Raw genomic sequence first — 55,398 nt, forward strand, 5'->3', positions numbered from 1 at the left:
CCAGAGCGAAGCGGTCAACGAGCTGAAGGCTCTCAGATCCTCCATCGACAATATCGACGCGGCATTGATCAACATGCTCGCCGAACGGTTCAAGTGCACCCAGAAAGTGGGTGTTCTGAAGGCCACCAACGACCTGCCGCCGGCTGATCCGGCGCGGGAAAAGATTCAGATCGAGCGGCTCCGGCGGCTTGCCGCAGAAGCCAATCTCGATCCTGACTTTGCCGAGAAATTCCTGAACTTCATCGTTCGCGAAGTGATCCGGCACCATGAAGCCATTGCCGCAGAAGCCGGCAACTGAAGAAACTGGAGACCCAAAATGGCTACGAAAATTCGCCTTGCTCGAGGCGGTTCCAAAAAACGCCCGTATTACCGTATCGTTGTTGCCGACATCCGCTCGCCGCGTGATGGCCGTTTCATCGAAAAAGTCGGCAGCTATGATCCGATGCTGCCGAAGGATTCCGAAGATCGCGTCAAGCTCGACGTCGAGCGCATCCAGTACTGGCTCGGCAATGGCGCAAAGCCGACCGATCGCGTGCACCGTTTTCTCGATGCTGCCGGCCTGCTGAAGCGCGAGCCGCGCAACAACCCGAAAAAGGCAGAACTCGGCGCGAAGGCCAAGGAACGTCTTGAAGCCAAGCGCCAGGCCGAAGAAGACGCCGCTGCAGCTGCAGCCGAAGCTTCGGAAGCTGCGAGCGAAGGTGCTGCGGAAGAAGCAGCAGCCGAGTAATTCCGGGATCCGGGTGGCGCTGACTGTTCCGGAAAGGGCTTGCTGACATGACTTCAGATGACGGTCAGAAGGTCCTGATGGCCAAGATCGGCGCCGCACACGGCATACGCGGCGAAGTGCGGGTCAAACCATTCGGTGATGACCCGCTTTCGTTTGCCGACTACGGCGTTCTGACCAGCAAGGACGGCGTGACGTCGTTCGAGGTGGAGCGGGCGCGGGTTCAGAAAACGGTCGTCGTCACCAAATTCCGGAACGTGAACAACCGCAACCAGGCCGAAGACCTGAATGGCGTGGAGCTCTATGTCCGGCGGGATCAGCTGCCGGAACCCGAAGAAGACGAGTTCTACTACTCGGACCTCAACGGGCTCAGTGTCGTGGACCGGGACGGCAACGATCTCGGCAAAATCGTCGCCGTGCAGGACTTCGGCGCCGGTGACCTTCTGGAAATCCGCCCGAAGCGCGGGCGCACCTTCTATATTCCGTTCACGAAGGACTTTGTTCCGGAGGTGTCCCTGTCACGGGGACAGGTGACGGCCCACCTTCCCGAGGATTACTTTTCCGATGACGGTTCGGACTCCTCGGAGACAGCTTCGCCGGACAAGTAGCGGACCGGCATTGGCTGCAGTCCCATGCGGCCGAGGTTCAGATCCACTTCGGGATCCTCGACGGCCTGCGTGACCTCCGAGCGTATCAGCGCGATGAGCGCAACGACCAGTGCCACGCCAATTCCGTTTGCCACCAGGTCGGGCAACGACATCGCATGATGGGGCAGGAATCCCTGCAAAAGTTCCCCGGCGATCCCCATGCCAAACGCGACCACGGCCGAGATCCTGAGACGGCAGCAGAAAAGCGCGTGTATGGACAGGGTGAGAAGCGCGAAAAAGCCGATATGGATGACCTTGTCGTAAGGGTGCCCCACGCCGGTCTCGAACACCAGCCCCACCAGGACGCCAAACGTCATCAGCGCGGCGAGCGGGACGACACGGCTGACCGAAATGTCGAGATAGTGCTGATCGACTTTGTTCTGGATAAAGGCGGGTATTCTCAAACGCAGAACGGGAAACTGGAACACGGCAATAGACCTGATTGAAACGCTCTTGCCAGCATGCGCGCTCAGGCTTAATCAGTTCTTTCCATGACGTTTTTGTCCGCCGGGCGGGCGCAATTTTCGATCTTCTAGGTTAATGTTGTCTTGATGCCCTTTAAGACCACGATCCTGACGCTTTATCCGGACATGTTTCCCGGCCCGCTGGGCCACAGCCTGTCGGGACGCGCACTTGCCAAGGGCTTGTGGCAGGTCGAGACCAGCCAGATCCGCGACTTCGCGACAGACAAGCATCGCAGCGTCGACGACACGCCGGCAGGCGGCGGCGCCGGAATGGTGCTGCGTGCGGATATTCTCGCGAAGGCAATCGATGCCGCAGCGCCCGAGGACGATCCGCGGCCGCGGCTCCTGATGAGCCCGCGCGGGCGCCCGTTTAACCAGGAGCGTGCGCATGAACTGGCCTCCGGGCCCGGTGCGATCATTATCTGCGGCAGGTTCGAAGGGGTTGACCAGCGGGTCATCGACAGCCGGCAGCTCGAGGAAGTCTCTGTTGGCGACTACATCCTTTCGGGTGGTGAAATCGCGGCGCTCACGATGCTGGACGCCATTATCCGCCTCATTCCCGGGGTCATGGGGAACATGGAAAGCGCGGAAACGGAGAGTTTCGAAACAGGGTTGCTGGAGCATCCGCACTATACCCGCCCTGCCGATTTCGAAGGGTCGGCAATTCCTGATGTGCTGACGTCGGGAAACCACCGCAAAATCCATGACTGGCGCATGGCCGAAGCAGAGCGTCTGACACGGGAGCGCCGGCCGGATCTCTGGGATGCCTACATGGCGGACGAAGACGACGTCGACTAGAGGCCGTACCCTACGGTGGACCGTCACCGAGCTTGGCGAGAAGCTGCGTCCCGCGGCGGACAATATCCGCCTGCGAGCGCGCTCCGGTTTTGGACGTCGCGCTGGCCAGGTGATTTCTGGCGGTGTTGTAGGAGATCTGCAACGTGTCTGCCGCCTCCTTCAACGAAAATCCCAAAATCAGCTGCTGAATGACGAGGCACTCCCGTTCGGTCAGGCCGAACGCGGCGGACAGTATCTTTTGCGAGGGCCTCGGCGCATCTGCAGGGTCGAACAGGGTGACAAGCAGCGGCATGGCCGGCGTCAGAAAAGGGGACAGGCCGGGATGTATCTGATCCTTGTGCCGGACAGGCATGACAAAGAAGAACGGTCCGCCATTGCCTGTCGCCTGCATCGGTATCGGACCGACGGGAAGGGATGTGGCGGACGCCTTTTTCAGCGCGGCGTGCAGCTGGTTCTGCAGCCCCTGGGTTCGCGCGGCGAGGCGAACCGTGCGATCGGTGTAGATCAGCTGACTGGTCCGCAGGAATGTTTCCGCCTGTCCGTTGAAATGCGTGACCTTGCCATCCGGCAGAACCAGGAGGGCCGCCGTCGGGATCTGATTTAACCAGAAGCCGGTATTGGCCGGGACACAGTCGCGTTTTGCCAGTTCCAGCAACAGGCTGAAGGCGTTTTGAAGATGCGGCCGCAGAAATGAGAACAGGTGGCGGACATGTTCTTCTTCACGGAGCGTCATCGTTCTGGGCAGGTTGGCCGCGACAAAGGCGGAGTCCCTGCCGTGGCGATGCATAATGACGCCGAAAGCCCGGTTGATCTCGCCATGGTCTTTCAGGAACTCATGATAGAAGTCCGTTTTCTCTACATCCGATGTGGATATGAAATCGCCCGTGTACACCACATCTGATGGATCGCATTGCAGCGCGATCGGCGGAAACGGATTGGCTGAGACCGCGCGGCTCAGTTCGAATTCCGCGCCCTCGCCATGATTGAACATCGCGCAGTCATAATGCCTGTTCTCGTAAACGCATTGGGCTTGATAGGAGATCGGCAGATCGGGATAAAGGGTTGCAAGATCCGAAAGCACACCAGTAAGTCCGCCATCGAGCAAAGCACCACTATAGAGTTTATGTAGTAAACCGGAGTGATCCCTCATCGATTGACATTTCCTAAAGGTAAGGACGCCTTACTTTACCGTAATGAGCAAACCTAAAACATTAAATTAGTAAATGCCAGCGTGACATTTTTTTAAGAATGTGCTATATAGAGACCATTGCAACCAAAGTTGTCTCTTCAGTTGTAAAAAGCCGAAGAAACACGACAATAATTACTTTAGGCAATGCTGAGCATCAGCGGCGGCACTCGTGCCGCTGCTTTTCTTTTCAATACGAGCATTTAACGCCCGTATGTACTATTGCACTTTTGGACAGTGATAAGCGGTAATGATCTTTACCGGGTGTTCCGAATTGCTTGACGGGGCCGCGCTTGTCCCGGACCGGGCACCCATAAAAACCACATGACATCGCCCGTCTTTTGCTGTATACGCCCGCGAAAGCTGGTGACGTTTTCTCCTGATATCTGACGTCAGGGCCTGAAGGCCTTGTGTTTTATCCGGTCTCCAAGACAAACCGGCTGATATGCAACATGGCCCAAAGTCGGCGAAATCCGTTTCCTGATCACAGGGAAGCGCTCTGGCCGCTTTGTAATTGAAAAGGGAAAAATGCCATGAATATCATCGAGCAGCTCAACGCTGAAGAAATGGCGAAGATCGAAGCACAACGCAAGCTTCCGGAATTTTCGCCAGGTGACACGGTTCGCGTTAACGTGAAGGTCACTGAAGGCAACCGTACCCGTACCCAGGCCTATGAAGGCGTCTGCATCGCCCGCTCCGGCGGCGGCATCAACGAGAGCTTCACGGTCCGCAAGATTTCCTATGGCGAAGGCGTCGAGCGTGTCTTCCCGATCTATTCCCCGATGCTGGAAGGCGTTGAAGTTGTCCGCCGCGGCAAGGTCCGCCGTGCGAAACTTTACTACCTGCGCGACCGTCGCGGCAAATCCGCCCGCATTACCGAAAACACGAATGTCCGCTCCAAGCGCCTCAACGAAGAAGCCCGTGCGGAAGCTGCTGCCGCCAAGGCTGCAAAAGCGGAAGCCAAGAAGGCCGAGCAGGCAGCTGCAGAAGACGCCGCGGAGTAATCCGGCGCGTCGAACGAGATCCGAAAGGGCGGTCCTCGGGGCCGCCTTTTTCATTTGCCGGACCACCGGTCAATCTCAGTTGAATTCAGCTCAACCCGGTGGCGCTTGACGTTTTTGCCGGCCTGGGCCATTCACTAGCCAGATTTTTACGAAATGCTTGAAGCTGGGCGTGCTGCCCAGCAAGAAAACCGAAGGCGGACGCCCGGACGCAGGCGCAACCGCACTGGAAACAGACGAGGAGAGATCGATGGCGAAAGCGCGTACGCTTTATGACAAGATCTGGGATGATCACGTTGTCGACATGCAGCCGGACGGAACCGGGCTGCTCTATATCGACCGGCACCTTGTCCACGAGGTGACCAGCCCTCAGGCCTTCGAAGGCCTTCGCATGCATGGCCGCAAGGTCCGAAGCCCGGAGAAAACCCTTGCCGTTGTCGACCACAACGTGCCGACCAGCGATCGGCGCCACGGCATCGATGATCCCGAATCCGCTCTCCAGGTCGAGACACTTGCCAAAAACGCAAGCGAGTTCGGCGTCGAGTATTACTCCGAACTGGATATGCGCCAGGGCGTCGTTCACATTGTCGGACCGGAACAGGGCTTTACGCTGCCCGGCATGACGATCGTTTGCGGCGACAGCCATACCTCGACCCACGGCGCGTTCGGTTCCCTGGCACATGGGATCGGAACTTCGGAAGTGGAGCATGTTCTGGCCACGCAGACGCTGATCCAGAAGAAGGCGAAGAACATGCTGGTCAAGGTCAATGGCCAGATACCGGACGGCGTGACCGCGAAGGACATTGTTCTCGCGATCATCGGCAAGATCGGAACCGCTGGCGGAACGGGCTACGTCATCGAATATGCCGGCGACGCCATTCGGTCACTGTCGATGGAAGGCCGAATGACCGTCTGCAACATGTCGATCGAAGCAGGCGCGCGGGCGGGGCTGATTGCTCCGGACGAGACCACGTTCGCCTATGTCAAGGACCGCCCCAAGGCGCCGAAGGGTGAAGCCTGGGACATGGCGATGGCCTACTGGCATACGCTGCATTCCGACGCGGACGCCGATTTCGACAAGGTTGTCGAGCTGGATGCCGCCAACCTGCCTCCGATCGTGTCCTGGGGTTCATCTCCAGAAGATGTGGTTTCGGTTGAAGGGGTTGTTCCCGATCCGGAAGAGATTGACGACGAGAACCGCCGCGAATCCAAGAAACGCGCTCTGGACTACATGGGGCTCGAGCCGGGCACCAAGATCACCGACATCAAGATTGACCGCGCCTTCATCGGATCCTGCACCAATGGCCGCATCGAGGACTTGCGCGCTGCGGCCGCGGTGATCGGAAATCACAAGGTGGCGTCCCATGTCGACGCGATGGTGGTTCCAGGCTCCGGCCTGGTCAAGGAGCAGGCCGAAGAAGAAGGTCTCGACCTGATCTTCAAGGAAGCCGGGTTCGACTGGCGTGAGCCGGGATGCTCCATGTGTCTTGCGATGAATGCCGACAAGCTGAAGCCGGGTGAGCGTTGTGCCTCGACCTCGAACCGCAACTTCGAGGGGCGCCAGGGACACAAGGGCCGCACGCATCTTGTCTCTCCCGCCATGGCGGCGGCGGCGGCGATTGCAGGTCATTTCGTCGATATTCGCGAATGGACCTCGAATTGATTCGAATTGCCGCAAGGTTCGCAAATCATTTTCCAAGGGCGCCGCTGGCGCCCTTGTTGTTTTTCACCAAAGTCAAATAATTTTCCCCGGATATGCGAGATTTGTCTAACTGATTCATAGTTTTAAGAAAAATCTCGGGTCGCAAAACACGTTTCGGCAGCAGCCTCCAGAAATGAATTTCACGGGCTTCACAAGACTGTCACCTCGGCACTACAATACTCCCGTCACAAAAGGACATATTCCGCTGTCCGATTGACCGGACACCGGAAGAACTGAGCAGGTGTGAGGAGCGGAAGGTGACGATTGCGGTTTCGCCGGGAGCCCATCCGGCGTTGGTACTCAATGCGGATTACCGGCCTTTGAGTTACTATCCCTTGTGTTTGTGGTCCTGGCAGGACACGATCAAGGCGGTCTTTCTTGATCGGGTGAACATCGTTGCCGAATATGATGCGGCGGTCCGAAGTCCGAGCTTCGAATTCCGATTGCCGAGCGTTGTCTCCCTCAAGACCTTTGTGAAACCCAGCAGATATCCCGCCTTCACCCGCTTCAACGTCTTCCTTCGTGACAAATTTCAGTGCCAATATTGCGGCTCGAAAGACGAGCTCACATTCGATCATCTCATTCCGAGATCAAAGGGTGGCCTGACCACCTGGGAAAACGTGATTACGGCCTGTTCGCCCTGCAACCTGCGCAAATCGAACAAATCGTGCAAACAGCTCAACATGTGGCCGATGCACATGCCGTTTCAGCCGACGATCCAGGATCTTCACAACAACGGGCGCGGGTTTCCGCCAAACTACCTCCACGAAAGCTGGATGGATTTTCTCTATTGGGATACAGAGCTCGAACCGTAACATACGCAGAGTTCGTACTCTCGTTTCATCAAGTCATGTCTTGATTGTTTGCATTTTGCCGTTCGAATTAAGAGATCCTTTACTTCTTTTCGAAGGTTCATTTAAGAATTTAGGTACTTTTCTGTAATAACTGTCTCATGAGAGCTGTGAGGCAGTCATGAGCAAGCAACAAATTCCGTACTTTTACAATTTGATCCGACGGTTCCGCAAAGATCGGGACGGCGCGATTATTCCCCTTTTCGGCATCATGCTCATCATCATAGTGGTGATGGCGGGTGCCGCGGTGGACGTGTCCAAGGTCGTGAACGCGCGCGAGAAACTTTCCTACGCGCTTGATGCGGCGGCTCTTGCCGCGGCTACTGACCTGTCGACGCAGGAAATGACGAACGACCAGATCAAGGACGTGATCACGGATTCGTTCAACGCCAACCTTGCAGACGCCGACTTCCTTGATGAGGCGATCGAAAATCTGTCCTTCACCGTGGATGCCGACAACGGCCTGATTACCGTCAGTTCTGCCGCGACGATGGACAATCTCTTCATCGATTTCGGCGGATATGGTCAGACTGCGTTTGGTCCGGAGACCTTCACCTTCGGAACAAACTCGCAGGTGACCTATTCGCGCTTCGACGTCGAAATGGCGATGGTTGTCGACGTGACCGGATCGATGGGCTGGGCGCTCAACGATCTGAAGGACGCGGCTGAATCCGTGGTCAACATCCTCATTCCCGCAGACGGCGAGGAGAGCAAGGTCAAGATCTCGCTGGTTCCCTACAGCGTCGGCGTGAACATGGACAGCTACGCGTCTGCCGCCACCGGGGGCATCAGCACCCGATGCGTCACCGAGCGTGACGGCGACGAAAAATACACCGACGCCAGCTACACAGTGGAGCCGGCAGGTGACGGCTCGGGAACGCGGCGCAGTCAGGATTGTTCGGATTCGGTTCTCGAACCGCTCACGGACAACCGGGACACCCTTCTGACGGCGATCGAGAACCTGGAGACCGAAGGTTACACCGCTGCCCAGACAGGCATCGGCATCGGCTGGTACACGCTGTCGCCCAACTGGAAAGACCTTTGGCCGACAGATTCCGAGCCGTCAGCCTATTCGAACAGCGAAGTGCTGAAATTCGCACTGATCATGACAGACGGTGCCTTCAACACCTATTACGACAAGCACACCCTGACCCAATCGCAGTGCAATAACTTCAACAAGTACTACGGTCCGTGCTACAGCGGGACGAACGACTACTGGATCGAAAAGGCAGGCAGCGGCTACTCGGGTCAGCCTTCACAGCGCGCACTGCGCCTGTGCTCGGCGATGAAGGATGCCGGGATCACGATCTACACGGTCTATTTCGGAACCGCCACGACTTCGAGCCAGGCACGCGTCATGGAAGAATGCGCCGATGAGGGCAAATACTACGTCGCGACCTCGTCCGACGACCTGATCGCGGCTTTCTCGAACATTGCCAAGAAGATCCAGCAGGTCTTCCTGTCACAGTAACCGGCACCGACAACAAAAAAAGCCCGCCAGATCGGCGGGCTTTTTCCGTTTTCAGCTTCCGGGTCTCATCCGCGGTTCTGGCGGTTGTCGATCAGATCGTCGACCACGGCCGGATCGGCCAGCGTCGATGTGTCTCCCAGGTTATCGAAGCTGTCCTCGGCGATCTTGCGCAGGATGCGGCGCATGATCTTGCCTGAACGCGTTTTCGGCAGGCCGGGGGCGAACTGGATGAGATCAGGCGACGCGATCGGACCGATTTCCGCGCGCACGTGCTTTACCAGTTCCTTCTTCAACTCGTCCGTCGGTTCCTCGCCTTCCATCAGCGTGACATAGGCATAGATGCCCTGGCCCTTGATGTCGTGCGGGTAGCCGACGACCGCCGCCTCGGATACCTGCGGGTGCGCCACCAAGGCGCTTTCGACTTCCGCCGTCCCCATGCGGTGTCCGGATACGTTGATCACGTCGTCAACGCGGCCGGTGATCCAGTAGTAGCCGTCCTCGTCGCGCCGACAGCCGTCACCGGTAAAGTAAAGCCCCTTGTAGGTCGCGAAATAGGTCTGCACGAAACGCTCGTGATCACCGTAGACCGTGCGCATCTGTCCCGGCCAGCTGTCCTTGATGACGAGATTGCCTTCTGTCGCGCCTTCGAGGAACTTGCCTTCCGCGTCAACGACGGCGGGCTGGACGCCAAAGAACGGCCGTGTCGCGGAGCCCGGTTTCAGATCCGTTGCGCCCGGCAGCGGGGTAATCAGGATGCCCCCCGTCTCGGTCTGCCACCAGGTATCCACGATCGGGCAGCGGCCGTCACCGACCACATTGTGATACCAGGTCCAGGCCTCCGGGTTGATCGGCTCGCCGACCGAACCGAGCAGGCGCAGGGACTGGCGGGATGTCTTCGTGACGTATTCGTCGCCTGCGCCCATCAGTGCGCGGATCGCGGTGGGCGCGGTGTAGAAGATGTTGACGTTGTGCTTGTCGCAGACTTCCCAGAAGCGGCCCGGGCCCGGATAGGTCGGGACACCCTCGAACATCAGCGTGGTGGCACCGTTCGCAAGCGGGCCATAGACGATGTAGCTGTGACCGGTGACCCAGCCAACATCCGCCGTGCACCAGTAGATATCGCCCTCGTGATAATCGAACACGTACTCATGGGTCATGGATGCATAGACGAGGTAGCCACCCGTCGTGTGCAGCACGCCTTTCGGCTGTCCGGTCGAGCCGGAAGTGTACAGGATGAACAGCGGATCCTCGGCGTTCATCTCGACCGGGTCGCACTGGTCGGAAACACGCGCGGCTTCGTCGTGATACCAGACGTCCCGCCCGTCCGTCATGCTGATATCGCCGCCGGTGCGCCTGACCACGATGACGGATTTGACCGGTGCCTTTTCCGCTGCCTTGTCGACATTGGCCTTCAGCGGCACCTTGCGGCCGCCGCGCAGGCCTTCATCCGCGGTGATGACGCATTCGGACTTACAGCCTTCGATGCGCTGGGCAAGACTGTCGGGCGAAAAGCCGCCGAAAACGATGGAATGGATCGCGCCGATACGGGCACAGGCCAGCATCGCGTAGGCGGCTTCCGGGATCATCGGGAGGTAGATGGTGACCCGGTCCCCCTTCTTCACACCCTGACCGTGCAGGACGTTGGCGAATTTGTTCACTTCCCGGGAAAGCTCGTTGTAGGTGATGACCTTGTGCTCGCTCGGGTCATCGCCTTCCCAGATGATAGCGGGCTGGTCGCCGCGCGTTGCCAGGTGCCGGTCGACACAGTTGGCCGCAACGTTGAGCGTGCCGTCCTCGAACCACTTGATCGAGACATTGTGGTAGTCGTAGGAGGTATTCTTGACCTTCGTGTAAGGCTTGATCCAGTCGACCCGTTTGCCGTGTTCACCCCAGAACCCGTCGGGGTCTTCCACGGAGCGCTGGTACATCTCCAGGTATTTCGCGTTGTCGACATGCGCCCGTGCGGCAACCTCCGCCGGAACGGGGAAAACAGAGTCTGACATATGAGAACCTCCCGAAACAATATGAACCGGCGCGGGCACACATCATCCTCCCCGCTGCCAGTTTGTTTGCCGGGGGCCATTATGCTGATCGCCCCCATAGGCGTCCAGAACCAAACTTTAGTCCTTTAGTCGCCGAGTCCTTGGTCTAATGCGTTCAAATACGTAGTGATTTAGGCGTAAGTCTTGTGGTTGACCCGGAGTGTGCCTGCTCCGTGGGCGTGCGGTTTCAGGAGCCGAACCAGCCGATCACCACACCCTGGACAATCAGCACACCGAGCCAGTGGCCGCCGTCGATCAGCGTGAGGCTCCAGGGTTTGCCCTGAAAGCGGTGGTTGATGATCTGTGTTGTCATGACGATGCCGACCCAGATCATCAGCGCGGAAATCAGTCCGGCGCGGATCGAGGTCTGACCGGTGTGGTAGATCACGCCGGCGAACACGAAAGCCATCACCAGCTGGCAGACGAAAGTCAGGCCAAGCGTCACCGGATCCGGTTTGGTCTGCTCCTCGGTCAGGCTGGCTGCCGCCATCCAGGCCTTGCCCAGAACACCGTACCAGATCGATCCGAATATGAACGATGCCACGCCGGCAACCGCCACAGCCAAGAGATTGATACCGTCAAACATCATGGTTCCGCCCTCCGCATTTTTGAGGATGCAGGGTGAGTGGAAACGGTTGAAAGATCAAGCGTGATGTTGTTCTGCGCGCATGCGGTCCGAGGCCGCTCAGGCGGCGAGCCCACCTTTCTGGATGATGAAGTCGACGACACGGTCAAGCCCGTCTCCCGCCTTGGTGTTGGCGAAGACAAACGGGCGTGACTTGCGCATCCGCGTCGCGTCCCGGTCCATTACATCAAGGTCAGCCCCGACGTAAGGCGCAAGGTCGGTCTTGTTGATGATGAGCAGATCCGACCTGGTGATGCCCGGGCCGCCCTTTCTGGGTATTTCCTCCCCTGCGGCGACGTCGATCACATAGATGGTGAGGTCGGCAAGTTCGGGGGAGAAGGTGGCGGCCAGATTGTCGCCGCCCGATTCGATCAGCACCAGATCGAGATCGGGAATGGATCGTGTCAGATCATCAATGGCGGCAAGGTTGATCGAGGCGTCTTCGCGGATGGCCGTGTGCGGGCAGCCGCCGGTTTCCACGCCGCGTATCCGGTCACTGGACAGGGCCTGGGACCGCATCAGGGCTTCGGCATCTTCGCTTGTGTAGATGTCGTTGGTGATGACGGCGATCGAAAAGGTGTCGCGCATCGCCTTGCAGAGACGGTCGGTCAGGGTGGTCTTGCCGGAACCGACGGGGCCGCCGATACCGACGCGCAGGGGACCGTTCTGTGATGTCATGAGCGAAAGAGCCTCGAATACTGTGTTTCATGCGCCATTGAGGCGATGTCCGCGAGGAAGGCAGAGCTGCCGAGGTCGTCGAGCCCCGACCGGAGCGCTTCTTCGGAAACGCCAAAAATGACCGCTTCCAGGTTGGCGACGACAAGCTGCCCGTCATTCTGACCGAGCGGAACAGCCCGGATTGCAGCGGAAACAAGGTTGGCGGCAAACGCCTGGAGAAAGGATGTGACCGCCGTCCCGGCCGGGATTTCATGTGCCGCACAGACAAGACCGACCGCGACCGGGTAGGGCCAGTCCTCCTGATCGGCGTCGACAAGTTCGATAAAGCGGGCTTTGGACCCGTCACCCTGCGGTCTCCAGCTCTTTTGCACTGTCCGGATGAACGCCGTGCCCTGGGCGGCGGTTTCCAGGCGCCTCTCGCTGGACGGCTGCAGCGCAAGGCCAAGATCGCGAAGATCCCGAACACCGTCTTTGTCGTTTGCCTGAAAATCGCGACAGGTTTCGGCAAGCAGGATTGCGTCGGTGCGCCCTGCCCCGTGGCGCAGGACATCCTGCAGCCATCGTTCGAGTTGGAGGCGATCCGTTACCACGCCCTGTTCGATCACCTGCTCCAGTCCGTGGCTGTAGGTGAAGGCGCCGACCGGGAAGGCCGGGGAGAGAAAGGTCATCAATCGGTACAATGCGGCGGGCGAGATCTGTTCAGTCATGGCCGTGCCCGTGGCCGTGATGGTGATCATGCCCGTGATCGTGACTGTGCGTGCGGCCGTGTCCGTAGGCGCCTCCTTCCGGGTCGAAAGGCGCCTGCAGCGGTGTCAAGCGTCCGCCGAGCTTTGCCACCATGTCCTCGATGACGTGATCGCGGCGGATCCTGAGGGTTTCGCCCATCAGCTGCGTCGGCAGGTGCCGGTTGCCCAGATGCCAGGCGATCCTGATGAGATGCGCCGTGCCGTCCGCTTCGATTTCGACAAGATCTTCCGGTTCCGCCACCACTTCGACAATCCGGCCATCCTCCAACTCAAGACCGTCGGCGTGCCGCAGATGCACCGCGTTCGGTTCATCGAGCAGGAAGGTCAGACCCCCCTCTCCGCTCAGGACCGCCCGGCGTCGATAGCGGTCATCGAGATCGAGTGTAATCCGGTCTGCCGGGCCGCCCTGCCAGCTTCCGGCGGAATGAATTTTATGGACACGTATCATTATGCTGCGTCGACCTTCGCCTTCATGGCCTTGAACGCCGGGCGCTGCCGCAGGCGCTTGAAATAGTCGTAGACAGGTCCGTCCTTCGGCAGGTCGAACTTTGCGGCAACCGCCCAGCCCGAACAGTGCCCGATGATGATATCGGCGATCGTGAAGGTCTCTCCCATCGCATAGGGACCAGCACCAATACGCTTTTCCAGAGTTTCCAACCCGGTCTGGAATTCCATGTTGCAGACCTTCCTGATCTCCGGGACGCGCATGTCTTCGGGATGAATGAACGTGTTCTTGGACGCTGTCCAAAGCGCACCTTCCAGAACGTCAACGCCGAACTGGGTGAAGCTGTCCTGCAGCGCGCGCTCGACCGTTCCGGCCGGAAAGGTAAACTGGCTGTGCTTGTCGGCCAGGTATGTGCAGATGGCGACGGAGTCCGTGATGGCCGCTTCGCCGTCGATCAGGATCGGCACCTTGCCACTCGGATTGAAGCTGCGGGCATCTTCCGACTGCGGCAAGGCAGGATCGATCTGGTAGGGCTCTCCAAGTTCTTCCAGGAGCCACATCACCCGCATGGCCCGGGTCCTCGGAAATCCGACGATCTTGTACATTGTCCTCTCCCAAACGCGTGTTCGTTCGGACCTTAGAACAGGAAGTAGCGCTGGGCCATGGGCAGGACCTCCGCCGGTTCGCAGGTCAGGAGTTCACCGTCGGCGCGCACTTCGTATGTTTCCGGGTGAACCTCGATATCCGGGGTCGCATCGTTGAGAACCATGGATTTCTTGGAAATACCGCCGCGGACGTTCTTCACCGGTAGCACGAGACTGTCGAGCCCGGCTTTCTCACCGATATTCGTGTCATAGGCCGCCTGGGAGACGAAGGTCACCCGGCTTTCCGTCATGGCCTTGCCGAAGGCGCCGAACATCGGCCGGTAATGAACCGGCTGCGGCGTCGGGATCGACGCGTTCGGATCTCCCATCGGCGCGGCCGCGATGGTGCCGAGTTTCAGCACCATGTCGGGTTTGACGCCAAAGAATTTCGGATCCCAGAGCACCAGATCCGCCAGCTTGCCGATCTCCACGGACCCGACATGCTGGTCAAGCCCGTGGGCAATGGCCGGATTGATGGTCATCTTGGCCATGTAACGCTTCACGCGGAAATTGTCGTTCTCGCCGGTTTCTTCCGCGAGACGGCCGCGCTGGACCTTCATCTTGTGGGCCGTCTGCAGCGTTCTGATCACGACCTCGCCGACGCGGCCCATGGCCTGGCTGTCGGAGGCGATGATCGAGAACGCGCCCATGTCATGGAGGATGTCCTCCGCGGCAATGGTTTCCTTGCGAATGCGGCTTTCGGCGAAGGCGACATCTTCCGGGATGGAGCTGTCTAGGTGATGGCACACCATCAGCATGTCCAGGTGCTCTTCCAGCGTGTTGACCGTGTAGGGCCGCGTCGGGTTGGTCGAGGACGGCAACACGTTCAGCTCGCCGCAAACCTTGATGATGTCCGGCGCGTGCCCGCCGCCTGCGCCTTCGGTATGGAAGGCATGGATCGTCCGGTCCTTGAAAGAGGCCGTCGTGTTCTCAACGAAACCGGACTCGTTCAGCGTGTCGGTGTGGATCATGACCTGGACGTCGTATTCGTCGGCGACGGAGAGGCAGGTGTCGATTGCCGCCGGTGTCGTGCCCCAGTCCTCGTGAAGCTTCAGGGCCGACGCACCGGCCATGATCTGCTCCTCCAGCGCCGCGGGCAAAGACGCGTTGCCCTTGCCGGCAAAGGCCAGATTCATCGGAAAGCTGTCGGCCGACTGAAGCATGCGCGTGATGTGCCAGGGTCCGGGCGTGCAGGTCGTCGCGTTGGTGCCGGTGGCCGGTCCGGTGCCGCCGCCAAGCATCGTCGTGACACCGGACATCAGGGCTTCTTCAATCTGCTGCGGACAGATGAAATGAATGTGCACGTCGAGGGCGCCGGCGGTCAGGATCTTGCCCTCGCCTGCGATCGCTTCGGTCCCGGGTCCGACGATGATGTCGACACCCGGCTGGACGTCCGGGTTGCCCGCCTTGCCGACGCCGACGATGCGGCCGTCCTTCAGACCGACATCCGCCTTCACGATGCCCCAGTGATCGACAATCAGGGCATTGGTGATGACCGTGTCGACGGCGCCTGCCGAGCGGGGTGCCTGCGACTGGCCCATGCCGTCCCGGATCACCTTGCCGCCGCCGAATTTCACTTCCTCGCCATAGGTGGTGAAATCCTTTTCCACCTCGATGATCAGCTCGGTATCGGCAAGGCGCATCCGGTCGCCGGTTGTCGGTCCGAACATGTCCGCGTAGGCGGCACGTGGCATTTTATAGGCCATGGTTGCTCCTGTCGGCGATCAGTTGCCGTAGTCTTCAAGTGTTGCGGTCAGATCGTCGATGCGCTGCATCGTCATGACGATCATGCAGTTCCGGTAAAGGTCATTGCCCCGGGTGCCTCCCTTGAAGGGAAAGCTGTAGGCCCTGCAGTCGAGTTCGCGATAGGAGACCCAGGCGGCCTGAGCCTCTTCAAGTGCGGACGGCGCGCCTTTCAGGTGGTCCGGCAAGGCGTCATCCATCTGAACGGTCTTCGCAAGGAGGTCCCGGTAAACGGTGTCAAGATTCGTGTTGGCTTCCGTCAGTGCTTTTTCGGCACAGTAGGTGCGCTCGTTGTTGTTGAGCGGATAGCCGCAATCGATGTTTTCCTGCGCGACCACGCCGGGGGTCAGGCAGATACAGAGGGTGGCGGCGAGCAAGAGGCGCATCAGATCCCAAGTCCCCCGCAGGTTTTTCCAGTTCCCCGGCGCTGATTCACGCCTGGGCCGACAAGGACAGGAAACGCCTTGGCCGGTACGGTCATAGCGCGCCCATGACCTTCTGATTGAAACCGTAGACGGTCCGGTTGCCGCGATACGGCACAAGGGTCACGGATCTTGTCTGACCGGGTTCGAACCGGACGGCGGTACCGGCCGGAATGTCGAGGCGCATGCCTCTGGCCTTTTCACGATCGAAGGAAAGGCCGCTGTTGGTTTCCGCGAAGTGATAGTGACTGCCCACCTGGACAGGCCGGTCCCCGGTGTTGGAGACGTCGAGTTCGACGGTTTCAAGCCCCACGTTCAGCTCGATTTCACCTTCGGCCGGAAAGATTTCGCCCGGGATCATTTGCAAACTCCTGAAATCCTGGAAGAGAGAAAGGTTCAGCGGATCGGCTCGTGGACGGTCACGAGTTTCGTTCCGTCCGGAAAGGTCGCTTCCACCTGAACGTCGTGAATCATCTCGGCCACGCCTTCCATGACCTGGCTGCGGTTGATTACGGTTGCCCCGGCGGCCATGAGATCGGCGACGGATCGCCCGTCTCTTGCGCCTTCGACAACGAAGTCCGTTATCAGGGCGACGGCCTCGGGATGATTGAGCTTGACCCCCCGCTCCAGTCTGCGGCGGGCAACCATTGCGGCCATCGAAACGAGCAGTTTGTCCTTCTCGCGCGGAGTAAGGTTCACGTCATATCCTCCAAACTAGCAATACCAGACGCGCGGCAGATCGGCCGAGCGGTAACCGGTCAAAAACGAAATGAGCGCGTTGCGCAGGTCACGGCTATTATCCGACACAAAACGCGCCGTCAGCAAGCCGTCCCAGGCAGTTGCCGCTCCATGTGTCGATGTCGCCGGAAGTCTTTCAAGGCAGGCGCGCGCGTGCGGCAAACGCTCTTCGGCATCGATCGCGCAATCCACGAAGGTCGAGACCACGTGACCGCCGTGCGCGGTCGCGGGACCGCTCAGGAAGTCCGCCGGGTCGCCTCGGTAGCGGACCTCATCGGCGAAAACGAGCCTGTTTTCCCGCCGGATTCTCCAGCGGTCCCTGAAGTCGACCTGCCTGACGGTTTCACCCATGGCCGTACGGCCGACCACGATCGTTTCCAGCAGCATCAGCCGGGCGCTTACGGCAAGATCGGCGTTCAGCGTGCGTGTCAGTCCGGACCGGTCGAACAGGATCGTTTCCTGGGGAAGCCATTCCAGCGTCGCGCCTGCCCCCACCCGCAGCGAACCTGTCACTTTTGCCGAGCCGGTTTTGCTGCGGTAGGCGCGCTCGGCGGTCTGGCTGGTCACAATCGCGTGTGCGTTCTCATCGATCGCGATATCGTAGGAAAGTTTGTCGCCGCCGGTGAGGCCGCCGGCGGTGTTGATCAGGACCGCGGTGGCGGTGGCGTCATAGACCCTGGGCAACCTGATCTTCGCAGATCCCTGCTGATAGAGGTCCGCCAGACGCGTGCGTCCCTCGGTGTTCGCGAAGCGGATACGCGCCGTGCCGGACACTCGCTGCAGAGTTTCTTCTTGCAGGCCTGAAACTGATGCCATTGCAGCATCATACATGCTTTCTCCGCCCCTGGATCTTGCCGGTCCGGCTGATGCCGGCGCCTTTCTTCCGAATTCTGGCCGGGAATGTCGGCGACGTTCCCCGGTTCCGGTTGCGAGCATATTAGCAAGGGCCGGGCCAAAAAAGTTCGATTTGCCCGGAGCGCCGGAATCCGGGCGCGCGGTCGCGGAAATGCGCAGGTGGCAGCGCCGCCGCAAGACATGTCTGCATAAAAGTTAGGCGATTGCACAAAGTGCAATCAGGCCGTGATTTCGGCCGGGGGGTTGCCCTGCGCGACATGATCCGGTTTTTAATAGGAACGGCAAGACGGAAAACAGTCTTTAACCAGTGTGCGTTCATATAGCGGTGTGACCAGCGAGGGATACACGTGTTCTCAAGCCCAATTGGCCGCCTGACAGTCTTTTTTCTGACCCTTTTCCTTGGTGCTGCGGTCCTGAGCGGCGGGTCCGTGCGTGCCGATATCGGTGCGTTCATCCTTGTCGACGCCAAGACGGGCAAGGTTCTGGAAGAAAAAAATGCCACCCGGAAGTGGTACCCGGCCTCGCTGACGAAGATGATGACGGCCTACGTCACCTTCAAGGCGATACGGGAGGGCCGCGCGACACTGAATTCGGCGGTCGTGCAGTCCAAGAATTCATTGTCGGAACCGCCGAGCAAAATGGGCTTCAAGGTGGGCACGCGGTTCACGATCGACACGGCCCTGAAGATTATCCTGGTCAAGTCGGCAAATGATGTCGCCGTGGCGCTCGGAGAAGCCGTCTCCGGATCTGAATCGGCTTTCCTCGCGGCCATGAACGCGGAAGCCCGGCGCCTGGGAATGACCAATACGCGCTTTACCAATCCGCATGGGCTGCCGGACAACGGGCAGGTTACGACGGCCCGGGACATGGCCATTCTCGCCATGGCGCTGCGCCGGGATTTCCCGGAATCGAAAAAATTCTACAATCATCCGGGACTGCGTTTCGGCAAGAAGACGCTGCGTTCGGCGAACCGCGAATTCCTGTTGCGCGTTCCCGGGGCGAACGGAATGAAGACCGGTTACATCTGCAATTCCGGCTATAACGTCGCAGCCTCCGTGACGCGCCGCGGACGGACCCTGATCGCCATCATCCTGGGCGCAGGCTCCGGGCTGGAGAGGACCGCGTTCGCGCGCCAGCTTTTCGACAAGGGGTTCAAGAAGCGCGGCGGCGGCGGCAAAAAAGTCGCCAGCATGACCGGGTCTTCGGGAAATCCACCGGCGAACGGGTACTGCCGGCGCAACCGAAGCCCCGGCGCGAAGGCCTACATGGCGCGGTTCGACATGAAGAACGAACCATCGGGCGGCTTCCTCTTCTTCAGGAGTGCGAGCGACAAGCAGCTCAAGCAGGTCGATGAAAGCGGGTTCACGCTCGCGAACGGAAAACCCGACTGGGCCAAGATACTGGACCGGACGCTCGGTCCGCGCCGCATCGCCTACAAGCCACTGCAGGTCAGTCTCGGAAAACCGAGCGGAACACCGAAACCGGCCGCCAATATCGCAGGATCGCAAATACCTGCCTCAGACGTTCCCGTCCCCTCCGCGAATCCCCTGCGCAGGGCCGAGATCGAGATCCGGGCGAAACTCCAGAATACGGCGCAAGGCAGCGCAGCGGGCGGCATCACGCAGGCCGCATCGGCGAGCGCGGAGGGAGCCGGTGAAACCGGCCAGGCCGCGCCCGGCTCAATTTTCCGGAAAGGGCTCGATTTCACCGTGCCCGTGCCGGCGCCCAGTCCGCGCAAGTAGGCCTGGTTTGCGGCTGCGCCCGGGAATGGCCGTTCCGGAGAGTTAACACTTTGTTTACCGAGTTCCTTAACACTGCGGTAAGAAGTCTGCTGTCGATGCGTGCGACGCCGTCAAAGCGCCCGGCACCGGACGTGCACTCCGTCGGGCATTGGAATGCCGGTCCTTAACCAGATCGAGAATTCGCATGATGATTGAACCGAGATCCACAGCAACAATCAGGGCGCTTGCCAGCCTGGCAGAGTTGTCGGCAGATCAGTTGGAAGACGGCACATCGGTCGAGGAAGTGATCGCCACTCTTCGAAAGGCCGCGGAAGCGGTGCGGCACGTGATCGATTCGGAAGAACAGGGCGATTCGACCTTTGCGTTTACGGACATGGATATCGTCCAGGACCTGACGCCGATGGATCTTGGCGCGGAAGGCGTGGACGAAAGCGCCGAAGCGGAAGAAAGCGAGCCGGAAGAGACGGTTCTCAACGCCAGCTAGAACAGTTACAAAGTTACATTTCCCTTTGACGTCTTCCCGGAAAGGATGCTAGCGGTTCGGCCTGTCCCGAACCCGGGCCTGTCGACGTGCCATGTTCCTGCGCGTGATGCGACGGGCTTCCGGTATCACAACTGGAGTCGCGTTTCATGGCTTCCCACGAACAGTCCGGATCCGCTCCGAAAAAGGGGCCGAAACCTCCCATCCCGCTTTCTGTACTGACGGGATTTCTGGGAGCTGGAAAGACCACTCTCCTCAATCGAATTCTCAAGGATCCCGCGATGGCCGATACGGCGGTCATTATCAACGAGTTCGGCGAAATCGGCCTTGATCATCTCTTCGTCGACCAGGCAGGAGAAGGCATTGTCGAGCTGTCTTCCGGCTGCCTGTGCTGCACGATCCGGGGCGATCTCGTCACGACGCTGGAAAACCTGTTGCGGCACCTGGACAACGGACGCACGGAACGGCTCAGCCGGGTGATCATCGAGACCACCGGTCTCGCCGATCCCGCGCCTATCCTGCACACCGTGATGCTGCATCCCTACCTGGTCATGCGTTACCGGCTCGACAGCGTGATCACGCTGGTCGACGCAATCAATGGGCTTTCGACACTGGATGAACACGAAGAAGCCCGCAAGCAGGCCGCCGTTGCGGACAGGATCGTGCTCACGAAAACCGACCTCCTGGCCGCGGAGACCGGGAACACGGCATTCGACGCACTGACGCATCGCCTTCAGGCCCTGAACCCGGGTGCGTTGCGGCTTGATGCCCAATCCGGTGACGCCGCACCGGACAAGCTGTTCAATGCAGGTCTCTATGATCCGAAAAGCAAGATACCGGATGTCGCGGCCTGGCTGAACGAGGAAGCCTACGCTGAGAGCGGACACGGCCACCACCACCATGCGCATGGACATGACCACGATCACGGCCACGCTCATGAACATGGCCATGCGCATGACATCAACCGGCACAGCGACGCCATCCGGGCGTTCACGCTCGCGACCGACCGGCCGGTGCCGGCATCGGCCCTGGAGATGTTTCTCGATCTGCTTCGCTCGGCGCACGGCCCCAAGCTCCTGCGGGTCAAGGGGATCGTGCAGCTCGCCGAAGATCCTGACCGGCCGGTGGTCATCCACGGTGTCCAGCATGTGTTTCATCCGCCCGCGACGCTCGAAGCGTGGCCGGATGACGACAGGCGTACACGCATGGTGTTCATCACCAAGGACCTGCCCGAGGGCTTCGTGCGGAAGATGTTCGAGGCTTTTTCCGGCGCGCTGCGTCCCGACACGCCGGATCACAAAGCGCTGACGGACAATCCGCTCGCCGTTTCCGGATTCACCAGCCCCGTGCGCTAGTGCGGTGAATTTGAAGTTCGCATCATTGCTCCAGCAGTCTGCGACGCGAACTTCAAATTCGTAAACCGCACTAGAAACATAGACTTACTCGTCACCTTCTTGAATCTGAAGTTCGTTCGAAGCCCGCTGCAAAACGGGTCGAACTTTAGATTCAGGTGACGAGTGCGGTGAATTTGAAGTTCGCATCATTGCTCCAGCAGTTTCCGAAGCGAACTTCAGATTCAGGTGACTAGCGTTTAACAACCGGCAGGCCTGCAAGACGTCCGCGCCGGGACGCCGTTTCGCAGCGTTCTCCGGTGCCGATGGCGCTCACTTGTCTTTCCTGCGCAGCCTGATCAGTCCCTCCTGGGCTGTCGAGGCGACCAGTTTTCCGTCCATTGTGAAAAAGGAGCCCCTGTTCAGGCCGCGGGAACCGGATGACGACACGCTGTCGGTCGCATAAAGGAGCCATTCGTCCGCGCGGAACGGGTGATGAAACCACATGGCATGATCCAGGCTCGCCGCCTGGATCTTCGGACTGAAAACCGACGTGCCGTGGGGAAAAAGGGAGGTGTCGAGAAGCGTCATGTCGGACGCATAGGCGAGGACGCACTGGTGAATGCGTTCCTCGTCGGGCAATTTTCCCGTTGCTCTCACCCAGACATACTGACGCGGCGGCAAGGGTTTCTTGCTGAAATAGTGGGTCAATTCGACGGGGCGCATTTCAATCGGCCGCTCACGCTCCCAGTAACGCCGGACGTTCTCCGGTGCGACTGCCAGGAACTTTTCCTTCAGTTCCCGGTCGCTCGGCAATTCATCCGGTTTCGGTACATCGGGCATGTCGAACTGGTGCTCCAGCCCGTTTTCGTGCAGCTGGAAAGATGCTGACATGGAAAAGATCGCCTCGCCGTGCTGAATGGCAACGACCCGCCTCGTGGTGAAGCTGCCGCCGTCCCTGATCCGGTCGACCTCGTAGATGATCGGAACCTGCGGGTCACCGGGGCGGAGGAAATATCCGTGCAGGGAATGGACATGACGATCCTCGACAACCGTCCGGGAGGCCGCGACCAGCGCCTGGCCGATGACCTGGCCGCCGAAAACCCGCTGCCAGCCAACCTGCGGGCTGCGACCACGGAACAGATTGCTTTCCAGCGCTTCCAGGTCAAGTATCTGCAGAAGGTTGTCAATGGCCGTGTTCATCGGTGTATTCCTTTGCGTGGACCAGCCATGTCGCTGTTGAAATCGTTTTGCCCGGCCAGCACTCTTGGACGGGAGATGACGTTAAAGTCAAGATGCCTTTGGGGAAGCTCGGGGCAGGGAGTATTCAAGTGGCCAAGAAACCAAAATCGACGGACATGTTCGACGTCGTGATCGCCGGCGGCGGATATGTCGGCCTGTCACTTGCGGTGGCGCTGAAGCAAGGGGATCCGAGCCTGAACTGCGCCGTCGTCGATCCGAAACCCATGGACCAGCTGCATATGGATCCGAGAGCATCGGCCATTGCCGCGGCGGCCTCCCGCATGCTGACGCAACTCGGGATCTGGACCCGGATTGAGAAAAAATCCCAGCCGATCGCGGAAATGATCGTCACGGACAGCAAACTGCGCGATGCCGTGCGTCCGGTGTTTCTGACGTTTGACGGCGAGGCGACGGAAGGAGAACCGTTCGCCCACATGATGCCCAATGGGGTCATGATGCCGGCGCTTTTCAAGGCCGCCAAGTCGCTCGGTGTCGCGTTCTTCGCGCCGTCCTCGGTGGACACGTTCCGCACGCTTGCGGACCATAGCGAAATCGAGCTGGAAGACGGCAAGTTGCTGAAGAGCCGGCTGCTGGTGGCTGCCGACGGTGTCCGTTCAAGGCTGCGGGAGCTGGCCGGCATAAGGACAGTGAGCTGGGACTATGGCCAGTCGGGCATCGTGACCACGGTGAAACATGAACGTCCGCATAACGGGCGCGCCGAAGAGCACTTTCTGCCGGCCGGACCATTTGCCATCCTGCCGCTGCCCGTTAATCGCTCGTCATTGGTCTGGACGGAGAAGACCGCGGATGCGGACCGGCTGGTGCGTTCGGACGAATTCACATTCGAAATCGAGCTGGAACGCCGGTTCGGACACCATCTGGGCAAACTTGAAGTCGACGGACCGCGGCGCGCCTATCCGCTGGGTCTGAAGCTTGCCCGCGACTACGTACAGCCCCGGTTCGCGTTGATCGGCGATGCCGCTCATGGCATCCACCCGATCGCCGGCCAGGGCTTGAATCTCGGCTTCAAGGATGTCGCGGCACTGGCCGAGGTCCTGGTTGATGCACGCCGCCTTGGGCAGGATGTCGGTGCGTTCGACGTGCTTGAGAGGTACCAGCGCTGGCGGCGGTTCGACACGTTCCAGATGGGTGTTGTCACCGATGTGCTCAACAGGCTGTTCTCGAATGACAACGATGCATTGCGGGCGGTCCGGGACTTCGGTCTCGGTCTGGTAGATCGCATGCCGGGGCTCAAGAGCATGTTCATCAAGGAAGCGGCCGGATTTGCCGGACCGGTTCCGAAATTGCTTTCCGGGGAGCCAATCTGATAGGACTTCAGTAATTGCCGCTGCGTCGGCCTGATTCCTGCTTTCGACGTGATTGGACCAGCCCTGCATGATTGATACGCCAGAGGGTTACAGCAAGCCTCGCTCGATCCTGATTACGGGATGCTCGTCCGGTATCGGCGCGGAGGCGGCGCATATCCTGCGTGGGCGGAACTGGCGCGTCTTTCCGACAGCTCGGAAGCAGGAAGACCTGGACCGACTGTCGGCACAGGGGTTCGAGGCCTTTTACCTGGACTACGAGGATGCCGACAGCATTCGCGCGACCGCCGATGCCGTTCTCGATCTGACCGACGGAAAACTGGACGCGCTGTTCAACAATGGCGCTTATGCCGTTCCAGGCGCGCTCGAGGACATTCCGACAGAGGCGATGCGGGCCCTGTTCGAGGCGAACTTCATCGGCTGGCACGATCTGACGCGACAACTGGTTCCGTCCATGCGCGCCAACGGATCCGGACGGATCGTGCAGTGTTCCTCCGTGCTCGGATTTGTCGCGCTGAAGTTTCGCGGGGCCTATACCGCATCCAAGTTCGCAGTCGAGGCGTATACCGACACACTGCGGCAGGAGCTCCATGGGAGCGGATTGCATGTCTGCCTGATCGAACCGGGGCCGATCGACACCAGGTTTACACAGAATACGCTCGCCAATTTCGACAGGTGGATCGGCGCGCGAGGGCTGGAATCGTCTGTTTTTCGGGAAACATATGAGAAACGGCGCGTTCGCATGGAGTCCGGGGAGCCCGGACCGTTCAAGCTACCGGCAAGTGCGGTTGTCCGGAAACTCATTCACGCGCTGGAAGCGAGACGGCCGAAAGCGCGCTATCATGTCACGGTGCCGACGTCCCTCATGTCGGTCGCAAAGCGCTTGCTTCCGACACGTCTGCTGGACAAGGTGTGCATCAGGGCAGCCGATGCCGAAGAATAAATTCTGTTCCAGAACAGAGGCTTGAGCCTCGCGAGGAAAAACATGGCGGAGATTTTCAACATACTTGTCCCGATCGGCATGGCCGCGGTGGCGATCGTCCTGCTTCTCGGGATATGGAACATGTTCCGGAACGGCCCCTCGAACCGGTCACAGATGCTGATGCGCTGGCGGGTCGGATTGCAGTTTCTGGTGGTTGTTCTCGTGATGAGTGGGCTCTATTTCTTCGGTTCCGGCTGATGTCGCGGATTTGAAGCTGTTTCCTGGAGAAAGAAGAAATGGTTGTTCTGAACAAGATTTACACGAAGACGGGTGACGACGGCACGACCGCGCTGGGAACGGGAGAACGCCGCCCCAAGAACGATCTGAGGATTGACGCCTACGGAACGGTGGACGAAACCAATGCCGTCGTGGGCCTCGTCAGACTTCATGCTGGTCCGGACGAAAAAGTTGTGGATGATGTTCTCGGCCGTATCCAGAACGACCTTTTCGACCTCGGGGCGGACCTGGCGACCCCGGAGACGGACCAGGATCTCGGCTACGAACCGCTGCGCATTTCCGAGAGCCAGGTGAGTGCCATCGAGGCGGCGATCGACGAGCTGAACGCCGATCTTTCACCGTTGCGCTCTTTCGTATTGCCGGGTGGTAGTGAGGCATCGGCCTATCTGCATCTGGCCCGGACCGTTTCAAGGCGTGCTGAAAGGCTCATGGTCGAGCTTGCGGCGGTAGAGACGATAAATCCGGCCGCGGTGCGCTACATGAACCGGTTGTCGGATTACTTCTTTGTCGCTTCGCGCTATCTGAACGACAAGGGCGAAAAAGATGTTCTCTGGGTTCCCGGTCAGAACCGCTGACGCCATGAGCTTGCCGAAAACCGGGGCCTGATTGACACGTGTTTATCCCGCTTCACGATCAGAACAGCCTTGAACATGTGGCAAGGCCTTACGTCAATCTGACGCTGATCGCGGTGAATGTTCTGGTCTTCCTGGTGCTTCAGGACGCCGGCGAATACAGGGCGATCAACGCATCTTCGGTTTCGCACGGTCTGATCCCGGTCGTTCTTTTCGACATCAGGGACCTGGCGCCGCAATTTCAGGTGCTGCCGGACTGGATGTCGCTGGTCACCTACGCCTTCCTGCACGGGAATTTCACGCACCTGATCGGGAACATGCTTTTCCTGTGGGTTTTCGGCGACAACGTCGAAGATGCACTGGGGCATTCCAGATATCTGATCTTCTATCTGGCTTGCACGATCCTCTCGGGATTGGCCTATGCGCTTCTGGATCTGAATTCAGACACGCCCCTGATCGGCGCATCGGGTGCTGTTTCAGGCGTCGTTGCCGCCTATCTGATGCTGCATCCGCGCGTCAAGGTCTGGGTTCTGGTGTTCGGCCGGATTCCGCTGCGCCTGACGGCGCAATGGCTTCTGGGTGCATGGGTGCTGTTCCAGATCGGCAATCTCGTGTTTGCGGAGGAAAGCCAGGTTGCCTGGATCGCGCATGTCGGGGGGCTTGCGGCGGGTGCGGTCCTTGTGCTGTTCATGCGCCGGCCTGGCGTGCAGCTTTTCGACCGGGATCTGGGCTAGGCGGGCGCTTACGCCGATTCCCACCTCGAATTGGATGCGCGGCAGGCAACGCCTTGGCGATTCAGCGATTTGCCCGAGGCAAGAACGATTTTCTCGTTGTAGGAGCGGCAATAGGTGCCTGACGCCGTTTTCCAGGTCTTGAGTGGCGTGACGGTGCCGCTTGCACCGCTTGCGGGGTTTTGCCAGCGCGTCGACTGGCCTGACACCGACTTTTCCAAGGCTGCCTGAAGCTGCTTGTTCGCCAGGGATTTGTCCGACATTTCAAGCGAAGAGGCGACCGCGGGCACGAGGGGCTCAGTCTGCTCCTGGGCTGTTATCATTGTGCATGAAGGTGCTGTTGCCAGACAAGTCACCGCAAGCACAAGCCTTGCAGGCTGCAGATTGAAGTATATTCCCAATTTGATCCTGCCTCTTGGATCTAGCGCCAGCCGTTTTGTATCGCCTCCCTTTCCTGATTCCTGGACAAAGGTCCGCCGGAAGGCTCACTGTCGCCCTGGAACTGACGACGCCCGATGATACGGTCTAAGAGATCGTCAGATCTAGACTTTTCTGAGGCAGATTTGTTCGAATTTCCCGGGGAATTCTGTTGAGCTTGCTTTTGCGCCTTCTTGCGGGTCTCGTCCGCGAAGTCCTCGCCGCCGCCGGATGTGCTGCCACCTCCGTTGGACCCGCCTCCGCCTCCGCCGGAACCGCCACCGCCGTTGCCGCCGCCACCTTTTCCGCCGCCGCCTCCGCCGCCGCCACTGCCACCGTCTCCGGATTGCGCAGCCGCGGCGATGGTATCTTTCAGGTCAAACAAGGGGCTGAAGAAGACAAGAGAGAACACCAACGCCGAGGCCGCGACACTCGGCAGAATGCGGAACATCGCAGAGAGGCGGTCTTGCAATGAATTCTGGCGAGTGCGTTTCATTCGGTTTCAGCTCTTCGGCGGTTTGCTATGATGACAAAATTCGGGAATGGACTTTTTCCCCTCGCACCCATAACACGTGGTGGCCTTTCTTCTTCCGCAACATAATTCAAAAAAAGTGGGGATTGAAAGGCAGGTTCGCGTGTTGTCCCCTTGAGAGCGGTTTTGCGGAGAACTTCTTGTCTGACGAAGCATTGAAAACGGAGATGATCCGTTTGCTCCCCAAGTTGAGGAGTTTTGCGCTGCGACTATGCCGGAATCCGGACCAGGCTGACGATCTGGTCCAGACGACATGCGAACGTGCGATCCGCTCTCTGGATCAGTTCGATCCCGCAACGCGTCTCGATAGCTGGATGTTCAGAATATTGCAAAACCTTTACTTTAATTCTGTGAGGGATGGTGCCAATCGGGCGCGGCTGTTCGATCTGGCAATGATGGATTTCGAAGACAGCTACGACGGTGCCAAGGCTGCCGCGAGCAGTCTGGAATTGCAGAAGGTTCAGTCCTTTATCGGGCAGCTGGATGCAGACAATCGCGAGGTTCTCTTGAAGATCGCAATCGAGGGGCAAAGCTACAAGGACGTTGCGGATGAGCTGGGGGTGCCGATCGGAACGGTCACGAGCCGTCTGGCCCGCGCGCGCCTGAAGCTCAGGGAATTTCTCGAGGCCAAGGATACTGCGCCGGGGGTGACGCTGCGCAGCATGCCAGGGGGTATGTCATGACATTTGACAGGAAACGCGAGCAGATCCTGCTGGCGGAAGATATCGGCAGACTTCTGGATGGCGAGCTGAACGAGGCGGAAGCCGCCACGCTCAAGAACGCCATTTCGAATGTCGAAGACGCGGATCAGCTTCTGCACAACATGGCGGCGGACAATGCGCTGCTTCAGAGCGCGGTGTCGGCGCCCGTGCCCGACCAGGCCATGATGCGGTTTCAGAGCGTCATCGATAGCGAATTCGACAAGCGGGGCGGTGTTCCGCTTGCACGCGCGCAGCCGTTCTGGTCAAGCCCGATGGTCCAGGTTGCCGCAGCCGTGGTACTGGTCGCCGGAACGTTCATGTTCACGGCTTTCTGGATGCAGTCCCGCATGGATGATGCCGTTGCATCGCTCGCGGCCCACATGGAAACGGAGCGCGTCCTGCTGGCGCAGACCGTTCAGGAAGCCCTGGAAACGCGGGTCAGCGGCGAACCGGTCTATATCGGCCAGGAGGGGTCCTGGACGGACGTTCTCACACCGATCAAGACCTACAAGAGCAAGAGCGGTCACTGGTGCCGCGAATATGTGAGGCAGACGACCTTCAGCGGACGCGACCTGACGATCCAGGGCACGGCGTGCCGGGATGAAAACGGCACCTGGACGACGGTGTTTGCAGAGCCGGTTTCCGACAAGTTCACGCCGCAGCGGGACGATACCGGCATCTAGCGCTTTTTCCGGCAGGCGGCATTATGATGGCGGCGGGCTGTGCGCCCGCCGCCTTTTTTCGGTCCGAACTATCATCATTACGACGCATGTTTTTCCAAGCCCGGCAATTTTCGGCCTTGCGCCCTATAGCGCAATTGACAGCCGACCTGCTGGTAAGTACCGTCCCGCGCCATGCGCCACGATTGGCTTGTTTCCGCCGTTTGTGACCTCGAGTTACATCGACGGACGGGCCTTGCAATGCGGAGCGGTGAAAACCGCCCTGAAAGAGGTTGAGAGCAAATGAAAATCCTCGTGCCCGTGAAGCGGGTCATCGACTACAATGTTAAGGTTCGTGTCAAACCGGACGGTTCGGGTGTCGATCTAGCCAACGTCAAGATGTCCATGAACCCGTTCGACGAAATCTCCGTTGAAGAAGCCCTTCGTCTGAAGGAAGCAGGCAAGGCGACCGAGGTCATCGTGGTGTCGGTCGGACCGCAGCAGGCCACCGAAACGCTCCGCACGGGGCTCGCCATGGGTGCCGATCGCGGTATCCTGGTGAAGACCGACGAAACCACGGAGCCGCTTGCGGTCGCCAAGATTCTCAAGGCGATCGTCGAGGCGGAAGAGCCGGGCCTCGTCATTGTCGGAAAACAGGCGATTGACGATGACTGCAACCAGACCGGCCAAATGCTTTCCGCGCTGCTTGGCTGGAGCCAGGGCACCTTCGCTTCCAATATCGATCTCGGCGACGGAACCGCCGACGTCACGCGTGAGGTCGATGGCGGCCTGCAGACGGTCAAGCTGAAGCTGCCGGCGATCGTCACCACGGACCTGCGCCTCAACGAGCCGCGCTATGCGTCCCTGCCGAACATCATGAAAGCCAAGAAAAAGCCGATCGACGAGAAAACACCGGAAGATTTCGGCGTGGACATCGCGCCGCGGCTGACCGTGGTGACCACCACCGAACCGGCCGGCCGTGAGGCGGGCATCAAGGTCGCGTCGGTGAGCGAACTCGTCGACAAACTGAAAAACGAAGCCGGTGTCCTTTAGGACGCGCTGCAGGAGGACAAACTCATGACAACACTTCTTGTGGCAGAACATGCCGGCGGTGCACTGAACGACGCAACAGCCAAAGCCCTCACCGCGGCAGCGGCGCTCGGATCGGATGTGCATATCCTGGTGGCCGGCAAAGGCGTGCAGGGCGTTGCCGAGGAAGCTGCCAAGCTTTCAGGTGCCGCCAAGGTGCTGGTGGCCGAAAGCGACGTACTGGAGCATCAGCTCGCAGAGCCGACAGCCGACCTGATTGTCGGCATGGCCGGCGACTATGACGCTATCGTCGCGCCGGCAACCGCCAACGGCAAAAACACGCTTCCGCGCGTCGCGGCCCTTCTCGACGTGATGCAGATCTCCGACATCACCGCCGTGATCGACGCAGAAACGTTTGAACGGCCGATCTATGCGGGCAACGCGATCCAGACCGTGAAGTCGGGCGATCCGAAAAAGGTGATCACGGTGCGCACGTCCACGTTCGCGGCAGCGGAAGAGGGCGGATCGGCAGCGATTGAGAGCATTGCGGGAACCGACGGCACGGGCCTTTCGGAATTCGTCGGTGAAGAACTCTCCAAATCCGACCGTCCGGAGCTGACATCCGCGAAGATCATCATCTCCGGGGGCCGCGCGCTCGGCTCGGAAGAGAAATTCCAGGAAGTCATCATGCCGGTGGCCGATGCGCTGGGCGCGGCGGTCGGTGCGTCGCGCGCCGCGGTCGATGCCGGCTATGCGCCGAATGACTGGCAGGTCGGGCAGACCGGCAAGGTGGTTGCCCCCGATCTCTACATCGCCTGCGGAATTTCCGGTGCAATTCAGCACCTTGCGGGCATGAAGGACTCCAAGGTCATTGTTGCGATCAACAAGGACGAGGAAGCCCCGATCTTCCAGGTTGCGGACTACGGCCTCGTTGCCGATCTGTTCGACGTACTGCCGGATTTGAAGGCTGCCGTGGAGTAACACCTGCGGCAAATTGATCACGAACCCCGGGGCGAATGCGAGTTTTCGCTCCGGGGTTCTTGCTGTTCGGCTCAAGACTTGCCAAAAATAACCGCAAACCGGTTCGCCGGGTGTTTCTCTCAGACGGAAGTTCAGGATGGCAGTCGAAATCAAAAAAATCGGCGTGATCGGCGCGGGTCAGATGGGCAGCGGAATTGCGCATGTATGTGCGCTTGCCGGGTTCGACGTTGGCTTGAGCGACATCTCGATGGAACGGATCGAATCGGGGCTGGCCTCGATCAACGGCAACATGGCACGGCAAGTCAGCAAGTCCCTGATTGCGGAAGACGAGCGCACCGCTGCGCTTGACAGGATCAAGGCGGTTGAGGAACTGGACCTTCTCGCCGATGCGGATCTGGTGATCGAATCGGCGATTGAGAACGAACAGGTCAAGCGCAAGATCTTTGCGCAACTCTGTCCGATCCTGAAGCCGGAAGCGATCCTGGCGACCAATACGTCCTCGATCTCGATTACCCGTCTTGCTGCGACAACGGACCGTCCGGAACGGTTTATCGGCATCCATTTCATGAACCCGGTTCCGATCATGGATCTGGTCGAACTGGTTCGCGGCATTGCAACGGAAGACGAGACCTTTGAAGCCTCGAAGGCCTTTTGTGTGCGGCTCGGAAAACAGATTGCCGTGGCCGAGGACTTCCCGGCCTTCATGGTCAACCGCATTTTGCTGCCGATGATCAACGAAGCGATCTACACGCTTTACGAAGGCGTCGGGTCGGTTGAATCGATCGACAAGGCAATGCGGCTGGGCGCAAATCATCCGATGGGTCCGTTGCAGCTCGCCGACTTTATCGGTCTCGATACCTGCCTTTCCATCATGCAGGTGCTCTATGAAGGTCTCGCGGACACCAAGTATCGCCCCTGCCCGCTTCTGGTGAAGTATGTCGAGGCCGGATGGCTGGGGCGCAAGACCCAGCGCGGCTTTTATGACTATCGCGGGGAAACGCCGGTACCGACCCGCTAGACTTCATGAATCTCGCCGAGTTCTGTCTGACGCAAGCGAAAGCCGATGCGTCCAAGACGGCGCTGGAGGTCGTCGGACCGGGTGGCGCCATCGAGGAGAGCTGGACATTCGGTGAGCTCAGAGACGCCGTGTTGTCGGTGGCGGCAGGCCTCAAGGCCCGCGGGCTGAAACCGGGCGACCGGGTCCTCTTGCGCATCGGTCACAGCAGCGATTTCCCGCTAATGTACTTCGGTGCAATTGCCGGCGGTTTCGTCCCCGTTCCGACCTCGGATCAGCTACCGGAAGGTGAAGTCGCGCGCATTCTGGAAGACAGCGGGGCCTCGCTTGTTCTTCATGATGGCTCGAGCGCCGTCCCGAAGGCGATCGGGGGATTGCTTGCCGGTCCCGCGGAGATCGATGCTCTCAAAACGTCCGCACCCGGTGAGTTCGCCGTGATGGAGGACGAAGATCCCGCCTTTCTCATCTACACCTCCGGAACGAGCGGAACACCCAAGGGTGTCCTTCACGCACACCGCTCCGCCACTGCCCGCCTTGCGGCTCATGTCGGCTGGATCGGCTTGTCCGCCGCCGACCGTCTGCTTCATTCAGGCGCGTTCAACTGGAGTTACACGCTTACCGTCGGCCTGATGGATCCCTGGATCAAGGGGGCGACCAGCGTGATCTACAGGGGCCCGCGTGAACCCGAGGTCTGGCCCGGGATCCTCGAGGCCAGCGAGGCAACCCTGTTTGCAGCGGTTCCGAGCCTCTATCGCAGGATCCTGAAATATGGCGACGTCTCGAAGACCGCGTTTCCGGCCCTGCGCCACGGCCTTACCGCCGGTGAGGGCCTGTCGGCCGATCTTCATGCCCACTGGCGTGAGCGGACGGGGCGGGAACTCTACGAGGCGCTGGGGATGAGCGAAGTCTCGACATATCTGTCCAGCGGACCGGGCGTCCCGGTCAAACCCGGCGCAACCGGAAAACCGCAGCCCGGACGCAAGGTCGCGTTGCTGCAGGAAACAGACGCGGGCATGGCCGAGACGAAAACGGACGAAACAGGCCTCTTGTGCGTTCACCGGGACGAACCGGGCCTGATGCTCGGCTACTGGCAAAGACCGGAGGAAACCCGGGCGGCCTTCATGGGTCCCTGGTTTGTGACCGGAGACCGGATGCGCCGGGATGGCGATGGTTATTTCTGGTATGAAGGCCGGGCCGACGACCTGATGAATGCGTTCGGTTACCGGGTTGCTCCGGAAGAAGTGGAGCGTGTGCTGCTGGAGCACCCGAATGTGCAGGAAGTCGCGGTTGCGGAACAGGAGGTCCGGCCGGGTGTGCGCCTGATCGCCGCCTTCGTCGTTGCGCATGATCCGGAGCGGTTCGACGAGGACGACCTTGCGTCCTTCGCCGCCGCATCGCTTGCGGATTACAAGCGGCCCAGAATCTACAAGGCATTGCAGCAATTGCCGCGTACCCGCACGGGCAAGGTCCGGCGCAAGGCACTCACCACCGACAGCTAGGCTCAGCACTCATTCATCCAAATTGATGGCCCTGACTCTAAAACCTTATGTTTTCGTTTAGGGTTTTGTTAACGCGCGCTTAAGGCCGGTGCAGCTAGGATTCCGGTTCCTGACGGTAGCAGCAGAGAAAGCATTCATGGACAGCGTCGGCATTGCCAGCACATACGCCGCAACGTCTCAGGCGCAGACGCAGCAGGCATTGCAGTCGGAGATGCTCAAGATCGCTGCGCAGCAGGACGCAAATCTCGTCGCCCTGCTGCAGGAAGGCGCTGCCAATCTCGAAACGGCGACGAGCGCCCCTCCCCCGGGACTGGGCACCCAGGTCGATGTGACGGCCTGAAGGCCTTCCGGCATTCTCATTCGTTAAAAAGAACCAGCGTTTTCAGGCGGGAAACGGCACCTGGGCGGTGCGGCCGCGTCTCTACGCGTGCGGCCTCTGGTCCGGTGTTGAAAGATACCCGGCGTAAAAGCTGTTTCTTGTTTCAGGCACTTGGCGTCAAAAAAGTAAACTTTTAAATTAATTCTTCCGGTTTATTTAGGCAGATCTTGAGCAAGACCTCAGGAACAGCCTGATTTTTACGTTTTAATTCAGGTAGATGGTGCAAACTTATCCTCAACTTGAACCCCGTGTTTGGACCAAAGATGTCTGAGGCAATCGCAAGCACATCAACGCAGGCATTTCAGCCGTCGCTCAGCGCGTCTCGTATCGAGAAGACCGCCGAGCAGGTGAAGGTGCTCAGCGCGCGCCAGTCCGAAGCGGCGGCCGAAACCGTTCAGAGACAGGCCGCGTTCAGCACGAGCCGTGCCGAATTTCTCAGTGATCAGGCGGAAAAGCTTGAAAACCGGGCGCAGAACCGCAGTCCGGAAGACGGACTTGGCAACAGGCTCGATATCTCGATCTAACACGCGCCAGAAAAGAGGCCCTGCAGGCATGACGACAGTTTCAGACAGCCCCTCGGCGTCCTACGACGTTGCCAAGATCCGGAACGAGTTTGCGATCAATGCGGTCAAGGACCAGGCGGACCAGGAGCGTCAGGTCGCCAGCCGGCTCGAGGATGCTCAGGCAACCCAGGAAGAAGAGCGCCGTGAAAACCGGAAGATTCCCGGTCTCGGCGAAGCTGTCGACGTCACGGTCTGATACCAACCGTCATAGATAGAAACCCATTTCATGGCATCAAACCGGTCCACTCGGTCAGGCGCCGTCCTTCCCGAGCGCTGACCGGATCAGCGTCTTTGCCTCGCCGGACGCCCAATGGGCCGGTCCGTACATGGTGCCGACTTCGCATCCCTCTTCATTGATCAGAATTGTCGTCGGCAGGCCGGTGGCGCGGCTGACCTTGCGCAGGTCCTTCAACAGGCCGTTCGAACTGTCCTGGTAGAATGTCAGGCTTTCGACACCGATTTCATCGAGAAACTTCTTCGGTTTTTCCGGGCCTCCGCGGTCGAGGCTCACGGCCACGACCTCGAAGCTGTCATCCCCGAGTTCGGCCTGCAGCTGGTCGAGCGCTGGCATTTCCTCGCGGCAGGGCGCACACCAGGTGGCCCAGAGGTTGAGCAGGACCGTCTTGTCCTTGAAGTCTTCCATGGTCATATCCTGACCTTCCGGACCCTTGAACGCGAGCGTTTTGAGGCCCAGTGGTTCGCTGGCCGGGAGGAATGCCGCCACTTCCCCCTTTGCATGGGGCTTTGCGGCGGCGGCGGCCGAAAGGGCTGCAGTGCAGCTTTGCGCACTGGCGATGTTGCCATTCGGACCGGCGATCACGTATAGAGCCGCTACAGCAGCTGCCGCACCCGCGAGACCGGCCAGGATCACGCCGCGCTTCGGGCTCTTGACGGGTTCGGTTGGCTTATTCATTCGTTCACACCTCGCAAGGGGCGCCTCTTTAAAGGACAGGACATGAGCAATCGCATGTGGGGCGGCCGGTTCGCCGAAGGACCGGACGCCATCATGGAGGAGATCAATGCCTCTATCGACTACGACCGGAAGCTATATAGGCAGGACATCGACGGCTCGAAAGCCCATGTGCGCATGCTCGCTCAAAAAGAGATTGTCACGCAGGACGATGCCGACAAGATCGTCGAGGGTCTAGACACAATCCTGTCAGAGATCGAAAAAGGCGATTTCAAGTTCTCGCGCGCCCTCGAAGACATCCACATGAACGTGGAAGCGCGTCTTGCAGAACTCATCGGCCCGGCGGCGGGACGCCTGCATACGGCGCGCTCCAGAAACGATCAGGTTGCAACGGATTTCCGCCTGTGGGTCCGCGATACGCTCGACACGCTGGATCAGCAGCTCGGCGAGATCATGCAGGCCCTTGCCGCGAAGGCGGAGACGCATGCAGCCGACGTGATGCCCGGTTTTACCCATCTGCAGTCCGCACAGCCGGTGACGTTCGGGCACCATCTGCTCGCCTATGTGGAAATGTTCGCCCGCGACCGTGGCCGCGTGCGTGATGCCCGCAAGCGGATGAACGAATGTCCGCTCGGGGCGGCCGCCCTTGCCGGAACGTCCTTTCCGATCGACCGCAAGATGACCGCCGAAGCGCTGGGCTTCGACCGGCCGACCGCCAATTCTCTGGACGCGGTGTCCGACCGGGATTTTGTCATCGAGGCGCTTTCGGCGGCGTCGCTGACGGCGATGCACCTGTCGCGTCTCGCCGAGGAAATCGTCGTCTGGTGCTCCGCCCAGTTCGGCTTCGTGAAGCTTTCGGACAAGTTCTCGACCGGCTCGTCGATCATGCCGCAAAAGAAAAATCCGGATGCGGCCGAACTCGTGCGCGCCAAGACAGGTCGTATCTACGGGTCCCTGCAGGCGCTGCTGGTGATGATGAAGGGGCTGCCGCTGGCCTACTCCAAGGACATGCAGGAAGACAAGGAACAGGCCTTCGACGGTCTCGCGAGCGTTTCGCTCGCTCTTGCCGCCATGACCGGCATGGTGCGCGATCTCGAACCGGTCACCAAGTCGATGAAGAAGGCGGCGGGATCAGGCTATTCCACCGCGACCGACCTTGCCGACTGGCTTGTGCGCGTGCTCGGCATGCCGTTCCGCGATGCCCATCATGTCACCGGCCGCATTGTCGGTCTTGCGGTAGAGAGGGGCGTCGAGCTGCACAAGGTGCCGCTTGAGGACATGCAGCAGGTCGATCCGAAGATCACCGCGGAAGTGTTCTCGGTGCTGTCGGTGGACAAGTCGGTCCGCAGCCGCACGAGTTACGGCGGCACGTCGCCGGTCAATGTGCGCAAACAGGCGCGTCGCTGGCTGAAGGACCTTTCAAGGGACTAGCAACTCTGCAAATTCTCCCCGCGCAACACCCATTCAACCCTATGGTCTTGCCGAATGGCTCGTGCCGTGCGAGGAGAAGAACGAACGAGGTGAATTCCGAAAAGGGCAAGTGTCGCATGGTGATCCGGATCAGAACTCTGGCAGTGGTCTGTCTGTGTCTGAGCACAACCTTGGCCGCATGCGGCCGGAAGGGCGATCTGGATGTTCCCGGAACGCCGGTGGAACAACAAAACACACTGTCGGAACCGGTTGATCCCGCAACAGCGCCGGCACCGCCGGAACTTGAGCCGGAAACCGACGACAGGTCCTTCTTTCTGGATTTCCTGATCAACTGACACCAACTGCAGCGAGGATCGGGGGCGCATCCAGGTCTGCACGAGGTTTTCAGACAGCTCAGCGAGGCAGTCTTGCATCATTTCGACTACAAAAACGGCGCGCTTCATGCCGAGGATGTCGCAATCGAGGAGATTGCGCGTGCGGTCGGCACGCCCTTCTACTGCTACTCGACCGCCACGCTGACCCGGCACTACCAGGTGTTCGCGTCCGCTTTCGACGATATTCCGTCGCTGGTCTGTTATGCGATGAAGGCGAACTCGAACCAGGCCGTCCTGAAAACGCTCGGACAGCTCGGTGCGGGCATGGACGTGGTGTCGGAAGGCGAGTTGCGCCGGGCGAGGGCCGCAGACGTTCCCGCCAGCAAGATCGTGTTTTCCGGTGTCGGCAAGACCGAGGCCGAGCAGGCCTATGCCCTGCAAGAGGATATTCTGTGCTTCAACGTGGAGTCGGAGCCGGAACTGCAGCAGCTTTCCCGCGTTGCGAGCGAGATGGGGCGCGTCGCGCGGGTCTCCATGCGCATCAACCCGGATGTCGATGCGAAAACCCATGCGAAGATCGCCACCGGCAAGGCGGAGAACAAGTTCGGCATTCCGTGGCAGCGCGCGCGTGAAGTCTACGCTCATGCTGCAAAACTTCCGGGCATCGAGGTCACCGGCATCGACATGCATATCGGCTCCCAGATCACCGAGCTCGGACCGTTCGATGATGCCTTTGCCCGTCTCGGAGAGCTGATATCCGACCTGCGTGGCCAGGGCCACAAGATCGATCACGTCGATCTGGGCGGCGGTCTGGGCATTCCCTATGTCAGCGACAACGATCCGCCGCCGCATCCCGATGCCTACGCACAGGTGGTCAAGAAACACGTCCGTGAGCTCGATTGTACCGTCATGTTCGAACCGGGCCGGCTGATCGCCGGCAATGCCGGCATCCTGGTGACGCGCGTAATCTATGTGAAAGACGGCGCCGACAAGACCTTTGTCATCGTGGACGGGGCCATGAACGACCTGATCCGGCCAACTCTCTATGAAGCCCATCACGAGGTTCGGCCGATGAAGGAAGATCGCGGCGATCTTGACCGAATCAGGGCGGATATCGTCGGACCGGTGTGCGAAACCGGGGATTTTCTCGCGCAGGACCGCGACATGGCGAAAGTGGAGGCTGGGGATATCCTGGCGATCTATTCCGCCGGTGCCTACGGCGCGGTGCAGTCCAGCACCTATAATTCGCGTCTTCTGATCCCGGAAGTGCTCGTAAACGCAGATCAATTCGCGGTCGTGCGTCCGCGACCGTCCTATGACGAACTGCTCGGACTCGATCAAATGCCGGATTGGCTCAAGGCTTCGTGACGCAATCGGTCCGTAATTAGTTGCTCCGACCGGTTGCCGGATGGCTGCTTATGCCTCACTTTATAGGGTGGTGGGCCAATCCTGACGCCGGTGACCGCGGTTGCCTCGGCATCGGGATACGAACCGGAGGTGCCTTTGAGCCGGATAGAGAGCGATCAGGATACAGGCAGGTCGAAGGATACCGGGGCATCCGGTTGGCGGGACTTCATCCAGTCACGCCTTGAGACACTGATCGGCCAAAGCCGGGTTTCCCTGTTCGTCGAACGCTTGTGGCGCGCGGTGCTGCCCGTGCTCGTCGTCGTCGGTATCTATGTCGGCCTGTCCTGGCTTGGGCTGTGGACAGTTTTGCCCGTGTGGATCGGGCTGGCCGGAATTGCGCTCTTCGCCGGCGCGGTGGTCTGGGCATCGAAGGACTTGGTCCGCCTGACATGGCCGTCGCGTGACGACGCGCTGCAGCGTGTTGAAAAAACCTCAGGCTACAAGCACCGGCCGCTGACGACGCTCGAAGATGATCTTTCGGTCGGCTCCGACAATGCAGAAAGCCGGGCAATCTGGGCCCTGCACCAGCGGCGGACCGCCGAGGCCGTCGCGTTGATCCGCTCGAAAGCACCGGATCCGCAGGCCTTCCGGCGGGATCCCTGGGCGCTGCGGGTTCTGGCCGCCAGCTTGCTCGTGATCGGATTCGCCGCTGCCAAGGGCGACCATATGGGCCGCCTGACATCCGCATTCCAGAACCCGTTCAAGACCGTCGAGCCGCCGAGCCGGTTGGATGCCTGGGTCACGCCCCCGATCTACACGAGCGAGCCGCCGGTCTACCTTACCGGGGAGAGTGCGTAGCTGCGCGATGCCGGCGCACCGGTCAACGTGCCCGAAGGCTCGGTGCTCGTGGTGCGCTCGCAAGGGTCGCAGGAAATCAGCATGACGTTTGCCGGTCCGGATGACGCCGAGCCTACCGTCATCGAACCGGACCAGGCCCTCGGCGATGAAACCGACGCCGACCTTGCCAAGCTGCTGCCTGTCGAAAGGCGGCTGACCCTTGAAACGACCGGGGTCGTCGAACTCTCCAACACGGACGCACCCGAAGAGCCTTTCCTGAGGTTCGTGTTTGCGGTCAAGCCGGATGATGCGCCTGAAATCCGTCTGACCGATGACCCGGAAGCGCAGCTGAGCGGTGCGCTCAAATTCTCCTATCTCGTGAATGACGACTATGGCGTCGTCGCCGCCGAGGCGCGGATCACGCCCCTGCCCAATCCGGATCATCAGGACCGGGTTCCGCGCCCGCTCGTCGAGGCGCCCCAGTTTCCGCTGTCCCTGCCGCCGCGTTCCGGAACGGCCAAGACGGCTGAGACCATCCGCGATCTGACCTCGCACCCCTGGGCGGGGTCCGAAGTCGACCTGACCCTCCTTGCCCGCGACCAGGCCTCGCAGGAAGGCCTGTCGCCGCCTTACCGCATCACGCTGCCGCAACGCCGCTTCGCCAAGCCGCTGGCGCGGGCGATCGTCGAACAGCGCCGCAACCTTGCCCTCGACGCGCAGAACCACGCGCAGGTGATCACGGCCATGGACGCCCTGATGCTTGCGCCCGAACTGTTCGATTTCAGGGCGCGCAACTACCTGGGCATGCGGTTTGCCTATGGCGAGCTGACAAGCGCGGAAACCGATGACGACCTCAAGGCGATGCTGCCGCTTCTGTGGGATCTGGCGCTGTCGATCGAGGATGGCGACCTGTCTGCTGCCGAACGGAAACTGAGAGATGCCCAGGAAGCCCTGCGCAAGGCCCTGGAAGAAGGTGCAAGCGACGAGGAAATCGCCAGGCTGACGCAGGAGCTGCGCGAGGCACTGAACGAATACATGCAGGCGCTGGCGGAACAGATGCGCCAGAACCCGCAGGCGATGCAGCCGTTCGACGGAAACCAGCAGACGCTCAATCAGCAGGATCTGAGCGAGATGCTGGACCGGATCGAGGAACTCGCCCGGACTGGGTCGCGCGATGCCGCGCGCGAGCTTCTGGCTCAGATGCAGCAGATGCTGGAAAATCTCCAGGCCGGCAGGCCGCAGATGATGCCGGAAGGCATGAACAGCGAAATGATGGAGATGCTCAACCAGCTTGGTGAGATGATCCAGCAACAGCAGCAGCTGATGGATGAAACCCACCGGTTCAACCAGGATCAGCAGCGTCAGCGCGGCAATCAGCAGCAGGGCCAGCAGCAACAAGGGCAACAGGGCCAGGGACAGCAGCTGACCCAGGAGCAGCTCGAACAGATGCTCCAGCAGCTTCAGCAGGGCCAGGGTGACCTGGCGCAGCAGCTGCAGCAGCTGATGGATCAGCTCGGCCAGAACGGCATGGGCCAGAACGAGGCGCTCGGCCAGGCGGGCGAATCCATGGGAGATGCCCAGCAGTCCCTCGGACAGGGGCAGGGCCAGCAGGCCCTCGGGCAACAGGGCGATGCGCTTGATGCGCTGCGGCGCGGTGCCCAGAGCATGACCGAGCAGATGATGGGACAGGGCGAAGGTGCCGGGAACCCCAACGGACCCTCGCCGCTCGACGAGGACCCGCTCGGACGGCCGCGGCGCACTGAAGGGCCTGATTTCAACAACCGTGTCCAGATCCCGGACGAAATCGACGTGCAGCGGGCGCGCCGCATCCTGGAGGAATTGCGCAGACGCTTCTCCGACCCGTCCCGGCCGCAACTGGAACTGGACTATCTGGAACGGCTTCTGAAGCGGTATTGATCGACCTGTGAGCCGGCACCTCCTGCGGTGGGCCGGATCACTGCTTTCTTCCATGACAGGCTTCCATGACAGGCAAACAACGATGCATCGTGCATCCGGCGTCAGCGATCGGCGCTTTTCGTGCCTCTATGCAGCGGCAGTGGCTTTTATCCGGACTCGGGATATGATCCCTGGAAACACGCTGACCAGGGATGAATATGCCGGGGTGGATTCTGTCGCGAAACATGTCGATCGCGCTGTGGCTTGCAGTGTCCGCCTTCGTGTTTCTCGTGGTGATCCTGCTCCGTCATGCGGGCTTGCTGCAGTCTCTCGAGCTGGCCCACTATGATTTCACGACATCTTATCTGGCCGAAAGCGGCCAGACCGAGGACGTCGTTGTTGTCGCGATCTACGAATCGGATCTCGGCGACTGGGGCTGGCCGCTCTCGGACGACAAGCTGGCTCAGATCACGGGCGCGGCGCTTGATGCGGATGCCGCCACCGTGGGCATTGACATTTACCGCGACCGGCCGGTCGAACCCGGGTCCGAAACGCTTGATGCGATCCTGAAAGACAGCCGTGTCGTCACGATCACGAAGCTCGCCGAAGACGGCAGCATCCTGATCCGCGCACCCTCCGTGTCGGAGCAGGCGGGCACCTTCGGGTTTTCCGATGTGCCCCTTGATGTCGACGGTGTCACGAGACGGTCCCTCCTGCTTGTCAGGGATGGCGAAGCCCTGCATCTGTCCTTTGCGATGAAACTCGCGATGAACATGCTCGGCAGCACCGACCCGGTGCCTTCGCCGGCCGACACCCGTGTCGTTCTCCTCGGCCAGATGCCTGTCCCGCCCCTGCCCCCGGGGTTCGGCAGCTACAATGAGGTGGATACAACGGGTTACCAGGTCATGACCCGGTTTCCGAATACGCCGCCAATGTCACCGGTTGTCGACGCACGCGATCTGCTTGAGGGAAACATCGAGGACGGCGCGCTTCGCGGCAAGGCCGTGCTGATCGGACTGATCAGCGACACGATCAAGGACCACTTCGTCACGCCGGTGAACCGGCGCTCCGGCGCAAGGTTCGTCTACGGTCTTCAACTGCACGCGACGATCGTTCAGCAAATTCTCGATCATGCTGCGGGAGACTTGCAGCCGCTGTGGGATGTTCCGAAACCGCTTCAAAGCCTGTTTGTTGCCGTTGCGGCCCTGATCGGTGCTGCGATCGCCCTGTTCCTGCGCAATGCCGCCCTGACCTTCGCCGTCAGTCTCGGCGGCGCACTGTCGGTTCTGATCCTGATGTCGGGCGCCATGAGCCTGGGAGCCTGGCTGCCCGCCGTACCTGTCGTGCTGGCCTGGCTGGTTTCGTTCCTGATGTCCTTCTCAATCGTCGCAATCGTGGCGCGCCGCCAGCGGACCACGCTTTCAAAACTGTTTCAAAGCCAGCTGTCACCTGAACTTTCGCAGGAAATCTGGTTGCAGCGGGAGCAGATCCTGATTGGCGGAAAGCCCGTTCCGCGCCGGCTGACCGTCAGTCTGCTTTATGCGGATATTGCAGGCTCGACCCGTGTGAGCGGTGGGGCCGAACCCGAGGACTTCATGGACTGGATGAGCACGGTACTCGACGCTCTGGGAGCCGATGCGGCAGATCACCGGGGATTCGTGGAGAAATATACCGGAGACGGTATTCTGGTGGCGTTCGGCGCGCCCCTGCCGAATCAGGTCGATTGTCCGGAACAGGCCGACGCCCGCGCCGCATGCGCTTGCGCGCTTGCGATGCGTGACACGATTAACCGCCTGAATGCGCAAGGCAAAACAAACTGGCCTTACCACCTGCGTATCGGCTTGCATTGCGGAGAGGTCTTTGGCGGCGCAATTGGCGGAACGCACGCAATGAAATACAATCTCATCGGAAACACGGTGAATACCGCCGCCCGGATCGAGAGTTTCGGCAAGACGGTCAATGACCGGGCCGGCGACAGCGTAACGATCTGCTGCTCGGAAGAATTTGCGCAGCTCCTGGATGGCTTTGCCGCGCTCGAACCGGCTGGAGAGTTGCTGCACGATGACGGGCAGAGAAAACACCGGATCCTGCTGATAAAGGGGCTTTTATAGACATGTTCGTAAGGGCATTTCCGTGAGAAGCGTTTTGCGCACCATAATATTGATGCTCGCCGCGACAGCCGTGGGGAGCTTGGGTGCGCTTGTGTTCATCTGGACAACCGGTGCCCCGGATCAGGATCTGCCTGCCACAAAGATCGTCTTCGTGCCGCCTGCGGCCGGCGCGCCTGCAGACAGGATCGGGGCCGGAACGCGGGAAATCCTCTCTGCGCCCGGGGTTGTCCAGATTCTGATACCGGAAGGCGGCGGGGTCAGCCTCGCGGCCTCTCCTGCACTGCTGTGGTCACTTAACGCTCCGAAAAAGGGGGTCATGCGTGCCGAACTCGTCCCGCTGAGTGGCGGCGCGCCTGTTGCGGAAAGGACAATGAGCGGAGATCTCGGCCCCGGCCTCTATGCCCTTGATCTGGCCATGACCGGCGAACCTTTGGCGCCGGGGCGGATTTACGAGTTCAAGGTCCTGCTTGCCGATGAAAACACGGGTGAGCTCTTCGTTCCGGCAAAGGGCCTTGTTGAGCGCCGCGAGGGCCGATTGGCCGAAGACGCCGCGGACGCCGCGTCCCGAGGCGCCTGGTTCGACGCGCTCGGCTTCGTGACGGAAAACGATCCTTCGGGACGGGCGCGGGTGACGGATCAGACGGGCTTTGGCGACCTGTTGCGCTCGGCCGGGTTCAAGCTGGACGACCTGCCGCAATGAGGGCCCTAGCCCAATCGGATTTCAGGCAGCCCTGGTATCTCCGGCGGACGCGCAGGCAATAGCCCTTTCAGTCCGAATGGCGGTGGATGACAGAACCGGAGTTGAAGACTTTACTGCCGGGTCATCGTGAAATTGCCGCGGCAATTGCCCTGATCGTGCCGGAACGTCCCCTTGCCGCCATCCTCGCCGATTGTTCCGGTCAGAGTATTGCTTTGAGTTCGGCCCTCGTGAAAAAAATAGAGCTTGATATCGACACGGCCGGTTTCGCTGACCGTTCCCTTCCAGTTGGTGCCGCGGGTGATGACACCGTCCCTGATCTGAACGATCTGACTTTGTCGCGCCCAGCCGCATGGTCCCCTGGAAATGCGGACAAGCATCCAGCTGCCGTTCAAACCCGGTCCGTTGGCGGCCGGGCAGACGCGCGACGGATCGCGTTTGAGCCGCTCCAGAAGATCCGGTGACACGTCCAGTGCCGCAACGCTGCGGCCCGAATGCCGGGCATAGTTTTCCAGCGCCTGCCTGCTTTTGCGACCCCAGACGCCGTCCGCCGTTCCGGCCTTGCAGCCAAGGCGGTTGAGTTCGGCCTGCAGGGACCGGACAAGGGCCTTGTCGTTCCCGGTCTCGGGCGGCTGTTGTTCTCGATTAGGTTCTTCCTGCGGCTGCAGAACCGCGACCTGGGGGTCTGCAGACGGGTTGTTCTCGACCGGTTTCGGGGGTTCGGCGGGTTCTTTCGCGGACGTCCTCGGACGTTTCAGATCCTGCAGTTTCAGACGCGCGATTGCTACAAATTTTCCGTTCGGATATTGCGACAGATAGCTCTCGAAATATTCTGTGTCGGTCGCGTCCTTGATGGAGTTCCAGTAAGCCAGCTCGATCTGCAGGTCGGGTGTCGGGCCGGTCGCCGAGGTCTGTTGCTGCTTCAGGATGACCTTTCCGGTCAGGGATGAGTTTTCCCAGGGGATCTGTTGGCCGCCGGTTGCCTGAAGAACATCGACGCGGACCCGCACCAGGCTTTGCGAAATATCTTCTCCGGGGTGCCCGAGATGCTCGACGAGGGCCGCCGTGAACGGGCTGTTGCGGCCGTCACCGTCCAGGGCGACATTTCCGGGCTGGGTGGAAAAGGAAACAAGTGTGCCGACACCGGAACCGATCCGGGCCAGGCCGTTGCCGACGGAGGTGGACCGGGTTCCCATCGAGCGGGCAAGATTGCGGGCCAGGGGGTTGTTCCTGCAGGCGTCCAGGAAAATCAGGTTGGTCTTGCTCAAGCGCTCCATCGCGGACATGACCAGGGAAATCGGCATCGCTTCGAAATCGATATCGTTTTCCGAGCGCAGCTGGGCGTCGACGGGAACCAGGTAATTCCTGCCCCGAACCTGCAGTCCGTGTCCGGCGTAGTAGAACAGAGCGATATCCGCGTCCCGCAGAGAGTTCACGAAATCCCGGACGGTGCGCCGCATGCCGGTGAAGTCCAGATCCGTCCCCTTCACTACCTCGAAGCCGAGGGTCTCGAGTTTTCCGGCAATATCGTCAGCATCGTTCAGGGGATTGGCCAATTCGCCGGCATGTTCGTAGGTCGCGTTGCCGATCACCAGGGCAACGCGTTTTTCCGCGGCAAGACCCTTGGCCGTTGCCAGGAAAATCAACACGAACAGTCCCAGAAGAACGCGACGCATCACCCCACCCCGTCACTGGTGCATTTTTGCGAACCGCCCTGCTCCGGTCTTCCCGGTCCCGTATCGATCGCAGGAGCGCCGGATGCCGGGCGATCGCCTGCACCTCGGGAAGTCTATAACAAGAGGCCGAAACACCTCAAGATGACGCAGAAACGCGCAGTTCCGTTCAGGAATGTTACGCGATGGCCGGCTTCAACCGGGATCAGGATTGCGCGAAGAACGCCAGGGCGACAACGGCCAGAAGCGATGCCGCCATCGCGAAGTTGATGCGGCGCTGCACGCGCGGGTCCAGATCGAGGCGGTGCAACGCCATGCCCGCATAAAGCCAGATGAAATGGATCGGCAACCAGATCATGTTCATGATCAGGAACTTCAGGACCAGTTCGACAAACAGGCTCTCCGGCCAGAACGCGAACCCGGTCAGGAGCGCGGTGTTCACCGCGTAGGCCTTCGGATTCACTGTTTGCAGGATAATGCCGGACCAGAAACCGGGCGCCTTTTTCGCCTCGCTGAAACCGATGCGCGAGCCAGCGAACGCGATCCTGTAGGCGAGATAGATCAGGTATCCCATCGACGCGACCATGAGAACGGCCCGGATGTTCTCATTCGCGAGGATGACCGCCGCCATGCCGGACACGACCGCGAGCGCAACCAGATTGGTGCCAACGAACAATCCGCCGATATAGCGCGCGCCCGGGGCAAAGCCGAAGGCCGAACCGACACCCGCTACCGACAGGACGCCGGGCCCGGGTGTGATGATGAGGAAGAAAACCGCGAACGCGAATGTGATCATGCCTGCGTGTTAGAAGATGCGACCGAGCGCGTCAATCAACGCGTGGGAACCGCTATTTGCAAGTCCTCACCTGATGCGGCTCATACTGACATGGAACTTCAAGTGCGGATCTATTCTGTTGGCGCTGGCGTCGATTTTTTTTCTGACAAGTGCGATCTCCGGCAACTGAAGTGTAGCGGACAGACGTTTCATGTTCGGCACCACAAACTGTGCGTCCTTGAAGTGGGTGCTTATGCCGCCCCTCAGCGAAACCCGGCCGGAATCTGTATAAGTTGCATCAAAATCGGAGAAGGGTTCGTAGGGTTCAATCGTCCGGTAATGATACGAGCGAATGTAGAACCTGTTGTCCCGCGCGCTGAGCCTTGCGGAAACCAGAACCTCTCTCGTCCCTTTCTTGTTAGGTGCCCAACCCTTGTCATCAACGAGCCACTCCCGATAGACAATCAGCTGCCATTCGCCTTCATATGATTTCGGAGCGGCCTCGATGGCTTTTGACAAGGCGTTGATCGTCTTTGCATCCAGGAATCCTGTTTGGGGAACGCGATTGGCAACCTGGAAGCTCCTGAGTGCACGTCTGGATCTTTGTCCGAAATCGCCATCGGCACGCCCCAGGTCATAGCCAAGGAGGTTCAGGGTTTTCTGGATTTCGGCAATCCGATCCCTGTCGAGGCTCAAGGCTCGCTCGGCCTGTTCCGGACTGAGCGCAACGGGCTTGTCCTGCGTTTTGGAAAGTTCCTTTTTGGGCTTGCTGTCCCCGAGTTTTGCGACCACGTCGGGGTTGGATTTTTCTTGGGACCCCTTTGATGAGACTGTTTGTTCGGCTGTGGAGTCCAGGAGGTTCTTGGCAATTTCAGCCGTGGCCGTGCCTTCAAACCGCTCAACAATCAGCCGTAGTGACGAACTGCGTTTGCTGCCCGCAGGAAGGTTCATCGCAGCGCGCAACAATTCGACAGCGGTCGTTTCCTGCGAGGCCGGCTGCTGGACCACCACATCGCCTTCGATCGTGACGTTCGGCTTATAAAAGTAAAATTCTCTGGCCATCGACGCCACGATTTCGGGGCGCTGACCCCCGGAAGTGGTATCCAGCACGTCACCAGTGACCCGTTTGAGGAGAGCTGAAATCTCAATGCCCGGCGTCGAAATGTGACGCAGCAGCGCAGATGTGAATGGCGAATGTTCTTCGGTGCCGTCGTAGGCTACCCGTCCCGGAGACGTCGCGAAGGCCACGAACGAGTTGGCGTAAGCCTTGTGAAGCGGCGCCAATCCCCGGGACATGCCCCAGGCGCTGCGCACGTTTGGCTCTGTCGCAGCCTGCAGGGCATCGGCAAGCGGGTTGTTCCGGCACGCGTCGATGATCGCGATACTTGTTTTTGCATTTCGCGTCATCAGGTCGAGAATTCTTCCGAGTTCGAAACCATCCTGATCTATCAGAAGCGGATTCTCCACCTTGGCGGTTTTCGAAAGAAGATAGTTCTTGGTGTTGATCTGAATACCGTGGCCGGCGAAATAGAAAACCGCCGCGTCGGCCCCTTCGGTTTTCTTGATGAATTTGAGAAGCGCTTGCCCCAGGCTACTCTGATCGGCATTCAGGCTGATATCGACATCAAACCCGGCAGCAATCAATGCCCGCCCAATGGCGGATGCATCGCGGGTCGGGTTCTCCAGATAGGTGGCGTTGTCGTACGCGCCGACACCGACGACAAGTGCCACGCGCGTTTCGGAATTGGCCGGGCTGGCAAGCAAAGCCAGGGAAACGATAGTTGCGAATAAGCCAAAAAACCTGAATGCCTTCGAACCCTGAAGCATGCGTCTGCTCCTTTTTCGCAAGGAGGAAAAAATGTAATCAGTTGACGATAAACGAACTACAAGATCGAGAAAAGCAATCATGTCGCCCAAGGCAACCCTGTGGCGAACAGATCTTTCAAAGGCGCCTGCTCCGCAATCGAGTCTTGGCACGGGCAAGTTTGGCAGAAGTATCACGGGTTTCGATCGGCAGATCTACTCCCAATCGATTCGGTCATTCAGTGGAATTCGTATCGGTTACGCGTATCTGCGCGTGTCCTCCGGCAGAACGCCGGAAATGGCGTTGCGCACCGCCTTGCGGATGTCGGCCAGCGAGAACGGCTTTGTGATGACATCGTGAACCAGAGCGTCCAATCCGTTGGCCCGCTCGCGCTGATCGGCGAAGCCTGTCATGAGCAGAATCGGCATGTCGGGAAAGTCGCGGGCGGTGTGCAGCGCAAGCGCGATGCCGTCCATGACGGGCATCTTGATATCGGAGACAAGAAGGTCGAAACCGCCGTCTTCGTCGGTCAGGACTTCAACGGCCTCGCCGCCATCCTCGGCGACGCTGACCGTATGTCCGTCCAGCTCCAGCGCGCGTTTCACGAAGCTTCTTACCGCGTCATCGTCTTCTGTGAGAAGAATGCGAGCCATGCTCACTCTCCTGTCTTGCCGTCAGCCGCCGCTTCGTTTTCCGAAGGCGCAACATATCCAATAAAGGGCAACTGCCGCCACGCGTGGCCCATATCCATACCGTATCCGACGACAAACTTATCAGGACAGGCAAACCCGACATAGTCTGCAGATATGGCAGCTTTGCGGCGCTCGGGTTTATCCAGCAGCGCCGCGATCTTGACGGACCGCGCGCCGCGCTCCATGAGGCGCTCGCGCGCGAAGGCCAGCGTGCGGCCCGATTCCAGGATGTCGTCCACCAGGACGATGTCGCGGTTGGTCACATCGCTCTCCACGTCGCGCAGAACGCGGATGTTGTCCGAACCTTCCGTACCGGCGCCATAGGACGACAGGTGGATGAATTCCATTTCAGGCTCAAGCTGGGCGCGATGCATGGCCCTGACAAGATCGGCGGCAAAAATGAAGCTGCCCTTCAGAACAGCGACGACAAGCAGATCCCGGGGCTGGCCTTCGGCAATTTCCTGCGCGAGCGCTGCGACCCGCGTGGCGATGGCATCTTCGTCGAAAAGCGTATGGATGTTTGTTGTCATGGTCACTCGAGTACTATCTGGCGTTGGCCGCGGTCGACGAAACGGACCTGTATGTCGGAGGCTTCCTGCGGAGGGTCGGCCAGTATTGTCCTGAACCGGGTTTCGTCGAGCCCGTTCAGTGTCTTGGTCCGGGGTTCGACGGTCCAAGCGTATACTTCCTGAACGTCCGAATTGCGAATCGACAATCTGACGGCCGGGACGGAATTGGTTTCGTCGAGGATGTTTCTGATCGATCCCTCGACGACGAGGATCTGCTTGCCGCCTTCGATCTCCGAAAACGTGCGCAGGTTCCTGAATTCAAGTCCGCGCAAATTGACTTCGAACCCGATGATCTGGAAAAGACTGGCAAGATCGGGGGACTGTTTGACCATGCCGTCGCGCAGGAACACGAAGGACGCCACCGCGGCCAGTGCGACGGCGAAAATCAGGACGCCGCCGATACGCCGGAAGTTGCGGCGCGCAAACCACCCGATGACCGCGCCGATATGATTGCGCCGGAACTTGTCCGGGTTGACGATGATCTTCGGCCTCTTGGCCTGAGACTCGATGTCCTCGTTGCCGTCGCTGCTTTCGTCGTCTTCGAGGTCGGCGGCAAACTTGTCCTCGTCCTTTTTCGAGGTCGAATCGTCTTCGTCCTCGTCGGCGGCAAAGTCCGCTTCGTCCTCAGCGGACCCGAGCGTGTTGTCGCCGTCTTCCCCGGTATCTTCAACCGAAGATCCGGCATCATCCTGCGCGTCCGCTTCCCATTGCGCCTCGTCCTGACCGGCGCCGTCATCGTCGGGCCCGGGTTCTGATCCGGCATCCTTGTTCTTGAATTCGGCGGTATCGTCCTCATCCGCCGACACGAACCAGCGGTTGCCGCACTTGGCGCATTTGACGCTGCGCCCCTGCTGGCCTACAGCTTCCGCCTTGATTTCGTAGGACGTGCTGCAATCCGGACATGTGATCTTCATTTGTGAAGACCTTTCGTCATGGCGTGCTCAAGTGCTGTTCTCGTGTGACCGATCGGGCGGAATCCGGCACGAAATGTTGGACAAATGCCAGCAATTCCGATGATGGGCTTTCCGGATTCTAATGGACCTTTATATGATTAATGCACCGTTAACGGCATGGCTATAGCGTCGCTCCATCAACAGGAGACATATTCGTGATCCGCTTTGAGAATGTCGGATTGAGATACGGCATGGGACCGGAAATCCTGCGCGATCTGACCTTTCAGATCGAGCCGCAGTCGTTTCAGTTCCTGACCGGACCTTCGGGTGCCGGAAAGACCAGCCTGATCCGGCTTCTGTTCATGTCGCTCCGGCCAACACGCGGACTGATCAAGGTTTTCAATCGCGACCTGAGCGTGATCGACAAGCAGGAACTGCCGCGGCTGCGCCGGAAGATCGGTGTCGTCTTCCAGGACTTTCGCCTGCTGGACCATCTGACGACCTACGAAAATGTCGCCCTGCCGCTGCGCGTTGTCGGCAAGCAGGAATCCGACTACCGGGCAGACGTGATAGACCTCCTGAAATGGGTCGGGCTCGGAGACAGGATGCATGTGCTGCCGCCTGTCCTTTCGGGGGGCGAGAAACAGCGTGCGGCGATCGCAAGAGCGCTCATCACCAGGCCCGAGGTTCTTCTTGCCGACGAGCCTACGGGCAACGTCGATCCGCCCCTTGCGCGCCGTCTGTTGCGTCTTTTCATAGAATTGAACAAACTCGGCACGTCCGTGGTGATCGCGACGCACGACATTGCCTTGCTGGAACAGGTGGATGCGCGGCGGATGGTGCTGGCGGACGGACGCCTTTCGATTTTCGACTGAACAAACCCCGTCAAGGCAACGGGTTCGGCTGCAGACAGACAACCAGGCAACAGAATGGCCCAACCAGAAACAGAAGATGACAAGCAGGCGTCTGTCGTCGCAGTCAAGCCGCCGGACCGGCCAGGGCGTCCCAAGCGGGCCAAGAAAAAGCCGAAGCCGAAAGCCGCAAAGCCGGAACAGGGCGATGATGCCAAGCTCCGGCCGTCTGCGGCAATCGTGCCGCCGCAGTCGGTTGCCGGCCGGGCGCTGACGCTCGTGGTCGCCATCATGAGTTTCCTCGCCTGCCTGACGGTCGGCGCGGTGTCCATCGTCTGGGACGCCGCCGACGCCTGGCAGAACGATCTTGTTCGGGAGATCACGATCCAGATCCGGCCGACGGAAGGTGTCGACATGCTTCGGGAGATCGACAAGGCCGTCGCCCTGGTGCAGGAGTTCCCCGGGATCGGTTCCGTCCGGGCGCTTTCGGATGCGGAAACGAAATCCCTCCTGGAGCCGTGGCTCGGTGAGGGTCTTGAACTCGACGGGCTGCCGGTCCCCAGGTTGATCCAGATTTCCGTCGGCGACCCCGCACTTCTCGATCTGCAACAGCTGCGCACCTCCGTGTCGCAGCAGGTTACGGGGGCAAGCGTCGACGACCATTCGATCTGGACGTCACGCCTGTCCGCCATGGCCGGCGCGGTCGTTGCCGGAGGGGTTGCGATCATGATCCTCGTGCTCGGATCCATGGTGCTCAGCGTGGTTTTCGCGACGCAATCCGCCATGGCGGGCAACAAGGATGTGGTGTCCGTGCTTCATTTCGTCGGCGCAGAGGACGGGTTCATCGCGCGGGAGTTTCAACGGCACTTCCTGCTGCTCGGTCTCAAGGGCGGCGTTTCGGGTGGCGTTGCAGCAATCCTGTGTTTCGTGATCGTGGATCTTCTGACCCGCCAGGCGTCCGGGCAGGCCGGGTCCGACCAGCTTTCGGCCCTGTTCGGCTCCGTCTCCGTGAGCCTGCCGGGTTACCTTGGGGTGCTGGCTGTTGTTTTCCTTGTTGCGATCCTGACTGCCCTGACATCCGGGCTCGCCGTCAAGGCTCATTTGGCGAAAGTGGATTGAATTTATTGGTCAATGCCGCGAAATTGGCTCAATCGAAGGCCACACTTGCCGGATGATGCGTGTAGACACAGCTCTTGATTCGGCCGCTGGGAATGGCCTGGAGACCGGTGCAGCCGAGGAAAGCGGCGCCCGCCACGGAAACGTGTCTACGCACAAGGCCCGGCCCGCGTCAGGTGCGGTGCGGAAAAAACGGTTCGGTCTGCGTATCGCCTTCGTCACGGTGCTGCTGGCACTTGCCGGCGGGGTCCTGGGCCAATTCCTCTATTTCGCGCATCAGATCTCGACAGCCAAGGTGCCAAGCACGGTCAACGCAGATGCGATCGTCGTGCTGACGGGCGGACAGGCGCGCGTCAGCGAGGGGCTGCGCCTCCTGGAGGAAGGCCATGCCGACCGGCTTCTGATTTCCGGTGTTCACCCGGGCACGACGCGTGAGCAGCTGGCAGCGGTGACGTCGTCGACAATGCCGCTCGAGAAGGCGAGCGTGGATCTCGACAGGGTCGCCCTCAATACTGCCGGAAATGCAATGGAAACCGCTGTCTGGGTCCAGAAGAACGGGTTCGGTTCGCTGCTGGTTGTGACCAGCGCCTACCACATTCCAAGAGCGAAAGCGGAATTGTCCGACGTGTTGCCCGACGTCGATCTGATTGCCTATCCCGTCTTCTCCAAGGGTCTTGAACTGGACACCTGGTACAGGAAGCCTGCGACGATCCGGCTTCTCATGCGCGAATATGTGAAGTATATCCTCGCCAGACTCCGCAACACCGTCAGGGCCATGAACTGAGCTCACTCGGAACCTGGCTCAGCGGCGATCCTGCTCTGTTCTGGTTTTCTGGTGCCATGCTTCTTCTGCGATCTACCCTTTTTCAGGTGCTGTTCTACGCGGTGACCCTCATCGAAATGATCCTGTTTTCACCGGTGATGCTGTTGCCGAGAAAATGGGGCTGGCCCATCGTGCCGTTCTGGTCGCGCACGCTCATCTGGCTGATGCGCGTGGTTGCCGGCCTCAAGGTGGAAATAAGGGGCCGGGAGAACCTGCCGGACGGCGGCTACATCGCAGCGATGAAACACCAGTCGGCCTGGGAGACCGTGGCTCTCATCCCGCTTTTTGCAAGTCCGACCTTCATCCTGAAGCGGGAATTGCGCTGGATTCCGATTTTCGGCTGGTACACGGCCAAGTACAGACAGATCCCGATCAACAGGGGCAAACGCTCGGAAGCGCTGGCGGCGATGATGGAAGCGGCCAAGGAAGCGATCGCCGAAGAGCGCCAGATCATGATCTTCCCGGAGGGGACGCGCCGTCCGGCCGGTGCGGAACCGAAATACAAATACGGTATCACGCACTTGTACCGGGATCTCAAATGTCCCGTTGTGCCGATTGCACACAATGCCGGGCTCTACTGGCCGCGGTCGTCCTGGAAGGTTTACCCCGGAACGGTCATCGTCGAGATCCTGCCGCCGATCGAGCCGGGACTAACGAACGACGTCTTTTACGAACACCTTGTGGAGACGATCGAAACGGCCAGCGACAGGCTGATCGAGGAAGCCAGGAGCGCGCCGAACCCGTCTCCGGTGCTCAAGGATGTCGATGCGGCCAGGCAGACCGCCGCCGAGGCCGTGCCGTCACAGTGACTTGAGCCGCTCCGCGAGCCAGGCCAGGTTCGTGTCGGCGATGCCCATTTCTTCCAGGTGGGCGGCGGTGTTGATGACGTATTCCGGGTTTTCCCCCGATTTTCCGACCGCGCCGTTCACGATTTCAAGCTGCTCCTCCAGCGGCAGTGCCCCCGCATACTGCGGATGGCCGTGGTCGACCATGTAGACAAGTGCGTGCACCTGCTCGCCGCTGCCGATCTCGATATTGTGCCAGTGCTCCTTGTAGACCATCGTGGTCTGCTCGCGCGCGCGCAGGTATTCCAGAGTGTCCGGCCAGATGTCTTCCGCCACCTGATAGGCCATGCCGCGGCAGGCTCCGCCATTGTCCAGCCCGAACACAAGTCCGGGACGTTCCTGGGTGCCGCGATGAACCCAGGAGTAGACGCACAGCGCCCGGTGCGCGCCTCTCAAAAGGGCCGGTTCGGATCGAATATGGTCGAATCCCGGGTTCCACATCAGCGACCCGTAGCCAAATATCCAAAAATTGCTCATATCGTCCTGTCTATCATTGTGCCGCCGGGGGAGATAGCAATACACGCACGATGATTCAAATGAAGTGCGCAGGCCGACCCGATCAAGAGCGCGCGAACCGAAAGCGATGAAGACTGTGTCAGAACACGAGACCAAACCGAGCAAGCCGACACGACGCCGGTACATTCTGCTTATGTGCGTGATCGGGCTGGTCATTGCCGGATGGTCCGGCGCCTGGTTCTTCGGGCGGTCCGTTCTGGCCGATCAACTCGATGCCCAGTTGCGGGCGATGAAAACCAATGGGCTGGATCTATCCTGCTCGGACCTTGCCATTGCGGGTTACCCGTTCCGCTACGAAGTCTATTGCCGGGATCTCGCGTCGAATGACCGCTATGGCACCAAGGGCTCGCTTGGCGGCCTCAATGCGGTCGCGCTGATCTACAACCCCTGGCACATCATATTCGAGGCCAAGGCTCCAGCGTCGATCGCGGAACCTCTCAGCGGTCTGCTTGGCGAGATGCGCTGGGACACGGCGCGCGCAAGCGTCAAGTTCTCCAGTTCGGCGCTTGGCGCGTTCGATGCCGTTTTGAGCAATCCCGAAGCAGCCTTTGAAAACCCGGCGTCGCGGGGCCTGTTTGCGGCAGAAAAGGCGGAACTCCATCTGCGCAATGCTCCGGAGACGGCCGATGCGGTGGATGGGTTCGTATCCGTCGATGCGCTGCAACTGAAGTCACTGCCGGAATTCGGCGCGACGATCGACATGCGCGCGCACGTGCAGGTCACCGGCGGGGCGGCGCTTCTGGCAGGCAGCAATCTCGCGCTGCTGGTCCGGCAGCAAGATGGCCGCCTTCCCGTGAAACTGGTGCTATTCGAAACCGTGCTGGGAGACAGCCGAGTCGCCGCCGCCGGGGATCTTGCAATCAACGGTGACGGCACGGTCTCTGGCAAGCTTGATCTGACCATCGGCAACGCGGATGGATTGCTCGACCTGGTCGAGCCCATGTTTCCGCCCCAGGACAACAGCTTTTCCCTTGTCCGCAGCGTCGTTCAAAGCCTGAAAGGTGCGGAAACGCAGGTCGACGGCCTGCCATCGATTACGCTTCCCGTCGCGATCGATCAGGGTGTGATACGGATCGGTTTCCTGACGCTCGGCCGGAT

General features: G+C 60.1%; 58 protein-coding genes and 2 pseudogenes (2 of these 60 only partly in view). 36 read left to right on the forward strand and 24 right to left on the reverse strand.

Going from position 1 to position 55,398, the window contains the following annotated elements; genetic code table 11:
* The 3 genes in view from ACO08A_RS11015 to rimM are tightly spaced (at most 47 nt apart) and all read left to right on the forward strand, a layout consistent with a single transcriptional unit that may run on beyond the window.
* Positions 1-298: the 3' portion of a chorismate mutase gene (locus ACO08A_RS11015; RefSeq protein WP_422041113.1), read on the forward strand. Its footprint begins 26 nt before the window's first position; the window shows 298 of its 324 coding nt (coding positions 27-324); its start codon lies off the left edge, out of view; its stop codon occupies positions 296-298.
* An 18-nt stretch (positions 299-316) separates the two neighbouring features.
* Complete coding sequence (rpsP, locus tag ACO08A_RS11020) at positions 317-727, forward strand: 30S ribosomal protein S16 (RefSeq protein ID WP_421980418.1); 411 nt, start codon at positions 317-319, stop codon at positions 725-727.
* A gap of 47 nt (positions 728-774) precedes the next feature.
* A complete protein-coding gene (gene rimM / locus ACO08A_RS11025) occupies positions 775-1,332 on the forward strand; it encodes a ribosome maturation factor RimM (RefSeq protein ID WP_422041114.1) in 558 nt (185 codons plus the stop codon).
* On the opposite strand, the gene ACO08A_RS11030 is transcribed toward rimM, so the two are convergent.
* Positions 1,278-1,799, reverse strand: a complete 522-nt coding sequence (locus ACO08A_RS11030; protein WP_422041115.1) for an antibiotic resistance protein VanZ — start codon at positions 1,797-1,799, stop codon at positions 1,278-1,280. The two genes, rimM and ACO08A_RS11030, sit on opposite strands and share 55 nt — an antisense overlap.
* A 123-nt stretch (positions 1,800-1,922) precedes the next feature.
* Here ACO08A_RS11030 and trmD point away from each other — a divergent pair, with 123 nt between their 5' ends.
* Entirely contained in the window at positions 1,923-2,633 is a 711-nt protein-coding gene (gene trmD / locus ACO08A_RS11035; RefSeq protein WP_422041116.1) for a tRNA (guanosine(37)-N1)-methyltransferase TrmD, read from the forward strand.
* Between the two features lie 10 nt (positions 2,634-2,643).
* Here trmD and ACO08A_RS11040 read toward each other — a convergent pair whose 3' ends face one another.
* On the reverse strand, positions 2,644-3,714 hold the full coding sequence (locus ACO08A_RS11040) for a helix-turn-helix transcriptional regulator (protein ID WP_422041117.1): 1,071 nt from the start codon (positions 3,712-3,714) through the stop codon (positions 2,644-2,646).
* Between the two features lie 638 nt (positions 3,715-4,352).
* On the opposite strand from ACO08A_RS11040, the gene rplS reads away from it, so the two are divergent.
* The 4 genes from rplS to ACO08A_RS11060 all read left to right on the forward strand — a co-directional run bounded on the left by rplS (position 4,353) and on the right by ACO08A_RS11060 (position 8,844).
* Positions 4,353-4,823 (forward strand): 50S ribosomal protein L19, encoded by a 471-nt coding sequence (rplS, locus tag ACO08A_RS11045; RefSeq protein ID WP_421980413.1) that lies wholly within the window; start codon positions 4,353-4,355, stop codon positions 4,821-4,823.
* 247 nt (positions 4,824-5,070) lie between these two features.
* Positions 5,071-6,483, forward strand: coding sequence for a 3-isopropylmalate dehydratase large subunit (gene leuC, locus ACO08A_RS11050; RefSeq protein WP_421984395.1), 1,413 nt, complete (start codon positions 5,071-5,073; stop codon positions 6,481-6,483).
* Positions 6,484-6,779: 296 nt separating this feature from the next.
* Positions 6,780-7,337 (forward strand): HNH endonuclease, encoded by a 558-nt coding sequence (locus ACO08A_RS11055; RefSeq protein ID WP_422041118.1) that lies wholly within the window; start codon positions 6,780-6,782, stop codon positions 7,335-7,337.
* Between the two features lie 157 nt (positions 7,338-7,494).
* Positions 7,495-8,844 carry a pilus assembly protein TadG-related protein gene (locus ACO08A_RS11060; RefSeq protein ID WP_422041119.1) on the forward strand — a complete coding sequence of 450 codons (1,350 nt, stop codon included), beginning with the start codon at positions 7,495-7,497 and terminating at the stop codon, positions 8,842-8,844.
* Between the two features lie 65 nt (positions 8,845-8,909).
* Here the strand turns inward: ACO08A_RS11060 and acs are convergent, their stop codons facing one another.
* From acs to ACO08A_RS11115, 11 genes are all read right to left on the reverse strand, one after another.
* Positions 8,910-10,847, reverse strand: coding sequence for an acetate--CoA ligase (acs, locus tag ACO08A_RS11065; RefSeq protein WP_422041120.1), 1,938 nt, complete (start codon positions 10,845-10,847; stop codon positions 8,910-8,912).
* Between the two features lie 226 nt (positions 10,848-11,073).
* Positions 11,074-11,475: a DUF1761 domain-containing protein gene (locus ACO08A_RS11070; protein WP_422041121.1), complete on the reverse strand. Its 402-nt coding sequence runs from the start codon at positions 11,473-11,475 to the stop codon at positions 11,074-11,076.
* A gap of 96 nt (positions 11,476-11,571) precedes the next feature.
* Positions 11,572-12,189, reverse strand: coding sequence for an urease accessory protein UreG (gene ureG / locus ACO08A_RS11075; protein WP_421980409.1), 618 nt, complete (start codon positions 12,187-12,189; stop codon positions 11,572-11,574).
* Positions 12,186-12,896: an urease accessory protein UreF gene (locus ACO08A_RS11080; protein ID WP_422041122.1), complete on the reverse strand. Its 711-nt coding sequence runs from the start codon at positions 12,894-12,896 to the stop codon at positions 12,186-12,188. Before ACO08A_RS11080 ends, ureG begins: the two co-directional genes overlap by 4 nt.
* Positions 12,889-13,383, reverse strand: coding sequence for an urease accessory protein UreE (locus ACO08A_RS11085; protein WP_422041123.1), 495 nt, complete (start codon positions 13,381-13,383; stop codon positions 12,889-12,891). The genes ACO08A_RS11080 and ACO08A_RS11085 overlap by 8 nt, the downstream gene beginning before the upstream one ends.
* Positions 13,383-13,985 (reverse strand): glutathione S-transferase family protein, encoded by a 603-nt coding sequence (locus ACO08A_RS11090; protein ID WP_422041124.1) that lies wholly within the window; start codon positions 13,983-13,985, stop codon positions 13,383-13,385. Before ACO08A_RS11090 ends, ACO08A_RS11085 begins: the two co-directional genes overlap by 1 nt.
* Before the next feature lie 32 nt (positions 13,986-14,017).
* Positions 14,018-15,730 (reverse strand): urease subunit alpha, encoded by a 1,713-nt coding sequence (ureC, locus tag ACO08A_RS11095; RefSeq protein WP_422041125.1) that lies wholly within the window; start codon positions 15,728-15,730, stop codon positions 14,018-14,020.
* 18 nt (positions 15,731-15,748) lie between these two features.
* Complete coding sequence (locus ACO08A_RS11100) at positions 15,749-16,153, reverse strand: lysozyme inhibitor LprI family protein (protein WP_422041126.1); 405 nt, start codon at positions 16,151-16,153, stop codon at positions 15,749-15,751.
* Between the two features lie 91 nt (positions 16,154-16,244).
* The gene (locus ACO08A_RS11105) at positions 16,245-16,550 is read right to left on the reverse strand and encodes an urease subunit beta (RefSeq protein ID WP_421980403.1); all 306 of its coding nucleotides are present in this window, start codon (positions 16,548-16,550) and stop codon (positions 16,245-16,247) included.
* Positions 16,551-16,585: 35 nt separating this feature from the next.
* On the reverse strand, positions 16,586-16,888 hold the full coding sequence (locus tag ACO08A_RS11110) for an urease subunit gamma (protein WP_422041127.1): 303 nt from the start codon (positions 16,886-16,888) through the stop codon (positions 16,586-16,588).
* A 15-nt stretch (positions 16,889-16,903) separates the two neighbouring features.
* A complete protein-coding gene (locus ACO08A_RS11115) occupies positions 16,904-17,758 on the reverse strand; it encodes an urease accessory protein UreD (protein WP_422041128.1) in 855 nt (284 codons plus the stop codon).
* A gap of 371 nt (positions 17,759-18,129) precedes the next feature.
* On the opposite strand from ACO08A_RS11115, the gene ACO08A_RS11120 reads away from it, so the two are divergent.
* The 3 genes from ACO08A_RS11120 (at position 18,130) to ACO08A_RS11130 (ending at position 21,360) form a co-directional block, all read left to right on the forward strand.
* The gene (locus tag ACO08A_RS11120) at positions 18,130-19,524 is read left to right on the forward strand and encodes a D-alanyl-D-alanine carboxypeptidase family protein (protein WP_422041129.1); all 1,395 of its coding nucleotides are present in this window, start codon (positions 18,130-18,132) and stop codon (positions 19,522-19,524) included.
* Positions 19,525-19,708: 184 nt separating this feature from the next.
* Complete coding sequence (locus ACO08A_RS11125; protein WP_422041130.1) at positions 19,709-20,008, forward strand: hypothetical protein; 300 nt, start codon at positions 19,709-19,711, stop codon at positions 20,006-20,008.
* 146 nt (positions 20,009-20,154) lie between these two features.
* Positions 20,155-21,360 (forward strand): CobW family GTP-binding protein, encoded by a 1,206-nt coding sequence (locus tag ACO08A_RS11130; protein WP_422041131.1) that lies wholly within the window; start codon positions 20,155-20,157, stop codon positions 21,358-21,360.
* A 309-nt stretch (positions 21,361-21,669) separates the two neighbouring features.
* Here the strand turns inward: ACO08A_RS11130 and tesB are convergent, their stop codons facing one another.
* Positions 21,670-22,539, reverse strand: a complete 870-nt coding sequence (gene tesB / locus ACO08A_RS11135; protein WP_422041132.1) for an acyl-CoA thioesterase II — start codon at positions 22,537-22,539, stop codon at positions 21,670-21,672.
* 155 nt (positions 22,540-22,694) lie between these two features.
* Between tesB and ACO08A_RS11140 the strand changes: the two genes are divergently transcribed.
* From ACO08A_RS11140 to ACO08A_RS11160, 5 genes are all read left to right on the forward strand, one after another.
* Entirely contained in the window at positions 22,695-23,906 is a 1,212-nt protein-coding gene (locus ACO08A_RS11140; protein WP_422041744.1) for a ubiquinone biosynthesis hydroxylase, read from the forward strand.
* 67 nt (positions 23,907-23,973) lie between these two features.
* On the forward strand, positions 23,974-24,846 hold the full coding sequence (locus ACO08A_RS11145; protein WP_422041133.1) for an SDR family oxidoreductase: 873 nt from the start codon (positions 23,974-23,976) through the stop codon (positions 24,844-24,846).
* A 42-nt stretch (positions 24,847-24,888) separates the two neighbouring features.
* On the forward strand, positions 24,889-25,083 hold the full coding sequence (locus ACO08A_RS11150) for a twin transmembrane helix small protein (protein WP_306142292.1): 195 nt from the start codon (positions 24,889-24,891) through the stop codon (positions 25,081-25,083).
* A gap of 38 nt (positions 25,084-25,121) precedes the next feature.
* Entirely contained in the window at positions 25,122-25,697 is a 576-nt protein-coding gene (locus ACO08A_RS11155; protein ID WP_422041134.1) for a cob(I)yrinic acid a,c-diamide adenosyltransferase, read from the forward strand.
* Positions 25,698-25,735: 38 nt separating this feature from the next.
* Complete coding sequence (locus ACO08A_RS11160; RefSeq protein ID WP_422041135.1) at positions 25,736-26,428, forward strand: rhomboid family intramembrane serine protease; 693 nt, start codon at positions 25,736-25,738, stop codon at positions 26,426-26,428.
* Between the two features lie 8 nt (positions 26,429-26,436).
* Here ACO08A_RS11160 and ACO08A_RS11165 read toward each other — a convergent pair whose 3' ends face one another.
* Positions 26,437-26,748: an RT0821/Lpp0805 family surface protein gene (locus tag ACO08A_RS11165; RefSeq protein WP_422041136.1), complete on the reverse strand. Its 312-nt coding sequence runs from the start codon at positions 26,746-26,748 to the stop codon at positions 26,437-26,439.
* Positions 26,749-26,846: 98 nt separating this feature from the next.
* Positions 26,847-27,338: a hypothetical protein gene (locus ACO08A_RS11170; RefSeq protein WP_422041137.1), complete on the reverse strand. Its 492-nt coding sequence runs from the start codon at positions 27,336-27,338 to the stop codon at positions 26,847-26,849.
* On the opposite strand from ACO08A_RS11170, the gene ACO08A_RS11175 reads away from it, so the two are divergent.
* The 9 genes from ACO08A_RS11175 to ACO08A_RS11215 all read left to right on the forward strand — a co-directional run bounded on the left by ACO08A_RS11175 (position 27,314) and on the right by ACO08A_RS11215 (position 34,396).
* Positions 27,314-28,057, forward strand: coding sequence for an RNA polymerase sigma factor (locus tag ACO08A_RS11175; protein WP_422041138.1), 744 nt, complete (start codon positions 27,314-27,316; stop codon positions 28,055-28,057). The genes ACO08A_RS11170 and ACO08A_RS11175 overlap by 25 nt on opposite strands.
* Positions 28,054-28,758, forward strand: a complete 705-nt coding sequence (locus ACO08A_RS11180) for a hypothetical protein (RefSeq protein WP_422041139.1) — start codon at positions 28,054-28,056, stop codon at positions 28,756-28,758. Before ACO08A_RS11175 ends, ACO08A_RS11180 begins: the two co-directional genes overlap by 4 nt.
* 279 nt (positions 28,759-29,037) lie before the next feature.
* Positions 29,038-29,787 carry an electron transfer flavoprotein subunit beta/FixA family protein gene (locus tag ACO08A_RS11185; RefSeq protein ID WP_422041140.1) on the forward strand — a complete coding sequence of 250 codons (750 nt, stop codon included), beginning with the start codon at positions 29,038-29,040 and terminating at the stop codon, positions 29,785-29,787.
* Between the two features lie 24 nt (positions 29,788-29,811).
* Entirely contained in the window at positions 29,812-30,744 is a 933-nt protein-coding gene (locus ACO08A_RS11190) for an electron transfer flavoprotein subunit alpha/FixB family protein (protein WP_422041141.1), read from the forward strand.
* A gap of 136 nt (positions 30,745-30,880) precedes the next feature.
* A complete protein-coding gene (locus tag ACO08A_RS11195; RefSeq protein WP_421980388.1) occupies positions 30,881-31,762 on the forward strand; it encodes a 3-hydroxybutyryl-CoA dehydrogenase in 882 nt (293 codons plus the stop codon).
* Positions 31,763-31,767: 5 nt separating this feature from the next.
* Positions 31,768-33,258 carry a class I adenylate-forming enzyme family protein gene (locus ACO08A_RS11200; protein WP_422041142.1) on the forward strand — a complete coding sequence of 497 codons (1,491 nt, stop codon included), beginning with the start codon at positions 31,768-31,770 and terminating at the stop codon, positions 33,256-33,258.
* Positions 33,259-33,394: 136 nt separating this feature from the next.
* On the forward strand, positions 33,395-33,598 hold the full coding sequence (locus ACO08A_RS11205) for a hypothetical protein (RefSeq protein ID WP_422041143.1): 204 nt from the start codon (positions 33,395-33,397) through the stop codon (positions 33,596-33,598).
* 302 nt (positions 33,599-33,900) lie between these two features.
* The gene (locus tag ACO08A_RS11210; RefSeq protein WP_422041144.1) at positions 33,901-34,161 is read left to right on the forward strand and encodes a hypothetical protein; all 261 of its coding nucleotides are present in this window, start codon (positions 33,901-33,903) and stop codon (positions 34,159-34,161) included.
* A 28-nt stretch (positions 34,162-34,189) separates the two neighbouring features.
* Complete coding sequence (locus ACO08A_RS11215) at positions 34,190-34,396, forward strand: hypothetical protein (protein ID WP_319384775.1); 207 nt, start codon at positions 34,190-34,192, stop codon at positions 34,394-34,396.
* Between the two features lie 54 nt (positions 34,397-34,450).
* On the opposite strand, the gene tlpA is transcribed toward ACO08A_RS11215, so the two are convergent.
* On the reverse strand, positions 34,451-35,113 hold the full coding sequence (gene tlpA, locus ACO08A_RS11220; RefSeq protein WP_422041145.1) for a thiol:disulfide interchange protein TlpA: 663 nt from the start codon (positions 35,111-35,113) through the stop codon (positions 34,451-34,453).
* A gap of 42 nt (positions 35,114-35,155) precedes the next feature.
* Between tlpA and argH the strand changes: the two genes are divergently transcribed.
* The 6 genes and pseudogenes from argH to ACO08A_RS11250 all read left to right on the forward strand — a co-directional run bounded on the left by argH (position 35,156) and on the right by ACO08A_RS11250 (position 43,746).
* Complete coding sequence (argH, locus tag ACO08A_RS11225; RefSeq protein WP_422041146.1) at positions 35,156-36,541, forward strand: argininosuccinate lyase; 1,386 nt, start codon at positions 35,156-35,158, stop codon at positions 36,539-36,541.
* A 116-nt stretch (positions 36,542-36,657) separates the two neighbouring features.
* Positions 36,658-36,720: pseudogene (locus tag ACO08A_RS11230) on the forward strand (hypothetical protein); the annotation flags it as partial.
* A gap of 228 nt (positions 36,721-36,948) precedes the next feature.
* Positions 36,949-38,223 (forward strand): diaminopimelate decarboxylase, encoded by a 1,275-nt coding sequence (gene lysA / locus ACO08A_RS11235; protein WP_422041147.1) that lies wholly within the window; start codon positions 36,949-36,951, stop codon positions 38,221-38,223.
* Positions 38,224-38,490: 267 nt separating this feature from the next.
* Positions 38,491-40,956 (forward strand): annotated as a pseudogene (locus ACO08A_RS11240) (TIGR02302 family protein).
* Positions 40,957-41,153: 197 nt separating this feature from the next.
* Positions 41,154-43,046: a CHASE2 domain-containing protein gene (locus ACO08A_RS11245; protein ID WP_422041148.1), complete on the forward strand. Its 1,893-nt coding sequence runs from the start codon at positions 41,154-41,156 to the stop codon at positions 43,044-43,046.
* Positions 43,047-43,068: 22 nt separating this feature from the next.
* Positions 43,069-43,746: a hypothetical protein gene (locus tag ACO08A_RS11250; protein WP_422041149.1), complete on the forward strand. Its 678-nt coding sequence runs from the start codon at positions 43,069-43,071 to the stop codon at positions 43,744-43,746.
* Between the two features lie 110 nt (positions 43,747-43,856).
* Here ACO08A_RS11250 and ACO08A_RS11255 read toward each other — a convergent pair whose 3' ends face one another.
* The 6 genes from ACO08A_RS11255 to ACO08A_RS11280 form a co-directional block, all read right to left on the reverse strand.
* Positions 43,857-45,419 carry a caspase family protein gene (locus tag ACO08A_RS11255; protein WP_422041150.1) on the reverse strand — a complete coding sequence of 521 codons (1,563 nt, stop codon included), beginning with the start codon at positions 45,417-45,419 and terminating at the stop codon, positions 43,857-43,859.
* A gap of 202 nt (positions 45,420-45,621) precedes the next feature.
* Complete coding sequence (locus ACO08A_RS11260) at positions 45,622-46,212, reverse strand: LysE family translocator (RefSeq protein ID WP_422041151.1); 591 nt, start codon at positions 46,210-46,212, stop codon at positions 45,622-45,624.
* Positions 46,213-46,278: 66 nt separating this feature from the next.
* On the reverse strand, positions 46,279-48,018 hold the full coding sequence (locus tag ACO08A_RS11265) for a caspase family protein (protein WP_422041152.1): 1,740 nt from the start codon (positions 48,016-48,018) through the stop codon (positions 46,279-46,281).
* 234 nt (positions 48,019-48,252) lie between these two features.
* On the reverse strand, positions 48,253-48,648 hold the full coding sequence (locus tag ACO08A_RS11270; protein ID WP_422041153.1) for a response regulator: 396 nt from the start codon (positions 48,646-48,648) through the stop codon (positions 48,253-48,255).
* A 2-nt stretch (positions 48,649-48,650) separates the two neighbouring features.
* Entirely contained in the window at positions 48,651-49,217 is a 567-nt protein-coding gene (gene hpt, locus ACO08A_RS11275) for a hypoxanthine phosphoribosyltransferase (RefSeq protein WP_422041154.1), read from the reverse strand.
* A gap of 2 nt (positions 49,218-49,219) precedes the next feature.
* Positions 49,220-50,170, reverse strand: coding sequence for a zinc-ribbon domain-containing protein (locus ACO08A_RS11280; protein ID WP_422041155.1), 951 nt, complete (start codon positions 50,168-50,170; stop codon positions 49,220-49,222).
* A gap of 194 nt (positions 50,171-50,364) precedes the next feature.
* On the opposite strand from ACO08A_RS11280, the gene ftsE reads away from it, so the two are divergent.
* The 4 genes from ftsE to ACO08A_RS11300 are packed head-to-tail and all read left to right on the forward strand — an operon-like array spanning position 50,365 to position 53,748.
* Entirely contained in the window at positions 50,365-51,024 is a 660-nt protein-coding gene (gene ftsE, locus ACO08A_RS11285; protein ID WP_421980370.1) for a cell division ATP-binding protein FtsE, read from the forward strand.
* A 54-nt stretch (positions 51,025-51,078) separates the two neighbouring features.
* Positions 51,079-52,119: a cell division protein FtsX gene (locus tag ACO08A_RS11290; protein ID WP_422041156.1), complete on the forward strand. Its 1,041-nt coding sequence runs from the start codon at positions 51,079-51,081 to the stop codon at positions 52,117-52,119.
* Positions 52,120-52,171: 52 nt separating this feature from the next.
* Positions 52,172-52,900 carry a YdcF family protein gene (locus tag ACO08A_RS11295; RefSeq protein ID WP_422041157.1) on the forward strand — a complete coding sequence of 243 codons (729 nt, stop codon included), beginning with the start codon at positions 52,172-52,174 and terminating at the stop codon, positions 52,898-52,900.
* Between the two features lie 56 nt (positions 52,901-52,956).
* Positions 52,957-53,748, forward strand: coding sequence for a lysophospholipid acyltransferase family protein (locus ACO08A_RS11300; protein ID WP_422041158.1), 792 nt, complete (start codon positions 52,957-52,959; stop codon positions 53,746-53,748).
* On the opposite strand, the gene ACO08A_RS11305 is transcribed toward ACO08A_RS11300, so the two are convergent.
* Positions 53,740-54,261 (reverse strand): gamma-glutamylcyclotransferase, encoded by a 522-nt coding sequence (locus ACO08A_RS11305; RefSeq protein ID WP_422041159.1) that lies wholly within the window; start codon positions 54,259-54,261, stop codon positions 53,740-53,742. The genes ACO08A_RS11300 and ACO08A_RS11305 overlap by 9 nt on opposite strands.
* Positions 54,262-54,367: 106 nt before the next feature.
* Between ACO08A_RS11305 and ACO08A_RS11310 the strand changes: the two genes are divergently transcribed.
* Positions 54,368-55,398, forward strand: the 5' portion of a protein-coding gene (locus ACO08A_RS11310; protein WP_422041160.1) for a DUF2125 domain-containing protein. The gene runs 28 nt beyond the window's last position; only the first 1,031 of its 1,059 coding nucleotides appear in the window; its start codon is at positions 54,368-54,370; its stop codon lies off the right edge, out of view.

Source organism: Roseibium sp. (genome assembly GCF_965232425.1).
Classification (GTDB): Bacteria; Pseudomonadota; Alphaproteobacteria; order Rhizobiales; family Stappiaceae; genus Roseibium.

Bases quoted from the DNA above. Each gene is read 5' to 3' on its own strand.
- rpsP (WP_421980418.1), top strand. From the start codon at position 317: ATGGCTACGAAAATTCGCCTTGCTCGAGGCGGTTCCAAAAAACGCCCG.
- rimM (WP_422041114.1), top strand. From the start codon at position 775: ATGACTTCAGATGACGGTCAGAAGGTCCTGATGGCCAAGATCGGCGCC.
- trmD (WP_422041116.1), top strand. From the start codon at position 1,923: ATGCCCTTTAAGACCACGATCCTGACGCTTTATCCGGACATGTTTCCC.
- rplS (WP_421980413.1), top strand. From the start codon at position 4,353: ATGAATATCATCGAGCAGCTCAACGCTGAAGAAATGGCGAAGATCGAA.
- leuC (WP_421984395.1), top strand. From the start codon at position 5,071: ATGGCGAAAGCGCGTACGCTTTATGACAAGATCTGGGATGATCACGTT.
- ACO08A_RS11060 (WP_422041119.1), top strand. From the start codon at position 7,495: ATGAGCAAGCAACAAATTCCGTACTTTTACAATTTGATCCGACGGTTC.
- acs (WP_422041120.1), bottom strand. From the start codon at position 10,847: ATGTCAGACTCTGTTTTCCCCGTTCCGGCGGAGGTTGCCGCACGGGCG.
- ACO08A_RS11070 (WP_422041121.1), bottom strand. From the start codon at position 11,475: ATGATGTTTGACGGTATCAATCTCTTGGCTGTGGCGGTTGCCGGCGTG.
- ureG (WP_421980409.1), bottom strand. From the start codon at position 12,189: ATGACATCACAGAACGGTCCCCTGCGCGTCGGTATCGGCGGCCCCGTC.
- ACO08A_RS11080 (WP_422041122.1), bottom strand. From the start codon at position 12,896: ATGACTGAACAGATCTCGCCCGCCGCATTGTACCGATTGATGACCTTT.
- ACO08A_RS11085 (WP_422041123.1), bottom strand. From the start codon at position 13,383: ATGATACGTGTCCATAAAATTCATTCCGCCGGAAGCTGGCAGGGCGGC.
- ACO08A_RS11090 (WP_422041124.1), bottom strand. From the start codon at position 13,985: ATGTACAAGATCGTCGGATTTCCGAGGACCCGGGCCATGCGGGTGATG.
- ureC (WP_422041125.1), bottom strand. From the start codon at position 15,730: ATGGCCTATAAAATGCCACGTGCCGCCTACGCGGACATGTTCGGACCG.
- ACO08A_RS11100 (WP_422041126.1), bottom strand. From the start codon at position 16,153: ATGCGCCTCTTGCTCGCCGCCACCCTCTGTATCTGCCTGACCCCCGGC.
- ACO08A_RS11105 (WP_421980403.1), bottom strand. From the start codon at position 16,550: ATGATCCCGGGCGAAATCTTTCCGGCCGAAGGTGAAATCGAGCTGAAC.
- ACO08A_RS11115 (WP_422041128.1), bottom strand. From the start codon at position 17,758: ATGTATGATGCTGCAATGGCATCAGTTTCAGGCCTGCAAGAAGAAACT.
- ACO08A_RS11125 (WP_422041130.1), top strand. From the start codon at position 19,709: ATGATGATTGAACCGAGATCCACAGCAACAATCAGGGCGCTTGCCAGC.
- ACO08A_RS11130 (WP_422041131.1), top strand. From the start codon at position 20,155: ATGGCTTCCCACGAACAGTCCGGATCCGCTCCGAAAAAGGGGCCGAAA.
- tesB (WP_422041132.1), bottom strand. From the start codon at position 22,539: ATGAACACGGCCATTGACAACCTTCTGCAGATACTTGACCTGGAAGCG.
- ACO08A_RS11140 (WP_422041744.1), top strand. From the start codon at position 22,695: ATGTTCGACGTCGTGATCGCCGGCGGCGGATATGTCGGCCTGTCACTT.
- ACO08A_RS11145 (WP_422041133.1), top strand. From the start codon at position 23,974: ATGATTGATACGCCAGAGGGTTACAGCAAGCCTCGCTCGATCCTGATT.
- ACO08A_RS11150 (WP_306142292.1), top strand. From the start codon at position 24,889: ATGGCGGAGATTTTCAACATACTTGTCCCGATCGGCATGGCCGCGGTG.
- ACO08A_RS11155 (WP_422041134.1), top strand. From the start codon at position 25,122: ATGGTTGTTCTGAACAAGATTTACACGAAGACGGGTGACGACGGCACG.
- ACO08A_RS11165 (WP_422041136.1), bottom strand. From the start codon at position 26,748: ATGATAACAGCCCAGGAGCAGACTGAGCCCCTCGTGCCCGCGGTCGCC.
- ACO08A_RS11175 (WP_422041138.1), top strand. From the start codon at position 27,314: ATGAATTCTGGCGAGTGCGTTTCATTCGGTTTCAGCTCTTCGGCGGTT.
- ACO08A_RS11170 (WP_422041137.1), bottom strand. From the start codon at position 27,338: ATGAAACGCACTCGCCAGAATTCATTGCAAGACCGCCTCTCTGCGATG.
- ACO08A_RS11180 (WP_422041139.1), top strand. From the start codon at position 28,054: ATGACATTTGACAGGAAACGCGAGCAGATCCTGCTGGCGGAAGATATC.
- ACO08A_RS11185 (WP_422041140.1), top strand. From the start codon at position 29,038: ATGAAAATCCTCGTGCCCGTGAAGCGGGTCATCGACTACAATGTTAAG.
- ACO08A_RS11190 (WP_422041141.1), top strand. From the start codon at position 29,812: ATGACAACACTTCTTGTGGCAGAACATGCCGGCGGTGCACTGAACGAC.
- ACO08A_RS11195 (WP_421980388.1), top strand. From the start codon at position 30,881: ATGGCAGTCGAAATCAAAAAAATCGGCGTGATCGGCGCGGGTCAGATG.
- ACO08A_RS11200 (WP_422041142.1), top strand. From the start codon at position 31,768: ATGAATCTCGCCGAGTTCTGTCTGACGCAAGCGAAAGCCGATGCGTCC.
- ACO08A_RS11205 (WP_422041143.1), top strand. From the start codon at position 33,395: ATGGACAGCGTCGGCATTGCCAGCACATACGCCGCAACGTCTCAGGCG.
- ACO08A_RS11210 (WP_422041144.1), top strand. From the start codon at position 33,901: ATGTCTGAGGCAATCGCAAGCACATCAACGCAGGCATTTCAGCCGTCG.
- ACO08A_RS11215 (WP_319384775.1), top strand. From the start codon at position 34,190: ATGACGACAGTTTCAGACAGCCCCTCGGCGTCCTACGACGTTGCCAAG.
- tlpA (WP_422041145.1), bottom strand. From the start codon at position 35,113: ATGAATAAGCCAACCGAACCCGTCAAGAGCCCGAAGCGCGGCGTGATC.
- argH (WP_422041146.1), top strand. From the start codon at position 35,156: ATGAGCAATCGCATGTGGGGCGGCCGGTTCGCCGAAGGACCGGACGCC.
- ACO08A_RS11245 (WP_422041148.1), top strand. From the start codon at position 41,154: ATGCCGGGGTGGATTCTGTCGCGAAACATGTCGATCGCGCTGTGGCTT.
- ACO08A_RS11255 (WP_422041150.1), bottom strand. From the start codon at position 45,419: ATGCGTCGCGTTCTTCTGGGACTGTTCGTGTTGATTTTCCTGGCAACG.
- ACO08A_RS11260 (WP_422041151.1), bottom strand. From the start codon at position 46,212: ATGATCACATTCGCGTTCGCGGTTTTCTTCCTCATCATCACACCCGGG.
- ACO08A_RS11265 (WP_422041152.1), bottom strand. From the start codon at position 48,018: ATGCTTCAGGGTTCGAAGGCATTCAGGTTTTTTGGCTTATTCGCAACT.
- ACO08A_RS11270 (WP_422041153.1), bottom strand. From the start codon at position 48,648: ATGGCTCGCATTCTTCTCACAGAAGACGATGACGCGGTAAGAAGCTTC.
- hpt (WP_422041154.1), bottom strand. From the start codon at position 49,217: ATGACAACAAACATCCATACGCTTTTCGACGAAGATGCCATCGCCACG.
- ACO08A_RS11280 (WP_422041155.1), bottom strand. From the start codon at position 50,170: ATGAAGATCACATGTCCGGATTGCAGCACGTCCTACGAAATCAAGGCG.
- ACO08A_RS11290 (WP_422041156.1), top strand. From the start codon at position 51,079: ATGGCCCAACCAGAAACAGAAGATGACAAGCAGGCGTCTGTCGTCGCA.
- ACO08A_RS11295 (WP_422041157.1), top strand. From the start codon at position 52,172: ATGATGCGTGTAGACACAGCTCTTGATTCGGCCGCTGGGAATGGCCTG.
- ACO08A_RS11300 (WP_422041158.1), top strand. From the start codon at position 52,957: ATGCTTCTTCTGCGATCTACCCTTTTTCAGGTGCTGTTCTACGCGGTG.
- ACO08A_RS11305 (WP_422041159.1), bottom strand. From the start codon at position 54,261: ATGAGCAATTTTTGGATATTTGGCTACGGGTCGCTGATGTGGAACCCG.